General features: G+C 62.3%; 58 protein-coding genes, 1 tRNA gene and 1 pseudogene (2 of these 60 only partly in view). 36 read left to right on the top strand and 24 right to left on the bottom strand.

From position 1 onward, the window contains the following. The 10 genes and pseudogenes from EHF33_RS12750 to EHF33_RS12705 form a co-directional block, all read left to right on the top strand. A protein-coding gene (locus EHF33_RS12750; RefSeq protein ID WP_124872191.1) for a sensor histidine kinase crosses the window boundary here: on the top strand, positions 1-815 show its 3' portion. The gene continues 583 nt to the left of window position 1, outside the view; 815 of the gene's 1,398 nt are visible here — the last part of the coding sequence; its start codon lies off the left edge, out of view; the stop codon is at positions 813-815. Positions 816-868: 53 nt separating this feature from the next. Beyond that, positions 869-1,273: a glycosyltransferase family 2 protein gene (locus EHF33_RS12745; protein ID WP_124872188.1), complete on the top strand. Its 405-nt coding sequence runs from the start codon at positions 869-871 to the stop codon at positions 1,271-1,273. An 8-nt stretch (positions 1,274-1,281) separates the two neighbouring features. Next, positions 1,282-1,752 (top strand): helix-turn-helix domain-containing protein, encoded by a 471-nt coding sequence (locus tag EHF33_RS12740; protein ID WP_124872185.1) that lies wholly within the window; start codon positions 1,282-1,284, stop codon positions 1,750-1,752. A gap of 8 nt (positions 1,753-1,760) precedes the next feature. Then, positions 1,761-2,366, top strand: a pseudogene (locus tag EHF33_RS12735) (IS630 family transposase); the annotation flags it as partial. A 105-nt stretch (positions 2,367-2,471) separates the two neighbouring features. Further along, a complete protein-coding gene (locus tag EHF33_RS12730; RefSeq protein ID WP_124872179.1) occupies positions 2,472-2,846 on the top strand; it encodes a hypothetical protein in 375 nt (124 codons plus the stop codon). A 69-nt stretch (positions 2,847-2,915) separates the two neighbouring features. Then, entirely contained in the window at positions 2,916-3,254 is a 339-nt protein-coding gene (locus tag EHF33_RS12725) for a ComEA family DNA-binding protein (RefSeq protein ID WP_124872176.1), read from the top strand. A gap of 164 nt (positions 3,255-3,418) precedes the next feature. Beyond that, complete coding sequence (locus EHF33_RS12720) at positions 3,419-4,804, top strand: MDR family MFS transporter (RefSeq protein WP_124872173.1); 1,386 nt, start codon at positions 3,419-3,421, stop codon at positions 4,802-4,804. 74 nt (positions 4,805-4,878) lie between these two features. After that, positions 4,879-5,295 (top strand): CBS domain-containing protein, encoded by a 417-nt coding sequence (locus tag EHF33_RS12715; RefSeq protein WP_124872171.1) that lies wholly within the window; start codon positions 4,879-4,881, stop codon positions 5,293-5,295. A 159-nt stretch (positions 5,296-5,454) separates the two neighbouring features. Next, positions 5,455-6,372, top strand: coding sequence for an SPFH domain-containing protein (locus EHF33_RS12710; RefSeq protein WP_124872168.1), 918 nt, complete (start codon positions 5,455-5,457; stop codon positions 6,370-6,372). Between the two features lie 17 nt (positions 6,373-6,389). Next, positions 6,390-6,590 carry a type II toxin-antitoxin system antitoxin gene (locus tag EHF33_RS12705; RefSeq protein WP_124872165.1) on the top strand — a complete coding sequence of 67 codons (201 nt, stop codon included), beginning with the start codon at positions 6,390-6,392 and terminating at the stop codon, positions 6,588-6,590. Positions 6,591-6,720: 130 nt separating this feature from the next. On the opposite strand, the gene EHF33_RS12700 is transcribed toward EHF33_RS12705, so the two are convergent. Next, entirely contained in the window at positions 6,721-7,212 is a 492-nt protein-coding gene (locus tag EHF33_RS12700; protein WP_124872163.1) for a gamma-glutamylcyclotransferase family protein, read from the bottom strand. 128 nt (positions 7,213-7,340) lie between these two features. Between EHF33_RS12700 and EHF33_RS12695 the strand changes: the two genes are divergently transcribed. Next, the gene (locus EHF33_RS12695; RefSeq protein ID WP_124872161.1) at positions 7,341-8,546 is read left to right on the top strand and encodes a S1C family serine protease; all 1,206 of its coding nucleotides are present in this window, start codon (positions 7,341-7,343) and stop codon (positions 8,544-8,546) included. Positions 8,547-8,559: 13 nt separating this feature from the next. Here EHF33_RS12695 and EHF33_RS12690 read toward each other — a convergent pair whose 3' ends face one another. Both EHF33_RS12690 and EHF33_RS12685 read right to left on the bottom strand, forming a co-directional pair. Continuing rightward, on the bottom strand, positions 8,560-9,291 hold the full coding sequence (locus EHF33_RS12690) for a DUF421 domain-containing protein (RefSeq protein WP_124872158.1): 732 nt from the start codon (positions 9,289-9,291) through the stop codon (positions 8,560-8,562). After that, positions 9,288-9,527 (bottom strand): hypothetical protein, encoded by a 240-nt coding sequence (locus EHF33_RS12685; RefSeq protein ID WP_124872154.1) that lies wholly within the window; start codon positions 9,525-9,527, stop codon positions 9,288-9,290. The genes EHF33_RS12690 and EHF33_RS12685 overlap by 4 nt, the downstream gene beginning before the upstream one ends. A gap of 54 nt (positions 9,528-9,581) precedes the next feature. Between EHF33_RS12685 and EHF33_RS12680 the strand changes: the two genes are divergently transcribed. The 3 genes from EHF33_RS12680 (at position 9,582) to EHF33_RS12670 (ending at position 10,862) form a co-directional block, all read left to right on the top strand. Continuing rightward, positions 9,582-10,133 (top strand): 5-formyltetrahydrofolate cyclo-ligase, encoded by a 552-nt coding sequence (locus tag EHF33_RS12680; protein ID WP_124872152.1) that lies wholly within the window; start codon positions 9,582-9,584, stop codon positions 10,131-10,133. 53 nt (positions 10,134-10,186) lie between these two features. Beyond that, positions 10,187-10,262 (top strand) — tRNA-Lys (locus EHF33_RS12675). 219 nt (positions 10,263-10,481) lie between these two features. Beyond that, positions 10,482-10,862 (top strand): hypothetical protein, encoded by a 381-nt coding sequence (locus EHF33_RS12670; protein ID WP_124872149.1) that lies wholly within the window; start codon positions 10,482-10,484, stop codon positions 10,860-10,862. 171 nt (positions 10,863-11,033) lie between these two features. On the opposite strand, the gene EHF33_RS12665 is transcribed toward EHF33_RS12670, so the two are convergent. After that, positions 11,034-11,744 carry an MHYT domain-containing protein gene (locus EHF33_RS12665; protein WP_164473478.1) on the bottom strand — a complete coding sequence of 237 codons (711 nt, stop codon included), beginning with the start codon at positions 11,742-11,744 and terminating at the stop codon, positions 11,034-11,036. Between the two features lie 271 nt (positions 11,745-12,015). On the opposite strand from EHF33_RS12665, the gene EHF33_RS21885 reads away from it, so the two are divergent. After that, positions 12,016-12,240: a DUF7014 domain-containing protein gene (locus tag EHF33_RS21885; protein ID WP_420889946.1), complete on the top strand. Its 225-nt coding sequence runs from the start codon at positions 12,016-12,018 to the stop codon at positions 12,238-12,240. Between the two features lie 71 nt (positions 12,241-12,311). Here EHF33_RS21885 and ppgK read toward each other — a convergent pair whose 3' ends face one another. The 4 genes from ppgK to EHF33_RS12645 form a co-directional block, all read right to left on the bottom strand. Further along, on the bottom strand, positions 12,312-13,061 hold the full coding sequence (ppgK, locus tag EHF33_RS12660; RefSeq protein ID WP_124872144.1) for a polyphosphate--glucose phosphotransferase: 750 nt from the start codon (positions 13,059-13,061) through the stop codon (positions 12,312-12,314). A 113-nt stretch (positions 13,062-13,174) separates the two neighbouring features. After that, on the bottom strand, positions 13,175-15,412 hold the full coding sequence (locus EHF33_RS12655) for an ATP-dependent Clp protease ATP-binding subunit (RefSeq protein WP_124872142.1): 2,238 nt from the start codon (positions 15,410-15,412) through the stop codon (positions 13,175-13,177). Between the two features lie 282 nt (positions 15,413-15,694). Beyond that, positions 15,695-16,258, bottom strand: coding sequence for an NUDIX hydrolase (locus EHF33_RS12650; RefSeq protein WP_124872139.1), 564 nt, complete (start codon positions 16,256-16,258; stop codon positions 15,695-15,697). Continuing rightward, a complete protein-coding gene (locus EHF33_RS12645) occupies positions 16,255-16,878 on the bottom strand; it encodes a MazG family protein (protein WP_124872136.1) in 624 nt (207 codons plus the stop codon). The genes EHF33_RS12650 and EHF33_RS12645 overlap by 4 nt, the downstream gene beginning before the upstream one ends. Before the next feature lie 134 nt (positions 16,879-17,012). Between EHF33_RS12645 and EHF33_RS12635 the strand changes: the two genes are divergently transcribed. Continuing rightward, complete coding sequence (locus tag EHF33_RS12635) at positions 17,013-17,582, top strand: hypothetical protein (protein WP_164473360.1); 570 nt, start codon at positions 17,013-17,015, stop codon at positions 17,580-17,582. Between the two features lie 77 nt (positions 17,583-17,659). Here EHF33_RS12635 and treS read toward each other — a convergent pair whose 3' ends face one another. Together treS and EHF33_RS12625 are read right to left on the bottom strand one after the other, a co-directional pair. Continuing rightward, a complete protein-coding gene (gene treS / locus EHF33_RS12630) occupies positions 17,660-19,324 on the bottom strand; it encodes a maltose alpha-D-glucosyltransferase (protein ID WP_124873174.1) in 1,665 nt (554 codons plus the stop codon). A gap of 180 nt (positions 19,325-19,504) precedes the next feature. Continuing rightward, a complete protein-coding gene (locus EHF33_RS12625) occupies positions 19,505-19,945 on the bottom strand; it encodes an OsmC family protein (protein WP_124872128.1) in 441 nt (146 codons plus the stop codon). Positions 19,946-20,283: 338 nt separating this feature from the next. Between EHF33_RS12625 and EHF33_RS12620 the strand changes: the two genes are divergently transcribed. Both EHF33_RS12620 and EHF33_RS12615 read left to right on the top strand, forming a co-directional pair. After that, a complete protein-coding gene (locus EHF33_RS12620; RefSeq protein WP_124872125.1) occupies positions 20,284-21,504 on the top strand; it encodes a coiled-coil domain-containing protein in 1,221 nt (406 codons plus the stop codon). A gap of 153 nt (positions 21,505-21,657) precedes the next feature. Then, positions 21,658-22,527, top strand: a complete 870-nt coding sequence (locus tag EHF33_RS12615) for an alpha/beta hydrolase (protein WP_124872122.1) — start codon at positions 21,658-21,660, stop codon at positions 22,525-22,527. Here the strand turns inward: EHF33_RS12615 and EHF33_RS12610 are convergent. Then, positions 22,524-23,366 (bottom strand): PhzF family phenazine biosynthesis protein, encoded by an 843-nt coding sequence (locus tag EHF33_RS12610; protein WP_124872119.1) that lies wholly within the window; start codon positions 23,364-23,366, stop codon positions 22,524-22,526. The genes EHF33_RS12615 and EHF33_RS12610 overlap by 4 nt on opposite strands. Positions 23,367-23,577: 211 nt before the next feature. Between EHF33_RS12610 and murD the strand changes: the two genes are divergently transcribed. The 7 genes from murD to ftsA all read left to right on the top strand — a co-directional run bounded on the left by murD (position 23,578) and on the right by ftsA (position 31,793). Beyond that, positions 23,578-24,906, top strand: coding sequence for a UDP-N-acetylmuramoyl-L-alanine--D-glutamate ligase (gene murD, locus EHF33_RS12605; protein WP_241191326.1), 1,329 nt, complete (start codon positions 23,578-23,580; stop codon positions 24,904-24,906). A 2-nt stretch (positions 24,907-24,908) separates the two neighbouring features. Further along, a complete protein-coding gene (locus EHF33_RS12600; protein ID WP_124872113.1) occupies positions 24,909-26,027 on the top strand; it encodes an FtsW/RodA/SpoVE family cell cycle protein in 1,119 nt (372 codons plus the stop codon). A gap of 127 nt (positions 26,028-26,154) precedes the next feature. Continuing rightward, positions 26,155-27,249, top strand: a complete 1,095-nt coding sequence (gene murG / locus EHF33_RS12595) for an undecaprenyldiphospho-muramoylpentapeptide beta-N-acetylglucosaminyltransferase (protein WP_124872110.1) — start codon at positions 26,155-26,157, stop codon at positions 27,247-27,249. 110 nt (positions 27,250-27,359) lie between these two features. Further along, a complete protein-coding gene (murC, locus tag EHF33_RS12590; RefSeq protein WP_124873172.1) occupies positions 27,360-28,721 on the top strand; it encodes a UDP-N-acetylmuramate--L-alanine ligase in 1,362 nt (453 codons plus the stop codon). A gap of 14 nt (positions 28,722-28,735) precedes the next feature. Then, entirely contained in the window at positions 28,736-29,590 is an 855-nt protein-coding gene (locus tag EHF33_RS12585; protein WP_124873170.1) for a UDP-N-acetylmuramate dehydrogenase, read from the top strand. Then, a complete protein-coding gene (locus EHF33_RS12580; protein WP_241191171.1) occupies positions 29,581-30,420 on the top strand; it encodes a cell division protein FtsQ/DivIB in 840 nt (279 codons plus the stop codon). Before EHF33_RS12585 ends, EHF33_RS12580 begins: the two co-directional genes overlap by 10 nt. Next, entirely contained in the window at positions 30,417-31,793 is a 1,377-nt protein-coding gene (gene ftsA, locus EHF33_RS12575; RefSeq protein WP_124872101.1) for a cell division protein FtsA, read from the top strand. Before EHF33_RS12580 ends, ftsA begins: the two co-directional genes overlap by 4 nt. A gap of 91 nt (positions 31,794-31,884) precedes the next feature. On the opposite strand, the gene EHF33_RS12570 is transcribed toward ftsA, so the two are convergent. After that, positions 31,885-32,499: an HAD family hydrolase gene (locus tag EHF33_RS12570; protein WP_124872099.1), complete on the bottom strand. Its 615-nt coding sequence runs from the start codon at positions 32,497-32,499 to the stop codon at positions 31,885-31,887. Between the two features lie 401 nt (positions 32,500-32,900). Here EHF33_RS12570 and cysS point away from each other — a divergent pair, with 401 nt between their 5' ends. Further along, on the top strand, positions 32,901-34,394 hold the full coding sequence (cysS, locus tag EHF33_RS12565) for a cysteine--tRNA ligase (RefSeq protein ID WP_241191170.1): 1,494 nt from the start codon (positions 32,901-32,903) through the stop codon (positions 34,392-34,394). A gap of 199 nt (positions 34,395-34,593) precedes the next feature. Here the strand turns inward: cysS and cysK are convergent, their stop codons facing one another. Next, positions 34,594-35,556 carry a cysteine synthase A gene (gene cysK, locus EHF33_RS12560; protein ID WP_124872097.1) on the bottom strand — a complete coding sequence of 321 codons (963 nt, stop codon included), beginning with the start codon at positions 35,554-35,556 and terminating at the stop codon, positions 34,594-34,596. 80 nt (positions 35,557-35,636) lie between these two features. On the opposite strand from cysK, the gene EHF33_RS12555 reads away from it, so the two are divergent. Next, positions 35,637-36,113: an NUDIX hydrolase gene (locus EHF33_RS12555; protein ID WP_124872094.1), complete on the top strand. Its 477-nt coding sequence runs from the start codon at positions 35,637-35,639 to the stop codon at positions 36,111-36,113. 71 nt (positions 36,114-36,184) lie between these two features. On the opposite strand, the gene EHF33_RS12550 is transcribed toward EHF33_RS12555, so the two are convergent. The 3 genes from EHF33_RS12550 to xpt form a co-directional block, all read right to left on the bottom strand. Next, positions 36,185-37,744, bottom strand: a complete 1,560-nt coding sequence (locus EHF33_RS12550) for an acyl-CoA carboxylase subunit beta (RefSeq protein WP_124872092.1) — start codon at positions 37,742-37,744, stop codon at positions 36,185-36,187. Positions 37,745-37,878: 134 nt separating this feature from the next. Further along, the gene (locus EHF33_RS12545) at positions 37,879-38,379 is read right to left on the bottom strand and encodes a YflT domain-containing protein (protein WP_124872089.1); all 501 of its coding nucleotides are present in this window, start codon (positions 38,377-38,379) and stop codon (positions 37,879-37,881) included. 63 nt (positions 38,380-38,442) lie between these two features. After that, positions 38,443-39,024 (bottom strand): xanthine phosphoribosyltransferase, encoded by a 582-nt coding sequence (xpt, locus tag EHF33_RS12540; protein WP_124872087.1) that lies wholly within the window; start codon positions 39,022-39,024, stop codon positions 38,443-38,445. A 122-nt stretch (positions 39,025-39,146) separates the two neighbouring features. Between xpt and EHF33_RS12535 the strand changes: the two genes are divergently transcribed. Both EHF33_RS12535 and EHF33_RS12530 read left to right on the top strand, forming a co-directional pair. Beyond that, positions 39,147-40,379: a cytochrome P450 family protein gene (locus EHF33_RS12535; protein ID WP_124872084.1), complete on the top strand. Its 1,233-nt coding sequence runs from the start codon at positions 39,147-39,149 to the stop codon at positions 40,377-40,379. Between the two features lie 9 nt (positions 40,380-40,388). Next, on the top strand, positions 40,389-40,718 hold the full coding sequence (locus EHF33_RS12530; RefSeq protein WP_124872082.1) for an HNH endonuclease: 330 nt from the start codon (positions 40,389-40,391) through the stop codon (positions 40,716-40,718). Between the two features lies 1 nt (position 40,719). Here the strand turns inward: EHF33_RS12530 and EHF33_RS12525 are convergent, their stop codons facing one another. Continuing rightward, on the bottom strand, positions 40,720-42,030 hold the full coding sequence (locus tag EHF33_RS12525) for a methyltransferase domain-containing protein (RefSeq protein WP_241191169.1): 1,311 nt from the start codon (positions 42,028-42,030) through the stop codon (positions 40,720-40,722). A gap of 130 nt (positions 42,031-42,160) precedes the next feature. On the opposite strand from EHF33_RS12525, the gene EHF33_RS12520 reads away from it, so the two are divergent. From EHF33_RS12520 to EHF33_RS12510, 3 genes are all read left to right on the top strand, one after another. Beyond that, on the top strand, positions 42,161-43,552 hold the full coding sequence (locus EHF33_RS12520) for a TrkH family potassium uptake protein (RefSeq protein ID WP_124872079.1): 1,392 nt from the start codon (positions 42,161-42,163) through the stop codon (positions 43,550-43,552). A 46-nt stretch (positions 43,553-43,598) separates the two neighbouring features. Continuing rightward, positions 43,599-44,990 carry a TrkH family potassium uptake protein gene (locus tag EHF33_RS12515; protein ID WP_124872077.1) on the top strand — a complete coding sequence of 464 codons (1,392 nt, stop codon included), beginning with the start codon at positions 43,599-43,601 and terminating at the stop codon, positions 44,988-44,990. A 91-nt stretch (positions 44,991-45,081) separates the two neighbouring features. Then, positions 45,082-45,741, top strand: coding sequence for a potassium channel family protein (locus tag EHF33_RS12510; RefSeq protein WP_124872074.1), 660 nt, complete (start codon positions 45,082-45,084; stop codon positions 45,739-45,741). A gap of 24 nt (positions 45,742-45,765) precedes the next feature. On the opposite strand, the gene EHF33_RS12505 is transcribed toward EHF33_RS12510, so the two are convergent. The 3 genes from EHF33_RS12505 to proS form a co-directional block, all read right to left on the bottom strand. Next, positions 45,766-47,280: a 2-phosphoglycerate kinase gene (locus tag EHF33_RS12505; protein WP_124872071.1), complete on the bottom strand. Its 1,515-nt coding sequence runs from the start codon at positions 47,278-47,280 to the stop codon at positions 45,766-45,768. Positions 47,281-47,358: 78 nt separating this feature from the next. Further along, positions 47,359-48,042 carry a DUF1345 domain-containing protein gene (locus tag EHF33_RS12500; protein ID WP_124872069.1) on the bottom strand — a complete coding sequence of 228 codons (684 nt, stop codon included), beginning with the start codon at positions 48,040-48,042 and terminating at the stop codon, positions 47,359-47,361. A 179-nt stretch (positions 48,043-48,221) separates the two neighbouring features. Continuing rightward, complete coding sequence (gene proS, locus EHF33_RS12495) at positions 48,222-49,733, bottom strand: proline--tRNA ligase (RefSeq protein ID WP_124872067.1); 1,512 nt, start codon at positions 49,731-49,733, stop codon at positions 48,222-48,224. A 111-nt stretch (positions 49,734-49,844) separates the two neighbouring features. Between proS and EHF33_RS12490 the strand changes: the two genes are divergently transcribed. The 3 genes from EHF33_RS12490 to EHF33_RS12480 are packed head-to-tail and all read left to right on the top strand — an operon-like array spanning position 49,845 to position 51,430. Beyond that, positions 49,845-50,318 (top strand): NADAR family protein, encoded by a 474-nt coding sequence (locus EHF33_RS12490; protein WP_124872064.1) that lies wholly within the window; start codon positions 49,845-49,847, stop codon positions 50,316-50,318. Further along, positions 50,311-51,117, top strand: a complete 807-nt coding sequence (locus EHF33_RS12485) for a nucleotidyltransferase domain-containing protein (RefSeq protein WP_124872062.1) — start codon at positions 50,311-50,313, stop codon at positions 51,115-51,117. The genes EHF33_RS12490 and EHF33_RS12485 overlap by 8 nt, the downstream gene beginning before the upstream one ends. Positions 51,118-51,163: 46 nt before the next feature. Then, positions 51,164-51,430, top strand: coding sequence for a DUF2171 domain-containing protein (locus EHF33_RS12480; protein WP_124872059.1), 267 nt, complete (start codon positions 51,164-51,166; stop codon positions 51,428-51,430). 124 nt (positions 51,431-51,554) lie between these two features. Here the strand turns inward: EHF33_RS12480 and EHF33_RS12475 are convergent, their stop codons facing one another. From EHF33_RS12475 to EHF33_RS12465, 3 genes are all read right to left on the bottom strand, one after another. Beyond that, positions 51,555-52,187: a TetR/AcrR family transcriptional regulator gene (locus EHF33_RS12475; RefSeq protein ID WP_124872057.1), complete on the bottom strand. Its 633-nt coding sequence runs from the start codon at positions 52,185-52,187 to the stop codon at positions 51,555-51,557. 172 nt (positions 52,188-52,359) lie between these two features. Beyond that, positions 52,360-52,893 (bottom strand): hypothetical protein, encoded by a 534-nt coding sequence (locus tag EHF33_RS12470; RefSeq protein ID WP_124872054.1) that lies wholly within the window; start codon positions 52,891-52,893, stop codon positions 52,360-52,362. Positions 52,894-52,950: 57 nt separating this feature from the next. Then, on the bottom strand, positions 52,951-53,748 hold the full coding sequence (locus EHF33_RS12465) for a hypothetical protein (RefSeq protein ID WP_124872051.1): 798 nt from the start codon (positions 53,746-53,748) through the stop codon (positions 52,951-52,953). A 28-nt stretch (positions 53,749-53,776) separates the two neighbouring features. On the opposite strand from EHF33_RS12465, the gene EHF33_RS12460 reads away from it, so the two are divergent. Then, entirely contained in the window at positions 53,777-54,130 is a 354-nt protein-coding gene (locus EHF33_RS12460) for an MGMT family protein (protein WP_124872048.1), read from the top strand. On the opposite strand, the gene prmC is transcribed toward EHF33_RS12460, so the two are convergent. Further along, positions 54,127-54,792, bottom strand: partial view of a peptide chain release factor N(5)-glutamine methyltransferase gene (prmC, locus tag EHF33_RS12455; RefSeq protein WP_420889945.1) — the 3' portion only. The gene runs 216 nt beyond the window's last position; the window shows 666 of its 882 coding nt (coding positions 217-882); the start codon falls outside the window, past its right edge — the gene reads right to left on this strand; the stop codon is at positions 54,127-54,129. The genes EHF33_RS12460 and prmC overlap by 4 nt on opposite strands.

The following is a 54,792-nucleotide window of genomic DNA, read 5'->3' as shown; positions in this document are numbered from 1 at the left end:
ATCTGTCGACTTCCGAGCCGGTGCCGGGCACGCAGGAGCGCAGCGAGGTCGGAGCGCTCGCCCGCGCCCTCGACACCAGCTTGGCCGAACTGCGGGCCGAGCGGCAGCGCGAAACTTTATTTTTGGCCAGCGCTTCGCACGAACTCCGCACGCCCGTGACCGCCATGCTGGCCGACTTGCAGCACACCTTGGCGCGCGAGCGCTCGCCGGAAGAAGTCTTGGCCGCCCTGCACCGCACCGAGCGCACCGCTGGCCGGCTGCGCCAACTCACCGGCAACTTGATGAGCCTGACCAGAGCCCAGCACCTCGGTGAGCGCCAAACCGCCGACTTGCTCGACCTGGCCGGAGAAGCCATCGACTTGCTGCAACCGCTGGCCCTCAAACGCGAGATCGATTTGTGGCTCGAAGGCGCGGCGACCCCCGCGCAGGTGGACGTATCCCTGTTTTCAGGCGTGCTGGAAAATTTGATCGGCAACGCCCTCAAGTTTTCACCGGAAGGCGGACACGTCAGCGTGCGGGTTTTGCCGCTCAGGGGCGGCGCGGAGCTGGTCGTCGAGGACAGCGGCCCGGGCTTTCCGACTGGCCCGCTGACCGAGGCCTTTGTACGCGGCGTCTTTGCCCACAAAGCAGGCCAAGCGCCGGAAGGCTTTGGCCTCGGGCTGGCAGTGGTGCGCCAAGTGGTAGAAGCGCACGGCGGCAGTCTGGAACTCGGTGAACGGGCGGGCGGCGGGGCCAGCGTGCGGGTGGTCTTGCCCGCCGCTTCCGCACGGCCCAGCGCCGAAAAAGCGGAACCTGAACTTTCACTTGACCTTTAGTGCTCTTTCATAAATTCTGGGCATGACACCGCCGCCACAAAGGAGCCACCCAGTTGCTGACCCGCTGGCAAGCGCTGGAATACATAACCGCGCAAAATCTGGAGCGCCGCGCCCTGGCCCAACTCAACGCCATCAGCGTGGTGCCGGGGGCCATCGGGGCGTGGCGGCGAGAAGTGCTGCTCTCGCTGGGCAGCTTTGACCACGATACCCTCGCCGAGGACGCCGACCTGACCATGCGGGCGCTCAGGGCCGGTCACAAAGTCACTTACGAACTCGGCGCAGTGGCCCGCACCGAAGCTCCCGACACGCTGCAAGGCTTTCTGCGCCAACGCGACCGCTGGATGTTCGGCACCTTACAGGCCACCTGGAAGCAGCGCGGAGCCTGGAAAAGCGGCGCGGCGCACTCACGCAGCCGGTCACGCGGTCTAGTGCATGACCACAGGCATGCCTTCAGGTAAACTGAGGGATGGGACGACGGAAACGGTGGGTTGTGCAGCTGAGCGACGATGAGCGGCAGCAACTGACGGACATGACTCGGAAAGGCGTGCACAGTGCGCGGGTCGTGGCCCGCGCACGCCTCCTGCTCCTGAGCGACAGAGGCCTGCTGGATCGGGACGTGGCCGAGCGCCAAGGCGTGAGTTCTGCCACCGTCGCGTCGATCCGCAAGAAGTACACCGAGGGCGGCCTCCAGGCTGCCCTCCACGAGAAAGCACGGCCCAAACAGCCGCCCAAACTGAACGCGCAGCGGACGGCGATCTTGATCGCCGAAGTGTGCTCGAGTCCCGACGGCCGGGAGAAATGGACGATGCAACTGCTGGCCGATCGTCTGGTGACCCTGGGTGTGGTGGACAGCATCAGTGACGAGACCGTACGGAGAACACTGAAAAAAACGCACTCAAACCGTGGCAGGTTCAAAGTTGGTGTGTCGCCCAGGTAGGTGCGGACTTCGTGTGGCGCATGGAAACCGTGCTGGACACCTATGCCCAGCCCTACGATGCCTCACGGCCTGTCATCTGCTTCGATGAAAAGTCATATCAGCTGTTGGATCATGTCCGAGAGCCACTGCCACCCGTGCCGGGATCCCCAGCACGGGTGGATCATGAATACAAGCGGTATGGCACCGTCAATTTCTTTGTCGCTCTGGAACCACACACCGGTCAACGCACAGTCACGGTGACCGACCGACGGAGCAATGCGGACTTTGCTGAGCAGCTCCAGGCACTGGAGCTGCGCTATGCGGTTGCCGAGAAGATCGTTCTGGTGCTGGATCAGCTGTCCACGCACAGTCCAGCAGCGCTATATCAACATCTTCCGGCAGAGGAAGCTCGGCGGCTGAGCCGACGCTTCGAGTGGATCTACACACCAAAACATGCGTCCTGGCTCAACATGCGGGCAGGCCCCATATGGGTGCCGTTCTGCCCAAGACGGCGGAATTGGAGTGGTCAGCCTTGCAACGCCAGTGTCTGGGTCAGCGCTTGGCGAGTAAAGAGGCCGTCGAGCGTGAAATCCACGCCTGGGAAACAGACCGCAACGCGCGGTCTGTGCGCGTGAACTGGCAGTTCTCGACACCCACAGCTCGGGAGAAACTCAAGCGCCACTATCCGACTCGCAAATAACTATAGACATGCCTGTGGTCATACACTAGGGCTGTTCACCTTGCCCAATGTGATGCCGTTTCAGGTGTTCTTTCCGCTGGTGGGAGCGCTACTGGACGTGAGCTTCGCCGCCTCGCTGATCTGGGCGCTGCTGCAACTGCACTACCACCCCGATGGCGGCTTTTCGCTGACCGGCCCGGCGCTGGTCTTTTACCTGCTGTTCGTACTGATCGACGTGCTGGCCGCCGCGCTGGCCTTCGCACTGGAACCGGAAGAAAATTGGCGCTTGCTGCCGCTGCTGATTGCGCAGCGCATCATTTACCGTCAACTGATGTCGTATGTGGCCATCCGCGCCGTGCTGAGCGCCGCCACTGGACAGCAGCGCGGCTGGGGAAAGCTGGAGCGCAAAGCCAGCGTAGTCGCCGCAGGAGACTGAACTGACGCTCTATTCATTTCATCTGCCACTGAGCCGCCCGCTCCATGCTGCTTTTCGGAGGAACCACCCATGCGTAAACCTATTTTGACCGTGCTGGCCGCCGCTTTGCTGCTGGCCCCGGCATCTGCTTTTGCCAAAACCCATAAGCCTGCGGCAACCACTATGCCTGCCACCACCACCTCTACTGCTATGCCCTCTACCACCATGCCTGCCGCCACCAAGGGGATGATGGTCAACGTCAACACCGCCACCAGCGCCGACCTGGTAAAAATCCCCGGCGTGAGCGCCAAGATCGCCGCCGAGATCATCAAAAACCGGCCCTACAAGGACACCGCCGAATTGGTCAAAAAGGTCAAGGGCATCGGGCCAAAGAATGTCAAGAAAATGGAAGCGATGCTGAGCTTCTAACCCGTTTTACCCTCAGTTGAGCGCCGGCTTCCCACTCAAGGGGGCCAGCGCTTTTTTGGTGCCAGTTACCCGGTCAACGCTTAAGAGAAAGGCAAGCACCCGCAGCCGGCTTCCCCGCGCCAGCTTTCATTCTGGCTTCTCAGCGCAGCCTATGCTTTGCGCACATGACCGCTTCCGCCCCCGCACCAGACCGCGCCCGCACGCTCGCCGTTGCGGGCCTCCTCTTGGGTATCACTTTGGCCGCCCTGGAGAGCAGCGTAATCGCCACCGCTATGCCCACCGTGATCCGCGAACTCGGCGGCCAGCACCTCTACGCCCTGCCGTTTGCGGTATACCTGCTGACCAGCACCATCACCAGCCCACTGTGGGGCCGCGCCAGCGACCTGCTGGGACGCAAGCGGCTGTACCTGGCAGGCATCATCATTTTCCTGCTCGGCAGTATGCTCTGCGGCGTGGCCGGCAGCATGACCGCGCTCATCGCCGCCAGAGCGCTGCAAGGCATCGGCGCAGGATCGGTGCAAACCCTGACCTTTACTTTGGTGGGCGAGATGTTCACGCTTGAGCAGCGGGCCCGCGTGCAGGGCTTTTTCAGCGGGGTTTGGGGCATCGCCGGACTCGTCGGGCCGCTGGTCGGCGGGTTGATCGTGGATCACGCTTCCTGGCGCTGGGTGTTTTATCTCAATTTGCCGTTCGGCATTCCGGCGGTGCTGCTGGCGCTGCGCTACTTGCCCAGTACCCGCCCTCAGCGCGAGGGCCGCGCCCAGATCGACTGGCTGGGGGCGCTGCTGTTTACGCTCGGCAGTGGCCTGCTGATCTGGGGACTGGAATTTAAGCTGTGGTGGCTGGCGCTGCTGAGCGTGGGCGTGCTGGCCGGAGCGCTGTGGGTCGAGTCGCGCCACCCCTCTCCCCTGCTGCCGATGAAAAACCTGAGGGCCGTCTTGCCACGCGTTGGGGTACTGGGCAATTTGCTGGCGGGAGCGGCTTATTTCGGCACCATCGCTTATCTGCCGCTGTTCGCTCAGGGCGTCAGCGGGCAGGGAGCCACCGCCGCCGGAGTCATTTTGACGCCGATGCTGTTGGGCTGGACCGGCACCAGTATTCTGGCGGCCCGCCTCATCGGCCGGCTGGGCACCACCCGGCTGACCTTGTGGGGCTTTAACATTTTGGTGGTGGCCTTCGTGCTGTTCGCGGTGCTGGCCCACGCGCCGCTGTGGGTGATCAGCGCAGTCGGCTTTGTGGCGGGCAGCGGAATGGGCTTTTCCATGTTCACGTTGCTGCTTGCCGTGCAGCAGGCCACCGCCAAGGCCGATTTGGGCGCAGTGACCAGCGCCATTTTGTTTTCGCGGCAAATGGGCGGCGCGGTGGGCACGGCCCTGATGGGCACCCTGATCGGCGAAGCAGCCATCTCGTCGGGCGGCGGGGCGCTGGCCAGCGGGCTTCAGCGGGCCTTCGTGCTGGCGCTGGTGCTGGTCGTGGTGGCCTGGGTCTTGGCCCAAACACTGCGCAAGGTGCCTGCGTTGGGTGGAACAGGGGCGCAAAGCGCGGATTAAAGGTCGCGTCCTCTCCATACATTTCTTAATCTGTGTCCAACCTCACCCACCTGCCCTCCCCTTACATTAAAGGCATGACTCCTTTAAGAACCATCATGACCCGTGACCTCGTGACCGCCAGCAAAGACGCCAGCCTCAAAGAAGTTGCCGCGCTGATGGCCGACAACGACATCGGCAACGTGCTGTTTATGGACGGCGACAAGCTGGTCGGCATCTTGACCGACCGCGACATCGTGGTGCGGGCGGTGGCGTTTGGCCGCGACTCAGGCAGCCTAGCGGTTGACCACGCCACCGCTGATCCCTTTAGCCTCGACGTCGAGACCGACATCACCGCCGCCGCCGCGCAGATGGGCGAGCGCCAGATTCGCCGGTTGCCCGTCACTGAAAACGGCAAGGTGGTGGGCATCGTCAGCCTTGGCGATCTCAGCAACCGTGCCAACGGAGATGCCGATCAAACCGCGCTGGAAGGCATCAGCACGCCGACGTTGTAAGCGAATTCAGCTTGTGGGGAGGGAGCCGAGATGCTCTCTCCCCTTTTGCTGTCTCATGACTATCGCAACTCAGACACACATGATATCATTTCGATGTAGTTTTGATAGGCCGCTTGTGGATCAATCAACCAAAGTGGGCCTTCAAAAGGAGCTGATGCAATGAGCGAACTGGACAAAGTACCGCAGACTTCAGGCCGGGGCGTGTCGCCGGAAAGTGGCGTAGCCAGCGTGGAGCGCCGCGCCTTCGGTTTGCCGGGAGTGCCCGCCGTGCTGCTGTGGCTGGTGGTGGTCGCGGCAGCGCTGGGCACACTGCTGTTTGGCGGCGGGGCGCTTTCATTGCTGGGCTTCGTGCTGGCGGCGCTGGCCTTTTTCGGCTTGATCGGCTTTTTTATCGTGCAGCCCAATCAGGCCAGCGTGCTGACCTTATTCGGCCGCTACGTCGGCACCGAGCGGCGCAACGGCTTTTACTGGACCAATCCCTTCACGGTTCGCAAGCGGGTATCGCTGCGGATTCGCAATTTCAACTCCGAGCGCCTCAAGGTCAACGACCTGATGGGCAACCCCATCGAAATCGCCGCCGTGATCGTCTGGCGCGTGGTCGACACGGCGCGGGCGCTGTTTGATGTGGAAGATTACGTGGGCTTCGTGGAGATTCAGGCTGAAACCGCCCTGCGCCACCTCGCTTCGCAGTACCCCTACGACAACTACGAGGAAACTGGCATGAGCCTGCGCGGCAACGCCGACGAGGTGGCCGAGGCGCTGGGCCGCGAGCTGACCACCCGCCTGCGCCACGCCGGCGTAGAAGTTTTGGAGGCCCGCCTGTCGCACCTGGCTTACTCGCCGGAAATTGCCGGAGCGATGCTCCAGCGCCAGCAGGCCAGCGCCATCATCGCCGCCCGCTCTCAAATCGTGGCCGGCGCGGTGGGCATGGTCGAGATGGCCCTCAAGCAACTTTCCGAGCAAAACATCGTGCAGCTCGACGAGGAGCGCAAGGCCCAGATGGTCAGCAACTTACTGGTGGTGCTGACCAGTGAGCGCGGCACACAGCCGGTGGTCAACGCCGGAAGCCTCTACTAAGCAGTGGCCCGCCGAGCATGACCCGCAAGCATTTTGCCCTGAGAATCAGCCCCAATCTTTACGCCGCGCTGGAGCGCTGGGCCGCCGACGACCTGCGGAGTGTCAACGCCCAGATTGAATATCTGCTGGTACAGAGTGTCAAGAAAGCGGGCCGGAGCAAGGAAAAAGAGTCGCCCGAAGGTGAGGAAAGGCAAAGCGGAGCTGAGACAGAGAGCTGAGCGTCTCAGCAACCAAAAGGGGAAGAGCGCGGCCCGAACGCTCTTCCCCTTTTTTGATTCAACGCGCCAGCCAGACTCGGTTTTGTGAGCCGCTGGGCGCAGCTCTTCCTTTCAGCAGCCCACTTTCCCCTCACTCCTCCCAAGTCTGGCGCGGCCCTTCGGAGTGGCGCTCCGGTACATCTGCCCAGCGGCCCGAGGCGACAGGAAAAAAACCGGCGGCGTCCCTGCGGGCGGAGCGGGCATACAAATACACCCAAGTTTGGCGCGGCCCCTGCTCCGTCTGAGCGGTGACTTGGACGCGGTGATACAGCGGCGGCATGAGGTGAAGCCCTTCTAGATCATCCAGAAAGGGCAGGGCACTCACCCAGCTCTGGGCGTCGTAGGTATACAGCCAGCCCGATACTGGAACACTGGCTCCTTCATCCGCAAACAGCGCCGGATAACCTTCGGGCCGCAGATCAGCCAACACCACGCCGCTGAGCTGAGCGGGTTCGGCGTGGTAGTTACCGCCGCGCCGGGCCACTTCTTCCCAGCGCTCGCCGGGCATCAGGGTGCCATAGACAAATACGCTGGTCAGGTCGGTGTCGGTCTGAGACAAAGCGGGCGCAAAAGGTTCATTCATGGCTTTTAGAGTAGGTCAAAACAGCGCTGCGCCGGAAAGAGTCAGCCAGCACCCCAAGTTGAGAGGCGTCCCGGCCGCAATGTCAGACTTGCGCCGATTTCTCACCGCCAGACGGTGCAGAGTAGAGCATGTTGCCCTCAAAATCGCGCCCGCGCCCGGCTCGCCACCTCGCCGCCATACTCCTCGGCCTCAGTTTGGGCGCAGTCGGCATCTCCGCCGCCCAAAGCGCCATGCCCACTTTGCCTAATCCTCCGGCAGGCAGCGGCCTCTTGCAAAATTCACCGCTCGCGCCCAAACCGCTGAGTGCCAGCGAAGCCAAGAGCCTGAGGAGCATCTTCACCAAGTCGCGCCCCGGCAGCCTGCGCTTAGAGCAGTGCCCGGTCAAAGGCAGTTGTGTGGCCCCCGACGGCGAACCCGACGGGCTGGGCAGCGGCTTTGTGATCGAGTCGGGCAAAAACGGCACGCTGGCACTGACGGCTTACCACGTGGTGTTCGGAGCCAAGAATCTGGTGGCGGTGACCGCCGACAAAACCCGTTATCCAGCGACGGTGGTGGCTTACGACGACTCACACGACGTGGCCCTGCTCAAAATCAACGTTCCGGCGGGCCGCACTCTTGCCGTGTTGCCGATCGCCGCCGAGATGCCCAAAGTCGGTCAGAGTGCGCTGGCGATCGGCAACGGGGGCGGCGAATTTCTGGTGTCCAAAACGGGTCGGCTCACCGCGCTTGACGTGGCCGCCAGCCGCGCCAATTTTCCTTCCGGTACGCTTGAACTGACCGCGCCTTTGGTGCCGGGTGACAGCGGCGGGCCGATTTTGAACGCTCAGGGCGAAGTGATGGGCATCGTCAGTTACATCAGCGCCCGCGCCACGCCGTTCGGCATTGCTACCCAGTCGTCTTACGCGGTGCCGGTGACCAAAGCCAGCCCGCTGCTAAGCGAACTGCGCAGCGGCGTCAAGGTGGACGCCCCCGTCATTGGCCTGCTGTCATTTGGTGACATTGCCGACGAGTATTTTGAACCGCTGGGCTTGGGCAAATTGCCGGGGGCGGTGTTTACCTCGGTGACCAAAGGCAGCCCCGCCGATCAGGCCGGACTCAAACCTCTCAAGCCGCTGACCAGTGACGAGTACGGCACTCCGACCCGGCTTAGCGGCGACGTGATCACCGCCATCAACGGCGTGCGGATTCGCAACTTTGATGAGCTGCTCAGCGCCGTGCGGGCACGCAAAGTTGGCGACACCATCAAGCTCAGTGTGGTGCGCGACGGCAAAGCGATTCCTGACTTGAGTCTCAAGCTGGGGCCGCGCACCATCACGGCGGAAGAGCAGCGGTAAACAGAAGCGGGAGCTAAACCGCCCCTGTTTCCTCGGCGTCCAGCGGGTCAATCACCGCAGGTGTAAAGCCCTGCGCTTTGCCGCACACTGGGCAGTGGCCCGGCACCACACCGCCCCGGCTGACGCTCCCACAACTGAGGCAGGCCACCGGGCCAGCATGCGCTTCTCCGCCCACTACCTTTTCCGGCTTTTCCAAATCCCAGGGCGGCACAATCGGCAATCCCGGTGGCGCTTGGCCTGATGGATGGACGAACAAGCTGAGCTGGCCGTTTTGCTCGAAGTAGGCCCGCTGCACTTCGCCAAGTTGGCGCACGCTCTGGTTGCGCAGGGTTTCGCACACGTCTTCGCGGCTGAGTTTGGCGTGTTCGAGCTCAGCGAGTTGCAGCACCCCACCGCGCACCAATTCGCTGGGCCGACCTTCTATGAGCGTCTCGATGGTTTCGCGGCGGCGAATGAGCCACGCCAGGCCTTGCTGGAGTCCCACCACCAAGGCCATCACCAGCATGGCGTGCAGCAGCGGCACTTCGGGGTAAAACATCGGGTCGCCCACCGCCGAGCCAAGCGCAATGACGATGGCGAACTCGATGGCGCTGAGCTGCGCGAGGCTGCGCCGCCCGGAGGAGCGCAGCAGCACGATCAGCCAGATGAAAATAATCAGCGTACGGACGACAATTTCGACGTAAAACAGCGGCGGCGCGTCGCCCAAAAAGAGCCGCGCCCAATCGAACGGCTTGACGTCGCTCATGGCTGCTCAGCAGCGCTCTCGGCTGAACTTATTCCCAAACCCGCCAGAATGCGGGGGCGGTTCCAACCGATCAGCTTGGAGAGTTCGGTGAGGGCTTGCTCGAAGACTTGGGCATCGGCATTCAGCTCATCTGTGTTCACCTCGGCTGCATTCACATCATCTGGGCTGTGCTGACGCAGGATGAGCCACAGGGCGTTGCGGCGCTCCAAAAAGGCGCGGGTGTCGGTGAGCGGCATCTGCTGAGTGTAGCCAGAACCGGAGGCCCATAGCCAAGTGCTAAGCTCTGCCGAATGAACCTCAGTCCACCGCTCACCAGCGACTCCAAAGCCGAGTGGCGCAAGTGGGCGCGGGGGCGGCGAGCGACCCTGCCGGACGTGTCAGCACAAATCGTGGAGCAGTTGCGAACTTTCTTGGAAGCTGAGGGCGCGTCGGTGGTGCTGGCTTACCGGGCTTTGCCGGGCGAGGTGGACGTATCGGCGCTGAGCGGTCAGTTTACCTTGCTCGCGCCGCGTGCCCACTTCCGGCCCGCCGCGCACCTGACCTTGCACGCCTGGGAAAGCGCCACAGAGCTAAGCCGTTTCGGGGCGCTTGAGCCGCCGCTGGGCACGCCGGAAGTGAACCGGGCCAGGATCGATACCGTGCTGCTGCCGGGACTGGCCTTTGACAGATCCGGTGTGCGCCTCGGCTACGGCGGCGGCTTTTATGACCGGCTACTCTCCGGCTGGGCGGTGAGGACAGTGGGTGTGGTGCAGGAAGCCTTGCTGCTGCCCGCGCTGCCGCGTGAGGCCCACGACTTGCCCGCACAGTGGCTGGCGTGCGAATCGGGGGTGCGCCGCGCTTGACACCGCCCGCACGAGTGCCTATACTCCCCTTCGCTTGGCCTCCAGCCTTTAATGGATCGTTAGCTCAATTGGCAGAGCAGCTGACTCTTAATCAGCGGGTTGTAGGTTCGATTCCTACACGATCCACCACCTTGAACACCGTCTAGTGCGGTGTTTTTCCGTTTCTCTATTCTGCTGTCATGCTTCCCAACGCGGCGGTTGTCACTACCGTGTCACTGCCAGCTCAAAAAAGGCTTGGTTTGGCCCACCCACCGCCACTGGAAAGAGGTCACTCAGATCAAATGCGGCCTCTTCTCTTTGGTCATCATAAAGGTGGGCGTACACGCGCAAGGTGAAAGCCACGTCTGCATGGCTCAGCCGGTCACTGATGAGGGCCAGCGGCAAGCGGTGAACGTGCTGGCCTTTGCCGCTGCTGGGCTGAGCCACTTTCTAGCGCCGCAAAATGCTGAGCCGTGGGCCACCCTTCACTTACAGCTCGCGGCGGCTCCCTTTCATCTTTTGGACGTTCAGACGATGCGCCACGCCTTCCCGATCATTGGCGGGTCGGCATGGTACATAGCCGCTCTCGAAGCAGGGCCAGCACGCCGGGCCGCCCAGCTCGCGGCATGCTGGGCCGTGTCCTCACTGGTTGCCGGTGTCACCCAGCCGTATGAAGACGGCGAAGCGGAGGCCATGCTAGATACGCTGCTCACGTCCTACACTTCGCTTGTGCCGCTGAGACTGAATTGAGCAAAGCAGAGCGCCCCGCGTCACCCGGTAAGGGAATGAAGTGGGGCGCTCTCGTAGGGGGTGGGGGGTGAAAAAAAGTTTGGGGAGGGGGTGAGTATATTCTTCCAACCCCACTCCGAAACGGCGTCAACACTTACAGGACTTTTCTAACCCGGCACCCTACCCCCTTTCCTAGAGGGAGGTGGGGGTGGAAGTCTTGGTGGTGCCAGCTTCTACGAAGAGAAACGCCGCTATCGCCACGAACACCACCATGGTCAGGCTGAGCACCAAGTAGAACAGGGTCTCAAAGTCGACGCCGCTCACGGGCGTAGTGTTCAGCGGCTGCGGGAGGTATGAGATAGCGGCCATGCCGGTGTAGTGCATTCCGGCGATCGCAACGCCCATGACCAGAGACGCACCGAGCTGAACACTGATTCGGGCGGTACGGGTGAGGTCAGCGACGATCACGCGGGAGAACAGGTAGAACGCGACGATCGCCGCTCCCACGGCAATCAGTACGCTCAGGCCGACCAGAAGGGGGTTGTACTGTGGGGTGGCGTTGAGTTGCAGCGCAGCCATGCCGATGTAATGCATCAGGACGATGCCGCTTCCGGCGATGGCCCCGCTGGTAAGGATGCGCGGGATGGTCGGTGTTCCTTTGAACAGCAGGACGCTCGCGGCGACAAGGAAGCCGATGGCACTGACACCAGAGATGAGCGTGAGCGGCAGGCCGTACCCGACGTTGACAGGGAGTTGCATGGCGAGCATTCCCACGAAGTGCATGGCCCAGATGCCGTACCCGAGAACCGCGCCGAGGACGACCGGAGCGACAGTTCCACCGACGCGGGCGTAACGGCGAGCGAGTTCTAGAGCGAGGCCGGAGGTGATCACGGCGATGATCACGGAGAACAGGATATACGGGGTGTTCCAATAGGTGTGCAGCATGGTGTCGTGCATGTGTCAGGCTCCTCTGAGTTGATTGCCAACTCGGTTCATTCAAACCTAAGCACTGCGTTCTCACACGCTTCTTACTCCTGTAAGCGTGGATACCAAATACCCCCAGCGTTGATCGGAGCCTTCAGCTTCAGAGGTTATGTTGCCTTGACCGCATTGGGTTACTGTCTACTCTAAACGCGGCTGGCTCTACAATCCTAAAGATACGGCGAACAAACTCGTGGAAGTGGCATTGGATAACCACTTACTCCCCTCTTGGCAAACCGGAAGCTTGACCGGCGTTCGTTTAGCTCTAGAAACCGTCGGTACGCCGCGTAACAAAATGGGCGGGCATGGCCAAAGTCCATCAGTCGTTGAAGTGCCTGAGTATTATGTAAGAGATGCACTCAATACGATAGCCAGCGCCATTATTCTCCTCGCTGAGGCTGGTAAGACCTTACCTTAGATAAAAATTTGAAAAACAAGGTGCATTAACAGCTTCAATCCAGCCTCGTAAAAATGTTTGCCATCCAACCTCTACCGCTCCAAAGCGTACAGCGCCGCGCCCACAATGCCCGCGTCGTTTTGCAAGCTGGCCGTGACCACTTTGGTTTTGCACTCGATATTCGATTGCCATTTTTCGGCCTTTTTGCTGATACCGCCGCCGATAATAAACAGATCCGGCGAGAACAGCATCTCAACATGCTGCAAGTATTTGTTGGCCCGCTTCGACCAGCTTTTCCAGCCTAAATCTTCTTGTTCGCGGGCGCGGTCTGAGGCCCATGCTTCGGCTTCGGTGGCGGCCTTGTCGACGTTGAGCCACAAATGGCCGAGTTCGGTATTGGGCACCAGCACGCCGCCGTACATCAGTGCGCTGCCAATGCCGGTGCCGAAGGTCAACAAGATCACTGAGCCAACTTCACCTTTGCCCGCGCCGAAGCGGGTCTCAGCGAGTCCGGCGGCGTCGGCGTCGTTGAGGAGGGTGACTTGCTGGCCGGTGGCTTTGGTAAACAGATCGTCGGCATCGAGGCCAATCCAGCCTTTGTCCACGTTGGCCGCGCTCATGGTGTGGCCGTGCTGCACCACGCCGGGAAACGTCACCCCAACTGGCCCACTGTGATCGAAATGCTTGACCAATTCAGCCACCACCTCGGCGACGTCGTGCGCTTTGGCCCCAGCAGGTGTATCAATTCGCAGGCGCTCCGCCGTGAGCTTGCCAGTGTCCGTGTCTACAGGAGCGCCCTTGATCCCGCTGCCGCCGATGTCAATGCCGAGAATGAGGCTCATATCTTTTAGCGTATCAAGTTTGGGTGGGGGGATGCGTTTATTTCTAGACCCTCCCCCCCACCAAAAAAAGGGAGCAGACCCCTCAAGATCCGCTCCCCGCACTCTCAAAACACTCAGGCCAGAATCTGGGTTTGCTCCTGCTTGCCGCGCTCAAAGGTCAGGTGTTCGGTACCGATCTTGACCCGCACTTCCTCGTCGCCGTGCGAGAGCAGTTCCAGCGCCAGCGGGTCTTCGATCTCCTCGCGCACCAGCGTGCGGAGCTGCCGCGAGCTGCCCACCGCGTGCTTGGGACTGCGGGCCTTGAGTTTGCTGACCAGCCAAGCCGCCACACCCGCTTCAAATTCCACGCTGAGTTCGCGGCTGGCGAGTTCCTCGCGCATCTCGTCGAGCAGTTGCTGCGACACCCGCACCAGTTCGTCCTCACCCAGAGGCCGGAAGCGAATCACTTCGTCGAGGCGGTCTAGGAATTCTGGGGTGAACATGTGGCGCAGCGGGGTGTTGTTGTCTGGCGTCACCGGACTAAATCCGGTGGTGGGGCTGACGTTGAAGCCGGTGTTGCTGGTCATGATCAAGATGGTGCGCCGGAAATCCACCGTGCGGCCCAGTCCGTCAGTCAGGCGGCCATCGTCGAGAACCTGAAGGAAGGTGTTGTAGATGTCGGGGTGGGCCTTTTCGATCTCGTCGAGCAAGATCACGCTGAACGGCTGGCGGCGCACCGCTTCGGTCAGGCGTCCACCCTGCTCGTAGCCCACATAGCCGGGAGGCGAGCCGATTAGCTTGCTAACGCTGTGGGCTTCCTGAAACTCCGACATGTCCACCCGAATGAGCGAGCGCTCACTGCCAAAGAGGGTGCGGGCCAGCGCTTTGGCAAGGTGGGTTTTGCCCACGCCGCTCGGCCCCACGAACAGGAAGCTGGCCGCCACACGGGTTCGGCCCCCCAGCCCCACACGGGCGCGGCGCAGGGCATTGCTGAGCGCTTTGATGGCCTCGGGCTGGCCGTACACTTGCGAGTCGAGCTGATCGTCGAGGTCGGCGAGTTGGGCCGCCGTTTCCTCAGAGTAGATGCCGCCCATCGAGTTGATGACGCTCTCAATGTCCTCACGGGCCACCATCGGCTCGCCCATCTCGTTCTCGGCGACTTGAATGCCCAGACTCATGTTGAGGCGCACCCGGCTCGCGGCCTCGTCGATCAGGTCAATGGCCTTGTCGGGAAAGTTACGGCCCGGCAAGCTGCGTTCACCGATGCGCACGGCCAGATCAATGGCCGCGTCAGGAATCTGGACACCATGATGCTCCTCGTAGCGGGCACGCAGACCGCGCAAAATCTGAACCGTCTCAGCGGGGCTGGGTTCCAGCACGATGACGGGTTGGAAACGGCGCTCTAGGGCTGCGTCCTTTTCGATGTAACGGTGATACTCGCCGGTGGTGGTCGCGCCGATCACCTGAATCTCGCCGCGTGAGAGGGCAGGTTTGAGGATGTTGGCGGCGTCTAGCGTGCCTTCCGCGCCGCCCGCGCCGACCAGGGTGTGCAACTCGTCAATGAAAGCCATGACTTTGGCGTTGCGGAGCTCTTCGATAATCTGGCGCAGCCGCTCCTCGAATTCGCCCCGGTATTTGGTTCCGGCCACCACGCCCGACAGATCGAGGCTGACCAGCCGGACGCCGTGCAGGTTGGGCGGGGTGCGCTTCTCGTGAATGGCCAGCGCCAGCCCTTCGACGATGGCGGTTTTACCCACGCCGGGATCACCGATCAGCACTGGATTATTTTTGGTGCGGCGCGACAGGATTTGGGTCACGCGGCGAATTTCATCGGCGCGGCCAATCACCGGGTCGAGCTTGCCTTCACGCGCCTGCTTGGTGAGGTCGCGGCCATATTCGTCGAGGAAGGGCGTCGCCACCGGCTTGGCCGCCTTGCCGCCCGCCGCGTCGCCCTGCGCCAGAATGCGCCAGCGGATGGTGTCCACGTCTTTGGTGAGTTCCTGCAAAATGCGGAAGGCCACGCCGTCACCCTCACGGATGATGCCCAGCAAAATGTGCTCGGTGGAGGTGACCTGAGCGCCCAAGCTGCGGGCCTCGGCGCTGGCGAGCTCCATGACCCGGCGGGCACGCGGCGTGATGCTGGGGGCGTCGTTGAGGCGGTTGCCCTCGCCGCGCCCGATAATTTCTTCGACCCGGCGGCGCAGACCGTCTAAGGTGGCGTCAAATTCGCCGAGGATCAGCGCCGCCGTGCCGCCTTCGCGCATCAGGCCCAGCAGCAGATGTTCGGGGCCGACCATGGCGTGGCCGAGGCGGTTGCCTTCCTCGCGGGCGTAGTGAAAAACCAGTCTGGCTCGGTCATCGTATCGGTTCATGGCATCCCTCGAAAACTGGCCGTACAGACCAAAGAACGAACTTGAGTGAAGGGGGCGGCGGCGCGGCTTGGGGTGAAATGAACGCTCGGGAAGTATAGGGGAAGCGCTCTGAACGGCAGGTCACAACTGAAGCTGGCAACGCCGGTCAGGCGCGGCAGCGTGCAGGAAAAACGTTCGAGAAAGCTGGGCACTGCCGTTATTTTAGAGCGGCGCGGTGAGCAGCAGGCCGCCTAATCTCACCATCTCGCCCTGACGCCCCGCTGAACAGAGCGGCGCGGAGCCTTAGTGGACGCCGCTTTCCAGTAGTTCATGTACCACACGCGCCGTCATGCCCCAGATGTCGTGGCCCTGCCAGGGATAGCGGTACAGCAAAAACCGGCGACCGTCCGGCCCGGTTCGTTCTTCGGCGGGCTGCTCCAAAGCACGCAGCTCGCTGAGCGGCGGCAGCAAAATAGCCGCCACTTCGCTGCTCGGCGCGAGGCGAGGCTGGGCCTCCAAGCGGGCCAGCACCGGCGTGACGTGAAAACCCGCTGGCGTGAACACGTCGTCGAGTTCGCCCAGCACGCTCACCGTGCTTTCCTCCAGGCCGACTTCTTCCCAGGCTTCCCGCAAAGCTGCTTGCGTAGCCGTTTCGCCCGCTTCCAAGCTGCCACCGGGAAAACTGATCTGGCCTTGGTGGGTGGGAAGGTCGCTGCTGCGGACAGTGAGCAGCACCCTCGGATCGGCCTCGCGGGTCAGGCCCACCAGCACGGCGGCGGCGCGGTAGTGCGGCAAATGCAGAGCGCGGCGGGTGCGCCCACGCTGCCAATCGGCCCACGGGTCAAGCTCAGACCTCTCCCCTCTCACTCGGCGTCCAGTTGGCGCAGGGTAGCGTCGGTGTGGGCCCGCAGGGCGATTTCGGGGTTGATCCCGCCCGCCCGCGCCCACGCCACCACAGCGGCCAGCACTTGCCCGGCGCTTTGTTCGTCGCAGGCGACTTGTTGGAGCGCTTCGTCAATGGCAGAAGTTGAACTGGCGCTTGCCTGACTTAACTTCTGGGCCTGCGCTTCCCGCGCCAGTGCTCCCAGCGCACGCGGAATCTGGTCGGCAGCTTTTCGGGGTTTACCACCGCGCTCCTGAGCTTTGATGTTTTGCCAGTTGCGGATCACCTCGTCGCTACCCGCCACCTGAACCTCACCGAACACGTGCGGGTGCCGCCGAACCAGCTTGTCCACGATCCTCTGTTCCACGTCTCGGTAACTAAACGTGCCCGCTTCCTCAGCGATCACGCTGTGAAACGCCACTTGCAGCAGCACGTCGCCGAGTTCGGCCGGTAACTCGGTCATATCGCCCGCCGAGATCGCGTCGGCGGCCTCAGCAGCTTCTTCGAGCAGGTAGGGGCGCAGGGTCTGGTGGGTCTGTTCCTGATCCCAGGGGCAACCGCCGGGCCCACGTAGGCGGCGCATGGTGCTGAGCAGCTCATTCACTCCGCTATGCTACCCGCCCAGATGAGGGCCAACGGCGAACTTGCTTGCCAAACTGAAGGCGAGCTGACGCGCTGGGCCGCCTCAACTCACTGACAGGTCACCTTTCATCAGCTTGTTTGGCTCACAGTGAAGCCATGACTCGCCTCTCCCTGAACCCACTGCGTTTGACAAGTGCCGCCGCCCTGAGCTGTGCCTTACTGGGCGCGGCGCTCGCCCAAACCGCTCCCGACCCTGCTGCTCCACCCGCCCCCGCGGCTGCGACAGCTCCGGCACCGACGCCGCCCGCCCCTGCGGCCGCTCCAGTCATGGCGGCGGGGCCACTTAACCGCGAGAAACTTCAAAACGCCACCTACGTCATTTTGCCGCCCGTGATTCAGGGCAATGCTTCACTGATCGGCGGCAGCGACCTCAAAGAAGTTTTGGGAGCCATGTCACGCGACTCGCAGGGCGCTCTCAAGCGGCACTACCCCGGTGCCAGTTTCACCACCGATGTCAACGCCCCAAACGTGATCCGGGTCTCGCCGCAGATGCAGGCTCCCGGCGCTCTGGTGCCCTGGGCCAACATCGGTGCCCGCTGGGTGATTCAGGCACAGGGCGCACCGGACTTGGTGTTGCAGCAAGACTTCAGCTTGTGGTCGGTGTACACGCACCGCGCCGACGCCGCCAACTTCGTGTTCGACCAATTGGCCCAGCGGCTCCCGTAAACAGTTTTAGAGAATGAAGAAAGAGGGGTGAAGAGGAAAAGCCAATCCTTTTTCGCCCCTCTTACCACTTCCCAAACCTAATTCAGCCGCATCCAGTAGTAATCATATTTGCCCAGCGTCATCGGGTACGGCTCCTCGCCGATCATGGGAAAAGGGCTGGCTCCGGCCAACGTTACGGGCGTGCGGTTGCGGTAAGCGCTCAGGTCGAGCGTGACGGCCTGCGCGTTGGCCGCGAAGTTGCTGACGATCAGCAGGGTTTCTTCCTCGGTGCGGCGGATAAACGCCAAGATCGCCGGGTTGTTGGTGTCGACAAAGGTCAAGTCGCCGTGCGCGAACGTCGGGTGGCGGCGGCGCAGTTCGAGCTGGCGCGAGTGCCACTTCAGCAGGCTGCTGGGGTCTTGCTCCTGACTGGCGACGTTGACCCGCTGGAAGCCGTACACCGAATCCTGAATCGGCGGAAAAAAGCAGTCGGCGGGCGCAGCCGTAGAAAAGCCGCCGCTGGTTCCGGCATTCCACTGCATCGGAGTCCGTACGCCGTTGCGGTCGGCCTGCGACAGGTCGTCGCCCATGCCGATTTCGTCGCCGTAGTACAGAAAGGGGCTGCCCGGTAAGGCCAGCAGCACGGTGGTCAGCAGCTCGATTTTGCGCCGGTCATTGTCGAGCAGCGAGGACAGGCGGCGGCGAATGCCCACGTTGATCTTCATGCGGGTGTCGGGCGCGTAGGCAGCGTACATGAAGGCCCGCTCGTCGTCCGTGACCATCTCAAGGGTGAGTTCGTCGTGGTTTCTGAGGAAGGTGGCCCACTGCCCGAACGCCGGAATGGCCGGCAGGCGATCCATGATCTCGCGGATGCTGGAGGTGTCTTCGCGCTTGAGGCTCATATACAGCCTCGGCATCACCGGGAAGTTGAAGCACATGTGAAACTCGGGATCGGCGTCGGTGCCGAAATATTCCACCACGTCTTCGGGCCACTGGTTGGCCTCGGCCAGCAGCAATCTGCCGGGGTACTCGTTGTCCACCATCCGCCGCAGCCGCTTGAGAATCTCGTGGGTTTCGGGCAAGTTCTCGCAGTTGGTGCCTTCCCGCTCCACCAGATACGGCACAGCGTCCACCCGGAAGCCGTCCACGCCGAGTTCCAGCCAGAAGCGGGCGGCGGTCAGCAGTTCATTGGTGACTTCGGGGTTGTCGAAGTTGAGGTCAGGCTGGTGCGAGAAGAAGCGGTGCCAGAAAAACTTGCCGACCTGCTCGTCGTACGTCCAGTTGCTCGTTTCGGTGTCAGTGAAAATAATGCGGGCGTCGGCGTACTCGGTGCCGGTGTCGCTCCAGACGTAGTAAGAGTAATACGGGTTCTCCGAGCCGTCGGGCAGGGTCGGGCCTTTGCGGGCAGCCTGAAACCAAGCGTGCTGGTCGGAGGTGTGGTTGGTGACAAAGTCTGTGACGACTTTCAGGCCGCGTGCGTGGGCTTCGCGCAGAAACACCTTGAAGTCCTCTAAGGTGCCCAGATCCGGGTGAACGTCGGTGTAGTGGGCCACGTCGTAGCCGTCGTCGCGCAGCGGGCTGGGATAAAACGGCTGGAGCCACAAGCAGTCCACGCCCAACGTGCGCAGGTAGTCGAGCTTGCCGGTCAAACCCGGAAAGTCGCCTTTGCCGTTGCCATCGCCGTCGGCGTAGGTGCGAACCGAGAGCTCATAAAAGACGGCACTTTTGTACCACTCGCCGGGCTGCTGCACCGAGGCGGTCATGCTGGACAGGGAACTGGCAGAAGGGGACTGAGTCATGCGTCTTATTCTAGAGAACCTTAAGTTGGAAGCGTCCACTCTTTATTAAGACTCGGCGATGCCGAAACCCGTACCCAGCTCAGACACGGACGCAACAAAAAAGCCCCAGCACTCAGCCGGGGCAAATGTTCAGGCGGACGGGGCTTAGTTCTCCAGCACCGCTTCGTGCTCAATTTCCACGTTGCCTTTCATGATCTGGCTCAGCGGGCACATCTCGGCGGCTTTGGTGACCTGCGCTTCAAAACCGGCTGGGTCGAGGCCGTCCACCGAGCCGCGCACCATCAACTTCATTTTGGTGATCTTAAAGCCTGCGCCGTCGGGCTCCATCACGCAGGTGGCGTCGGTGGCCAGTAAGCGGGCGGGGTGGCCATCAGCCGCGAGCAGGGCCGAGAGCTGCATGGTAAAGCAGCCGCTGTGGGCCGCCGCCAAGAGTTCTTCGGGGTTGGTGCCGGGAGCGTCTTCAAAACGGGTGTGAAAGCTGTAGGGCGTTTCTTGAAGGACGCCGCTGCCGCTGCTGAGTGTACCTTTGCCGTTTCGGAGGTCGCCTGTCCAGCGGGCGTTTGCTTTGCGTTCGATAGTGGCCATAGTTTTTATGAGACACCTTAAAGAAGCTTGCAAGGTGAAAACACGCTCTGGAGACCTTCAGGAAGCGTGGTTGGCCAAATATGACAGAGTTGGCCTTCAGAGTACTTGAAGGCTGCTCCGAGCAGGAGCAAAATCCCGCCGGGAAGCCCAGCAGACCGCTGCCGCCCCCCCCAGCGGCAAACGCTCCGGAGTGCTATACATAAAGACTCAGTTAGGCAAGTGTCATGCCCAGCCGGGGTTATGTGACACAATTGACCCTAGATGTGAGTAAAGTGGCACCCTTAGCAGCGCAGCCGGTTTGTCTGGCTTGTCCGATCCACTCTCACCTTGGAGGAACTATGAAGCACAAATTGATGAGCACCACTCTCACCTTGATGATCGGCAGCTCGGCTTTGGCCGGTGGCGCTGGCCCCGCACCCATCGTCACTCCTGTTAAACCCGCCCCGGTCATGCCCGCTGTCAAGCCCGCGCCCCCCATGCCCAAACCGGCCATGACGATGCCCGCCTGCACCGAAGGCGGCTGGGCCAAGCAAGCCATCGATCTGGTCACGTCCAAGGGCCTGTTTATCGGCTATCCCGACGGCAGCTTTGATTGGTGTAATGCCATCACCCGCCAAGAAGTGGCGCAGGTGCTGGCCCGTTTGCTGGCTCAATTGCCCGCGAACCAAACCACCTTCGATCCTGCTGAGCTTGAAACCCTACGCCAGGGCGTGCAGCAAGCCCTCGACGGCCTCAAAGAACTGACCGCGCGGGTTGACGCCCAAGACCAGACCATCGCCGATTTGCAAAGCCAGATTGCGGCGCTGCAAGCGGCCATGGACAACATGCCCGCTGAAGGCGGCAGCGGCATGGCAGGTGCGGCTGGAATTCCCGGAGAAGCTGGCCCGGCAGGCGCTGACGGCGCAGATGGTGCTGACGGAGCCGACGGCGCACAAGGCCCGGCAGGCCCCGCAGGTGCAGCCGGCCCGGCAGGCGCTGACGGTGCTGATGGAGCCGACGGCGCAGATGGTGCTGACGGAGCCGACGGCGCACAAGGCCCGGCAGGCCCCACAGGCGCAGCCGGCCCACAAGGCATTCAGGGCGAAGTTGGCCCGCAGGGTGCTGCCGGCCGCGATTTCGTGCCGCCCGCCGCGCCGTTCCGCTACGGCAACTACATTGGCGCTTCGTACTACGGCGTGCTGCAAAACAGCGTCGGCACGATGGCCCGCGTGATGGTCGGCAACGACTCGCTGTTCGGCAACTTCGGCGTCCGCTTGACCGGCGACATCAAAGTCAGCGGCAGCACCCCCGGTAACAGCGCTTCGGGCTTGGTCACGTACCGGGGCACCACCGGACGCTTTGACGGCATCCTCGGCGTGGGCGGCGGCTACAACTTCGACCGTCCGGCAACCGCCAACAGCACCAACAAAGGCTCCACCTTCGGCGAATTGCTGGTGGGCGTCGACTACCGCATCATCGACCGTATCGCTCTGTTCGGCGAAGCCCGTCAGCACTACTACTTCGACGGCACCAACGACAACATCAGCTCGATTGCCGCTGGCCTGAAGTTCCGCTTCTAAACCATTTTTCACCCAAAAGTCCGGCCCGCTGTGGTCGGGCTTTTTTTGTGTACAAATTTGTGTGCAGGGCTGCGCGTCGATATGGTTTGGCGGCGGTGTAGTTTGTCTGCGGTGTGGTTTGGCTTTGGACTGCCGCCATGTCAGACTGCGGGCATGTCACAACCTGCGCTGCCCGCGTCTGCTCAGCCTTGGCCGTTTGCTTCGGGCGGCCCCTCTCTCCACGGTACGGTGTTCGCCGCGCCCAATGAGCGGGCCGCCGTGCTGCTCACCCACGGCTACGCCGAGCACCTTGGCCGCTACAGCCGCGTCATCGCCGCACTGAACCAAGTGGGCGTGAGCGTGTATACCTACGATCAGCGCGGACACGGCCAGTCGCCCGGCGCACGGGCAGTGGTGGATATGGACGTGTTGGTCAGCGACCATTTGCGGGCGCGGGAAGCGCTGCAAGAACTCCAGGTGCCGCTGATCGCCTTTGGTCACAGCATGGGCGGCCTCATCACGGCGGCTTCGGTGCTGCGCGACCCACGCGGCCTTGCGGGCGTGATTTTGTCCAGCCCGCTGCTGTTGGTTGGCGAAGACGAAAGCGCGGTTCTCAAAGCGCTCAGCGGCGTGCTGGGACGGTTCTTTCCCAGTTTGCCGGTTACCGTGTTGGAATCGGGCGGCTTGTCGCGCCTCCCCGAAGAAGTCAGCGCTTACGACAACGACCCGCAAGTCTACCGGGGCAAAGTTCCGGCCCTGACCGCCGCCAGCATGCTGCGCCTCAGCCGCCAACTCAGCGCCGAGTATCCGCAGTGGCGCTTGCCCACCTTGGTGCTGCACGGCACCGCCGACCGCCTCGCTGACGTGCGCGGCTCGCAGCGCTTTGCACAGACGGCGGGAACGGCCCGCACCCCTAGACCGGCCATCGATTACCTCGAAGTGGAGGGCGGTTACCACGAGCTGTTTAACGACACCGTGCAAGCAGAAGTGACGGCCAAAATGCTGGCGTGGGTGGAGCAGCTGTTGGCAAGCCAAGAAAGCTAGACCTTTGGCGGCCCCGCTATGCGGCCTTCCAAAGTAATCACAGCTTGGCCGAGTAACTTGACCCGCTCGCCTTCTAAACGCAGCCGCAACTCTCCACCACGCGCTGAGGCTTGATAAGCGCTGAGTTCGCTCTTTCCCAACTTGGCCGCCCAATACGGCGCGAGGGCGCAGTGGGCCGAGCCGGTCACGGGGTCTTCGGGGATGCCCAGATTTGGGAAAAAGCCGCGTGAAACGATATCGTAGCCCTCATCGCCCGCTGCTGTTACGATCACGCCGCGTTTACCCAGCGGCCCAAAGTGGGCCAGATCTGGTGTAAGGCTCCGCACCTGCTCCGCGCTGGGCAGCTCCACCAGATAGTCGAGGCGGTTGGCACCTATCCACAGCGGCTGCGCTCCCAACAGCGCGGCCATATCCACCGGCGGCTGAACTTCGGTGGCGAGTTCGGCGGGAAAGTCCAGCTCGATCCACTCGCCCCGTTTCACCGCGCTGAGCGGGCCGCTGAGGGTTTCAAAGTGCGCCGCCGCATCGCCCGCGAGCGCTCCGCTTTGCCACAGCCAATGGGCGGCCGCCAACGTCGCGTGCCCGCACAAGTCCACCTCGATAACCGGGGTGAACCAACGCAGGCTGTACTGATGTGAGGGCAGCGGCCAGACGAAAGCGGTTTCGGCGTGGTTGAGTTCGCACGCCACCCGCTGCATCCAGTCGGGCGGCGCAAGTTCGTCCAGCAAGCACACGCCCGCCGGGTTACCGCTGTAAGCGCGGGAGGTGAAGGCGTCCACCACGGCAAGCGGCTGGGTGAGTTGTGCTTGGGTCAAATTCGGTTGAAGAAGTGCACTCATAATTGAGGAGAATACCCCGCCGTTCAAGGAGACGCGGCCACTTTGGACTAACTTGGCGGCTTTCTCAACCGGCTTTGGCCTCTGGCCTTGCAGTTGCGGCGCACTTTATTGCCCACACTGCGCTAGGCTGAGTGGCGTGACACCTTCTCCTGACCCTGCTACTACTGAACCTGCTGCTCCGCATTTTTCGCCGCACGCACGGCCCCAGACCCTGGTGTATGGGTTGGGCCGCAGCGGACGCGGCGTGCTCAGATTTCTGGCCCGTACCCAACAAAGCGCCGATTGGTTCGATGCCCGTCCCAGCGCCGAAGACTTTGATCTGGCCGCGCAATTCGGCTTTGCCCGAGCCGACCTCACGCCAGCCGACCGCATTCACGCCGACCTCACCCACGCTTACACCACGGTGGTGGCCGCGCCGGGTGTGCCGATCGACCATCCCGATTTGGAGGCGCTCCGGCAGCGGGGCGCAGAAATTATCGGCGAAGCGGAACTGGCCGCCCGCGCTTATCCGCAGGTGCCGATGGTGGGCGTCACCGGCACGGCGGGCAAAGGCAGCACCACCGTTTTGATTGCCCAACTGCTGCGTGCCAGCGGCCTGAACGCCCGCGAAGGCGGCAACATCGACCCGCCGCTGCTCGACATCATGGACGGCGTGGACGCGGCGGTGGTGGAGCTGTCGAGTTTTCAGCTCGAACGGGTCAGCAGCTTTGCGCCGCGTGTGGCCGTCATCACCAATCTGGCCAGCGACCACCTCGACCGCCACAAAACCGTCGAGGCTTATCACGCCGCCAAACTCAACATCACCCGCGCCCAGCGCTCCGGCGACTGCTTGATCGTGCCGACTGGCTTAAGCGTCACAACGCAGGCCCAGATTCTGCATTTTGACGCCGCCCACTTGCACCTTGCAGACGGCTCGGCGGTGCTGGACGTCAGCGAACTGCCCGAAGGCGTGCATCCGGCCAACGCGGCGGCAGCAATTCTGGCGGCAGAGAGCTTGCTGAAGCAGTTGGGCCGTCCCGTCTTGCCCGAGGTATTCAAACAGGCTTTGAGAACGGCCCAGCCAGTCAAGGGCCGCTTTGAAACGGTGGCCCATTGGAATGATCTGCGCTTCGTCAACGACTCGATTGCCACCCGCACGGTGGCGGTGCAGTCGGCGCTGGAGCAAGCCAAGGCCCCGATTGCTTGGCTGGTCGGCGGGCGCGACAAAGGCGCAGACCTTGAGCCGCTGCGCCGAGCCGCTGCCGGTAAAGTCCGCCGCGTGATCGCTTTTGGTGAAGACGGCCCCAAATTGGCAGAGGCGTTGGGCTTGCCGTTCGTGGTGGTGCCCTTTACCGGACAAGGTGCGGAGGTGACCATGCAAGAAGCCGTGCGGTTGGCTGCCGAGACTTTGGACGGGAGCGGCACGGTGCTGCTGGCTCCCATCGGCACCAGTTTCGATCTCTACCGCGATTACGCCGAGCGCGGCGCATCCTTTACCAAAGCGGCGCAGACTTGGATCGAGTCACGGGACGCACGCCAAACAAGCGAGGTCAACACGTGAATATGAGTGCCAATTTGCTGCTGGCTCAGGTGCTGCTGCTGGTGCTGGGTACGCTGGCCGTCGGCACCGCCGATCCGGAAAACTTGCCGGATCAAGCTTTCAAAGCGGTGCTGGCCATCCTGATCACGGTCGGCCTCTCTCAACTGCGGCCCAAAGTGTTTCTCAAGTTGGCCACACCCGCTTGGTTGGTGAGTTTGGTGCTGCTGGTTTTGGTGTTCTTTATCGGTCACGGCACCGCCACTTCATCCGGCACCAAGCGGTGGTTGTTCAGCGGCATTTTTCAATTTCAACCGTCTGAATTTGCCAAACTCAGCCTCATTTTGATGCTGGCCAGCTTTTTTGCTCGGCGGGGGGTTTACCGCAAGCTGATTTCGGCCACCGGTATGATCGCCCTGACCACGTTATTGGTGCTGATCGAACCGGACTTGGGCACCACTGTACTGATGTTCTCTCTGGGCATCGTGCTGATGTACGCCGCCGGAGTGCGCTTTACCAACATCACGGCGCTGCTGTTTGCGTTGGCGCTGCTGGCCTTACCTATTTTGAGTATTTATTTAGAACGCAATCCTTATATTTTGGAACGCTTTTTAACATTCATTTCGCGGGACAAAGTCAGCGAAAGCGTGGCGGTCAAAGGACTTGACCAGATCGGGATGGCCCACCGTGATTTGAGTTTCGGCGGCATTTGGGGCCAAGGGCCGGAAGCGCCGCGCTATCCGTATTTCGCCGATCACACCGACCTCGCAATTGCTTCGGTGGGCTTTTCCACCGGCCTGCTGGGCGTCACGATGGTGCTGTTTGCGTACTGGCTGGTGGTCTCCACCGCTCTGCAAGTCGCCCAACTCGCCGCCCGCGTGCGCCCGATGACGCCCAATTTGCACGGAGCCAGCATCATGGCCACCGGCGCGATGTACATGATCGTGGGGCAGGCGTTTGTCAATCTGGCGGTGGCGGCGGGCATTTTCCCGGTGACCGGCGTGCCGCTGCCGCTGGTGAGTTACGGCTTTTCCAGCATGCTCAGCATGTCCATTGCGCTGGCCATCATCCACTCGGCTCTGCGGGAAGTCAAGAGCGCCCTGCCGCAAGAAGAGCGGACACCGGAGCTGATCGCCGCCGACTGAGAAGAAGAGGAGCAAGCAGGGCCGCTGAATCAGGCGGCCTTTTTGCTTTGATTGGTTTACTTTGACCGATTTGCTTCGAGATTGGTCATTTAACAAAGCAGCTTTTGCGCTTGCTAAACTTCCCTCAATGAGTGAAGTCGTTTTGTCCACAGGCGGGACGGGTGGGCACATCTATCCAGCGGTGGCCACTGCCCGCGAACTGCTCTTACGCGGCCACCACGTGACCTTGCTGGGCCAGCGCGGCGGCATGGAAGAAAGAATCGCCGCCGAACAAGGTTTGCCCTTTTTCGGGGTGCAGGCTGGCAAACTCGCCCGCAGCGGGCAGGGCAAGGCCGACCCCCGTGAGTTGCTGCGGGCCAGCAGCGGCCTTTTGGAAGCGCGGCGCTTTCTGAGCCGGACTCGCCCCGCCGTGGTGGTGGGTTACGGCGGCTTTGCCAGCTTGCCGGGAGTGCTGGCCGCCCAGACGCTGGGCATTCCCACCGTGCTGCACGAGCAAAACGCCCGTCTGGGCCTGACCCAGCGCTTGGCGGTGCGCCGCGCCAAAGCAGTCGGCACCGCTTATCCGGTGGTCGCCGGACTCAGCGGGAGCAAGGCGACGCTGGTGGGCATGCCGGTGCGCGAGGAGCGTCTCAGCCGCGCAGAAGCGCTGGCGGCGCTGGGCCTCGATCCGGGCCGCCTGACCATCTTCATTATGGGCGGCTCGCAGGGGAGTCTCGCGCTCAACAATGTCTTGCCGGAAGTGCTGCGCTCCACCTTCCCGGATGGACAGTCCGAGTTTGGCCCCGTTCAGGTGCTGCACGCCACCGGCCCGCGCTGGGTCACGAGTGTCGCGCCCCGTGTGGCCGATTTGGAATGGTACAGGGTCGAAGGCTACGTGGACGCGGTGGCGGCGTGGTCGGCGGCGGACTTGGCGATTACCCGGGCAGGCACCGGCACGCTGGCCGAAGCGGCCTTTCACGGGGTTCCAACTTTGATGGTGCCATTGCCGGAGTCCTCGGAAAATCACCAGCTCTTCAATGCCCGCGCCGTCGAGGAAGCGGGCGCGGGGCAAGTCGTCGAGCAGCCCAGCGTCTCGGCGCAGATGGGGGGAGCGGTGTTAGAGTGTTTAGTGCCGCAGCGCCGCCGCGCCATGCAGAGCGCCGCCCTCTCCCGCAGTCCTGCTGGAGCCAGTCAGCGGCTGACTGACCTGGTGCTGGCCCACGCCCGGCCAGAGGCCACATGACCAACAGCGATACCCTAGATCAGACTTCCACGTCCTCCGCTTCATCCACACCAGAAGCAGACGTTATCAACCGTCCTGGCCACACTCCAACTCCGCCTCACTTTCATTTGATGGGCATTGGCGGCATCGGCGTCTCGGCCTTTGCCCGCTTGCTCAAAGCACGCGGCTATATCGTCAGCGGCTGCGATGAACACCCTTCCGAACTCACCGCCCAGCTTGAGCGCGAGGGCATCACGGTGGCGCACGGCCATGACCCCGCTCACGTTCACGGCGTAGATGTGCTGATTGCCTCCGAAGCGGTGAGCAAAAACCACCCCGAACTGAGCGCCGCACGGCAAGCCCACATCGAAGTCCGCCCGCGTATGGCGCTGCTGGCAGAACTGCTGTCGGCTTCGCCTTCGGTTGGAGTGGTCGGTACCCACGGCAAAACCACCACCACCTCCATGATCGCGGTGGCCCTCCTCGGCGCGGGCCTTGATCCAGCAGCGCTGGTGGGCGGCATCGTGCCGGAATTCGATTTGCAGCACGGCGGCAGCAACGCCCGCATCGGGCAGGGGCCGTTCGTGGCCGAAGTGGACGAATCCGACCGCAATTTCCAGTACGCCGTGTGTCAGACCGCCGTGTTCACCAACGCCGAGGACGACCACGTGGGCGGAGCCGAGGGCAGCGAACTGGCGACGTATTGGAGCAGCGTGGAAGAGCAGCACGCGGCATTTACCCGCTTCGTCTCGCAGGCCGAGCGGGTGCTGTACTGCGCCGATTGGCCGGGCCTGGACGCCTTCGTCACCCAGCACCAAAGCGCTATGAGTTACGGAACGTTGGAGGGCAGCACTTACCGGGCCACTCAGTTGCAACCCGACGAAACTGGCACTTCGTTTCAGGTCAGTAAGCGCGGTGAGCTACTCGGCCAAGCACGGATCAATTTGCCCGGCACCCACAACGTCCTCAACGCACTAGCAGCGCTGGCCGTCACGGATCTCTACGGCGGCGAGTTTGAGTCGGCGGCTGCCGCGCTGGCCGCTTTCAGGGGGCCGGGCCGCCGCTGGCAGCACATCGGCAGCCTCAACGGAGCGTTGATCGTCGACGACTACGCCCACAACGCCACCAAAGTCGCCGCCGCCGTGCAAGCTGCCCAGCAAACTGGCAGGCGGGTGCGGGTGGTGTTTCAGCCGCACCGTTACCTGCGAACCCAGCAGAGTTGGCCGCGCCTCGCCGACGCGCTGATGAAAGCAGACGAAGTGCTGATCTTGGACATCGCCGCCGCTTCCGAGCCGCCGATTGAAGGCATTCACGCCACCCTGATCAGCGAGCGAATGAAGCAGGGCGGCCACCCCGCTGCCGAGTATTACCCCCAGCGCGAAGACGCCGTGGAGTATTTACGCGCCTCGGCCCAGCCGCGCGACATCATCGTGACGATGGGCGCGGGCGACGTTTGGAAAATGGCCCGCCAGCTCGCCGGGGTGCCGCTGTGAGCGCCGCCGTGTCCCTGAGCGCCAGCGGCGCGAAGGTGGAGCGCTTGGCCCTCTCGCGGTTCACCACGCTGGGCGTCGGTGGCCAGGCCGAGGTCTGGACGGTGGAGAGCCACGCCCAACTGAGCGAGGCGATGAGCGCTCCCTACCGGATTTTGGGTGGCGGCAGCAACCTGGTGATTGCCGACGAGGGCCTCAAGGAACGGGTCATTCGGCTGGGCGGCGAGTTTGCTGCCACCGATCTGCAAGCCGCGCCGGAGAGTACCCCTGAGCACTTCATCAGCGGTTGGGTGGGCGGCGGGGTGCCCTTACCGGGCCTGCTCCGCAAATTGCGGACGCTGGGCTTGTCGGGCTTGGAGGGCACGGTAGGCGTGCCCGCTCAAGTCGGTGGCGCGGTCTGGATGAACGCCGGAACCCGCTTCGGCGAGATGTTCGACGGCTTATTCGCCTTAGAAATCGCCACCCCGGAAGGGGTCAGCCAACTCTCGCCGGATGAACTGCCTTGGGGCTACCGCGACAGCGCCATTCCCCGCAACCACATCGTGACGCGGGTGCGCCTGCAACTCACGCGCAGCACCCCCGAAGCGGTGGGCGCGAAAATGCAGAATGCCGACACCTCCCGCAAAGGTCAGCCCAAAATGAAAACCCCCGGCTGCGCCTTCAAAAACCCCGGCGGCGTGGGCGCGGGCAAACTGATCGACGACGCCGGACTCAAAGGCACCCAGATCGGCGGGGCCATGATCTCACCCGACCACGCCAACTTCATCGTCAATCTGGGCGGCGCGGCGGCGGCAGATGTCCACGCCCTGCTCGAGCTCATTCGCCAGCGGGTCGGCGTGCCGCTTGAACTGGAGTACGAGTTGTGGCCCTAAAAACGGTGACGATCCGGGTCGGGGCCAGCGAGCGCAGTGGCAACTCCTCAGCGGCGCGGCCTGCTCTGCGCAGCAGCGCCATTGATATCCCGCCGTTCGACGCCGCCCGAAAGATATCTGCCCCGCTCGCCGCTGCTGAACCGCTGCCCTCCGGGGCCGTCACCTCCGAGGAGCAAAGCCCCACGCCACTGCCCCGGCGCAGCTTCTGGCAGCGCTTTGGACGGCTGATCAGCGCTGTGCTGGCCGCTGTGCTGATCGGCGGGGCGGCGGTGGGCTTGTGGTACGGGCTACCGATCAAAGCGGTGCAGATTACCGGCAACAGTCATTTGTCAGCTGGGCAGGTCAAGCAGCTCGCCGGACTCAGCGGCGAGAAGCCGTTCGGCTGGCTGTACTACGGCTTGTGGCGGGCCACTGGCCTGAGAGACGAGCCCTGGGTGGCTTCGGCGCAGCTCACCCGCATCTTTCCAGACCGGGTCGAAATCAGTGTTGCCGAGCGCACGCCCGTGGCGCAAGTCCGTGACCGCGGCGGGCAGGTCAGCGTGATCGCCGCCGACGGTACGCCTTTGCCGGGAGCTGTGGCCACTGGCCCGGTCATCTCGGGGTGGGGGCCAGACCGCACCCAAGACGCCCTGTTCGCAGTGCGGGCATTCTCGCGTTACAATGTTGAGTCAGTGACGTATACACCTACTGGCATCACGGTGCAAACCGGCAAAGGCACCATCTGGAGCGGCGACATCAAGCTGCTGCTCAAGTATGGTCAGGCCATCGAAACGCAGGCCCCTGTGGGCCGCATCAATCTTTATCCGTGGGGAGTGAGCGTCCAGAGATGAAAAATAACCCGTTTATCGTGGGGCTGGACATCGGCACCACCAAAATCACAACAGTCATCGGCGAGCTCGGCCCGCACGGCACCGTCGACATTATCGGCGAGGGCACCGTGCCCAGCGAGGGCATCAAGCGCGGCGCAGTCGTGAATTTGGAGCGCACCACCCACGCCATCAAGCAGTCCATCGCCGCCGCCGAGCGGGTCAGCGGTGTGCGGGTCAGCCACGCGTATGTCAGCGTGTCGGGCCACCACATCAAGGCCACCACCAGTCACGGTCTGGCCGCCATTCGCCGCAACCAAGAAATCACCGCCGCCGACGTGGAACGCGCCATCGAAAACGCCCGCGCCGTGCCGCTCGATCCCAATTTGGAAGTCATCCACGCCATTCCACAGGAATACGTCGTGGACGGTCAAGAAGGCATCAAGAGCGCGGTGGGGATGCACGGCGTGCGCCTGGAAGTCGATGTGCATCTGGTCTCGGGTTCGGCGGGGCCGCTGGCCAACGTTCGCCGCTGCGTGCAGGAAGCGGGCCTGATCACCGAAGGCTTCGTCTTGCAGTCGCTGGCCTCCGGGCTGGCGGTTCTCGACTCGGGCGAGCGCGACCAGACCGTGCTGGTCATCGACATGGGCGGCGGCACCACCGACGTGGGGGTCTTTCGGCGCGGCAACCTCGCCCACAGCGCCAGCATCCCGATCGGGGGCGATCACGTCACCGCCGATTTGATGCAAATTCTCAAAATTCCGGTGGAAGAAGCCGAGAATGTCAAGCGCAAGTACGGCGCGGCCCTTCCCGAACTGGCCGACCAAGAGCTGACGCTGGAAATCACCACAGCGGCGGGCGTGACCCACGCCATCAGCGCTTTTGATCTGGCCCGCATCATCAAGCCGCGTGTCAGTGAAATTTATGACCTCATCCGCGACGAAATCGACAAGGGCATGGGGCCGGTTGAGCTGGTGGCGGGCAGTGTGGTGCTGACCGGCGGCGGCGCTTTGATGCGCGGCGTCTCCGAGTTGGCCCGCGAACGCTTCCGCCTGCCGGTGCGCATCGGCAAGCCCCGCGGCGTCAGCGGCCTGACCGATATCGTCAGCGGGCCGCTGCACGCCACCGCTGTGGGCTTGGTGCTGTATGGCGTGACCCACGAGCACGCCGAACTCTCGCTCGACCAGCTTGAAAAGACCGAAGCCAAGCCCGCGCCGAGCGCCAAGCCGCCGACCATCACCGGGCCTGAGCCGAGCGTGATCGTCACCAAGCCGGAACCCAAAACCGACGCCAAGGCCGAAAAGGCTGAAGTCAAAAAAGAACCCAAAGAGCCGAAGGTCAAAACCGGCCCGAGCATTGGCGACCGCATGAAGAATTTCTTCAAAGACTGGATGTAAGAGCTGAGCATTAAAGCAGGAGCTGGAGAACCGGCTTAAGAATTAAGAACGAGCGTTAGACCGCTATAAAGCATGTCTAACGCTCGTTTTTTTAGCTTTCTATCCCCATTGCCGCCAACTCTTCTTCAAGCTGGGCCGCCGAAACGTATTGAATGGCCCGCATTCCGGTGCGGCGGGCGGCTTCCACATTCTGAATGCGGTCGTCGATCATGACGGCCTGATCAGCGGAAATATGGGCGAGCTGCATGCCGAGGCGGTAAATGGCGGGGTTGGGTTTCATCACGCCGAGGTAACAGGAAGTAAAAAAACCCAATAAAAATTCGCGCAGCCCGAACGTGTCAATCCGGTGGGCGTTGAGGTCATCTCCTTCGTTGTTGAGCGAGTACATCCGCCGCCCCTGACCCAAGCGGCGGGCCAGCGCCAGTGTAGGCAAATTGGGCTGACTTTGCCCGTACATGGCGGCGCGGAAACTTTCTTTGCTAAAATCACGCGGCTGATAAAACACCGTTTGGTCGAGGTATTCGTCGAGGCTCACCCTTCCGAGTTCGAGTTCGGAAACCACCAACTTGTGGCGCTCGCCAAACTCGGCCGCGTCCAAGCCGAAACGGGCCACCACGCCCGCCCGCTGGTCTCTATCCCAGCCGTTGGTCAGCAGCACGCCGCCGATATCCCAAAACAAAACTTGAGGTTGCTGCACTTTGTCCATTCTTCCTCCAGCGTGCTTGCTTACCCTCAGCGCTTCTGCAAATCAGTGGCGTCAGCCCCACAGCCAAACCACTGTACAGCCGGACACCAACTTTATCAGCGTTACCTCGGCCCAGCTCTATCACCGCCAGCGGCAAAAACAGCAGCAAAGCAGAGCGGGCCACAACAGAATTTGAGCAGAGAACTCCGGCCCGCCACTTCTAAGCCCCGTGACCCGTGCTCCATGGGGTGAACTGGAGAGGTGCTATAGTTTTTTTATGCTCAGCGCCGCTTTTCTACTCAACTTGTGTTGTGGGTGTCCACGGTAGCCGCCGATTACGCCGCGCTGCCGCCGATCCTTGCTTTGGAACGCGGCTTTTTTTGTGCCTTGACTTCTTCTCACCCGTTTGTCTTGGAGACTGTATGACCGACTCCGCTCCCAATTTTGGTTCCCTCTTCCCGGATCTCCACTGGCCCGATATCGTGCTGCACGACTCGATGCAGCGCCAGAAAGTCAAGTTCGTTGCGGGCACGCCCGGCAAAATCGGGATGTATCTGTGCGGCCCGACCGTCTACAGCGACGCCCACCTCGGCCACGCCAAAAAAGAAGTGGCCTTTGACGTGATCCGGCGCTACCTGACGCACCGGGGCAACGCCGTGCGCTATGTCAGCAACATCACCGACGTGGGGCACCTGCTGAATGACGCCGACGAAGGCGAAGACAAAATTGCCCGCCGCGCCGCGCTGGAAAAACTTGAGCCGATGGAAGTGGCCGAGAAGTATTACTGGAGCTTCATGGACGATATGGCCCGCCTCAGCGTGCAGCGGCCCAGCATTCAGCCCCGCGCCACCGGCCACATCACCGAGCAGATCGAGCTGATTCAGGAACTGATCGCCAGAGGCCACGCTTACGAAGCGGGCGGCAGTGTTTACTTTGACGTTCGCAGTTGGCCGAGCTACGGCAAGCTGTCCGGCCGCAAACTTGACGACCAGGAAGAAGGAACCCGCGAAACGGTGCGCGGCGAGAAGCGCGACGCCCGCGACTTTGCCCTCTGGAAAAAAGCCGAGCATGGCCACATCATGCGCTGGAATTCGCCGTGGGGCTCAGGCTTTCCCGGCTGGCACATCGAATGCTCGGCCATGAGCCTCAAGTATCTGGGCGAGAATTTCGATATTCACGGCGGCGGCCTCGATCTGGAGTTTCCGCACCACGAAGCCGAAATTGCCCAAGCTGAGGCGGCGGGCCACGGCTTTGCCCGCTACTGGATGCACAACAACATGCTGACCATCGGCGGCGAGAAGATGAGCAAGAGCAAAGGCAACTTCACCACCCTCAAAGAGCTGTTTGAGCGGATTGACCCACAGGTGGTGCGCTTTTTGTTGGTGGGCAGCCACTACCGCAGCGTCACGGAGATGAGCGAGGACGCCTTTGTCAGCGCCCAGAACGGCTACCGCCGACTCCACGACGCCCGCGCTGAAGTCGAGCGCCGCCTGGTGAGTGCGCCGAAGCGCTCCGACGCCCTCTCTGCCAAAGTGACCCAGCACGTTCAGGCTTTTGAAGAAGCCATGAGCGACGATTTCAACACGCCCAGAGCGGTGGCGGCCCTGTTTAACCTGACCAGCGACGTGAATGCGGCGCTGGCGGGCGAGGTGGGCCGGGAAGCCTTGGAGCAGGCCAAGGCCGCTTACGACGAACTCGGCGGGCAGGTGCTGGGATTGTTCGACTCGGGCGTAGCCAACTCGGCAAGCCAAGACGACACGGCGCTGGTCAGCACGCTGATGGACGTGGTGCTCGACGCCCGCCAGCATTACCGCCTCAGCAAGCAGTATGAGCAAAGCGACGCGCTGCGCGGCAAGCTGGCCGACGTCGGCGTGACGGTGGAAGACACCAAGGACGGCCAGCGCTGGAAACGCTAAACGCCGTCTGCACCGAACCCCAATAAAACCGAGGGCTTTCTCAGGCGCTTGTCAGAAGTCGGACAGATCAGCCGAGTAGCATAACCCTTGAGCGTTGTCCCCCCCGACAGCTTAAGCGCTCATCTTCCCTCCGAAGAAGCCAGACACGCTACCCCCCTAGTGTGTCTGGCTCATTTTTGGATGGGGTTTTATCCTCTGGCTAAGCGGGCTTTTCCATCCTTTCCCTCGAGTACGGCAAATAATTGCTCGGCGTGTCGCGCTCACCGTCAAACAGGGGGGTGGTGAGGTAACGCGCCCCCGAGTCGCAGGCGATGGTGCCGATGCGCTTGCCAGCCCCCAAGCGGCGGGCCAACTCCAGCGCCGCCCAGACGATGCCGCCGCTGGACATCCCCACGAACAAGCCCTCCTCACGGGCCAAGCGGCGGGCCAGCGGGTAGGCGTCTTCTTCCCAAACCTGAATCACTTCGTCGATCAGCGTTCGGTCTAGGTTTTCAGGAATAAAGCCCGGCCCCATACCCTGAAAACCGTGATCGCCGCGCTCGCCGCCCGACAAGACATTGCTGCGGGCCGGTTCTACGGCGTAAATTTTGACATCGGGGTTCATCTTCTTGAGGTAGCGCCCCACTCCGGTAATGGTACCGCCGGTGCCGGAGCCGTAAATAAAAGCGTCGATGCGGCCATCCATCTGCTGCCACAGTTCGGGGCCAGTGGTGGCTTCGTGGGTAGCCGGATTGGCGGGGTTGGCAAACTGATTGGGCATCCAGCCGCCCCGCTCGGCCACGATCTTCTCGGCTTCCTCGATGGCGGCCAGCATTCGCCGCTTCGGATCAGTCAGCACCAACTCGGCTCCGTAGGCGGCCAGCGTGCGCTTGCGCTCCTCGCTCATGGAGGCGGGCATACACAGCAGCAGTTTGTAGCCCCGCGCCGCCGCCACCTGTGCCAGCCCAATGCCGGTGTTGCCGCTGGTCGGCTCCACGATCAGCCCGCCGGGTTTGAGCAGGCCGCGTCGCTCGGCGTCTTCCACCATGCCCAGCGCGGTGCGGTCTTTGATGCTGCCGCCGGGATTCTGGCCTTCGAGCTTGACAAAAATCTCGGCCATTCCACTTTCGGTTACGCTTTGCAGCTTGACGAGGGGCGTGTTTCCAATCAGTGCGTCCACCATGCTGCCAGTTTACTCGGCGCGGGGCAAGCAGACAGGGTCACACGGCCCTCTCGCCTCCTCAAGCCGCTAAACTAAGCGCTATGAGTCATCTGTCACGCACGCTGCCGATCAAGCGTGCGGCCCACGTTTATCTGGTCAACGACCACCACCTGCTCTTGGTCGCCGAGCGCATGGACGACGGCAGCATCTTTTACGGCTTGCCGGGCGGCAAAGCCCACCTCGGCGAAAGTCTGGCCGCCGCCGCCGTGCGCCAAGTCCGCTTTGAAACCGGCCTGAGCGTCACCGATTTGCAGTTTGTCAGCTTGCTGGAAGGCGAGATGCTGAACGGCACCCGCAACGAGTGTTACGCCACCTTTGGCCGCTTCACGGCGAACTTTACCGGCGAACTCGCTCCGACTGACCCCGAAGTGGTCGGCACGCAGTGGGTTCCGTTCGATCAGGTGCTGAGCTTGGTCAAGTTTGGCCCGCCGCCGGAAGTCGAGGAGCGCAACCCGCTGATCTGGATTCCCACCCGCGACTTCCTCAGGGGCGAGTCGCGGACGTATTACCCGATTTAGAGCAGGGGCTTAGGCTGTCTCAGCAAGTGGCCGCGTAAGTCGAACGCGCTGGCCGTTACGGTCTAAGCGGCTTACAAAGGCTCGTTCCCATGCTTCCGGTAAGGCCGCTGCTCTTCCTTGCCTTCCAGCATCTTGAAGGTGGCGATCAGGCGGCGGCGGGTGTCTTCCATCGGAATGATCTCGTCGATGTAGCCTTTGGCGGCGGCCACATAAGGGTTGTCGAAGGCTTCTTTGTATTCAGCGATTTTCTCGGCCCGCACCGCTTCGGGGTTCTCAGCCGCCTGAATTTCGCGGCGGTAGACGATATTGGCCGCGCCCTCCGCGCCCATCACGGCGACGGCGGCGGTGGGCCAAGCGTAGACCACGTCCGCACCCATGTCGCGGCTGTTCATGGCCAAGTACGCTCCGCCGTAGCTCTTGCGGGTAATCAGGGTGATTTTGGGCACGCTGGCTTCGGCGTAGGCGTACAGCATCTTCGCGCCGTGCCGGATGATTCCGGCGTGCTCCTGCGCCACGCCAGGGAGGAAGCCTGTCACGTCCACCAAAGTCAGAATCGGAATGTTGTAGCAGTCGCAGGTGCGAATAAAGCGGGCAGCCTTATCGGAAGCGTCGATATTGAGCGTTCCGGCCATCACCTTGGGATTGTTGGCGACAATGCCCACCACCTCGCCGCCGAGGTGCGCGAAGCCGCAAAGAATATTCTTGGCCCACAGCGGCTGAATTTCAAAGAACTCACCCCCGTCCACCAGGCTGTGAATCACTTCATGCATGGCGTAGGGGCGGCGCTGGTCGGGCGTTACGATGTCGAGCAGCTCGGTGGTCTGGCGGGCAGAAGAGTCGCTGGTGGGGCGGCTCGGCGGCTTCTGGCGGGCATTTTGCGGCAAGTATTGAAGCAAGTGGCGAATGCCGTCCAGCACCGCTTCGTCGCCGTCGAATTCGAGGTGGGCCACGCCGGATTTGCGGTTGTGAACGTCCGCGCCGCCCAGCTGATCGAAGGTGACTTCCTCACGGGTCACACTTTTGATGACTTCGGGGCCGGTGATGAACATAAAGCTGCTGCCCCGGCTCATCAAAATAAAGTCGGTGAGGGCAGGCGAGTAGACGGCCCCGCCCGCACACGGCCCCAAGATGGCGCTGATCTGCGGCACCACGCCGGAGTAGGTGGCGTTGCGGTAAAAGATTTCGCCGTAGCCGCTGAGGCTGTCCACCCCTTCCTGAATCCGCGCACCTGCCGAGTCGTTGAGGCCGATGATGGGGCAACCTGTTTTGGCGGCCAAGTCCATGATCTTGGCGACTTTTTGGGCATTGCGCTTGCCCAGAGAGCCGCCCAGCACCGTGAAGTCCTGCGAAAACACAAAGACCTGCCGCCCACCAATGCTGCCGCTGCCGGTAATCACGCCTTCACCGGGGGCTTCCACACCGCGCATCAAAGCGCCGCCGCCGTGTTCGGTAAAGGTGGACAGCTCCAAAAAACTCCCCTCGTCTAGGAGGGTGTCTATGCGCTCACGGGCCGTCAGCTTCCCGGCGTCGCGCTGTTTTTGCTGCTTGGCTGCGCCGCCGCCTGCTTCTACCACGGCGCGGCGCTGCTCCATTTCGGCAATCAGTTCTTGAAGTTCTAGGCTGTGGGACATGCAGCTAGTTTAGAGGGCCACTCGCGGTTTGTGGAGCGCGGGCGACCTATCTTTCGCTTAAGCTGAGCGCTTAAGCCGGGTCAACCACAAGGCTGCTCTGCTCATCCACTCTTTTTATCCGGGCCAGACGCTCTTTAAGACCCACGCGATTCGTGCGGCATCCCCGAGAGCAGGTCACGCGCCTGCTCGGCCACTTCGCCGTCGGCCATGACGCTGTAGTGATCGGCCCGCATTCCGCCGACGCTGGTAAAGTCGCGCCGCCCGCCGCTGAGGGCGTAGCTGAGCAGCCCCCACACCGCGCCGATCATCACGCCGATGAGCAGGCCGTCAATCAGCAGCGTCAGGAAACTGCGCTCGCCGCCGAAGCCCAAAAAGGCAAACACCAAACCAATGAAAATGCCCGTCGTCGCGCCCTGACCCATCCCGAGGCTCAGCGCCCGCGTCCAGTCGAGGCGGCCCGTGACCTGCTCCACGAGCTTGAGCCCTTCACCCACGATGGCGGTGCGCTCGACGGCAAACTTTTGATCTGACAAGTAATCCACCGCCCGCTGCGCCTGCAAGTAATCGGGATAGGTGGCAATCACGACTCGGCTCTTGGTGGGATCGCCGAGCAGCGGATTTGGGCGCATGGTCATAAGTTGAGCTTACCGCAGCCGGCCAGCGCGGCGCGGCCCTCTTAAGAAAAGGCAAATCAAAAGTCAGCGGCCTTCGACGACCACCACGCCGCCCGCCTCGCTGAGTTCCAAGATATTGGCCAGCGTGTGAATCGGCACGCCCAAATCCGCCAAGTTTTCGCGGCCATGCTCGAAGTTCTTTTCGATGACGCAGCCGAGGCCGAGGAGCTCCGCGCCGCTAGAGCCAATCATGCTGGCCAGCGCCCGTAGCGTCCCGCCCGAGGCCAAAAAGTCGTCGATCACGATCACGCGGTCATCTGGCCCCAAAAACTCGCTGGATACGAATAAATTCACTACCCCGCCTTTGGTGCGGCTGACCGACTGCGCGGTAAACGACGGCTCTTTCATGGTGATCGGCTTTTTCTTGCGGGCGTAGACCATCGGCACGCCGAGTTCAATGGCCGTGATCAGCGCCGGAGCGATGCCGCTGACTTCGATGGTCAGCACTTTATTGGGCTTGAGCTCGCGGAAATACTCGGCAAAGCGCACACCCATTTCGCGGGTGAGTTCCGGCAAGAGCTGGTGGTTGACCAAGCTGTCTACTTTGAGAATGCCGCCGGGAAGGATGACGCCGTGCTGCTGAATGGCCGAGACGAGGGTTTTCATCGAGCAGAGTGTAGCAAGCATAGAGGAGCGCCGAAACGTTGGGAACTTCAGCGGGCGGCGGCGCGTAATTGAGCGTGTAGTCAGTGGTACGCTGCTCAATTCCACTGGGAGGCTACTCCACCATGACCATTTCAGCACATCCCAATCTCAGCAGGCCGCTGAACGTCTTCAGCCGTGAATTCGCCCGCAACAAGTATGAGTATTACCGATTGCTGCGCGAACATTCTCCCGTACACAAAGGCAAATTGGCCGTGCTGGACGTGTATCTGCTCTCACGCTACGACGACTGCGCGGCGCTTCTCAAAGACCCGCGCCTGGTGCGTGACCGCAGCAGACTGAGTGGTAAGACAGGTGGCAGTAAGTTTCCGTTGCCGCTGCCCCGCACCGTGCAACTGATGGGCGACAACATGCTGCTCTCCGACGGAGCCGAACACCGCCGCCTGCGCGGGCTGGTGCATCAGGCTTTCACGCCCCGCGCTCTTGCCAAGTTGGAAAGCCGCCTGGAAGCGCTGACGCACGAGCTTCTGGATGCGTTGGTCGGAAAAAGCCAAGTGGATTTGATTCCGGCGTATGCCCTGCCGATTCCGGTCGCCATTATCGGGGAGATGCTGGGCGTGTCGGCTTCCGAGATGGGCCAATTCAAAAATGGGCTGACGGTGATGAGCAGCGGTCTGAGCGGTGCAGGACTCATCAAAACGTTGTTGTGGGATATGCCGGAGCTGCTGCGGCTGATTCGTGGCCTGATCGCTCGTAAGCGGGCCGCGTCAGACGATGACATTCTGACTGGCCTGATTCACGCCGAGGAAGACGGGCAGCGCCTCAGTGAAGATGAACTGCTCAGCATGGTGTTGCTGCTGATTACCGCCGGATATGAGACGACGTACAACCTGATCGCCAACAGCGTGGTCGCTTTGCTGACCCACCCCGCACAACTGGCCTGGCTACAAGTGGAGCCGGAGCGTCTCAGCACTGCCATTGAAGAAGTCCTGCGTTTTTCCAGTCCCATTCAGGGAACCAAACCTGCTTACGCCACTGAAACCATCATGATTCGGGGCATCGCCATTCCTAAAGGTGCGATGGTCGCGCCGCTCCTGGGAGCCGCCAACCGTGATCCGGCGGTGTTCGAGCAGCCCGACGACTTTAGAATTGACCGCACCCCCAACAAGCATCTCGGTTTTGGGCAAGGCATTCATTACTGTCTGGGTGCGCCGTTGGCAAGGCTAGAAACCCGCGTGGCCCTGAGAAACCTGCTGGAGCGCTTTCCAGAACTGCGACTGGCGGTCAGTCCGTCAGACCTCAAGCGCCAGCACATGCCACTTTGGGAGCGCTACGAAAGCCTACCAGTGTTGCTGTAGGCTACAGCTATGGCTCGCCGCACTCCTTCCACCTGGCCCGAAGAACAAGCCCCCGCCGAGGCGCTGACCTGCGCTCTGTGCGGGCGCGAAACGCCCGTGCTGACCCAGCACCACCTGATGCCCATCTCGCAGGGACGGCGCAAAGGCATCAAGATTCAGGATTTGCCCAGCGTCGGCTTTTGCGCCGCCTGCCACAACTATGTCCACACCACCTTCTCCAACTCAGAATTGGCCGGATTTTACGGCACACTGGAGGCCTTGCAGGAGCATGAAGGCGTGCAAAAGTTCGTGGCCTGGGTCAAGAAGCAGCCGATGAGCAAGTCGGTGAAGGTGAAGTAGGTTACTTCCGGCTCAGCAAATAGGCCTTGGGATGATGCCCGCCGCTGTAAACCTGAAACAGCTCGTGGACGTGCCAGCGGTCTTGCTCGGCCATGAGGCGCTCGAACAGCTTGAGTTCATGGGTCAGCACCACCATCCGGCCCTGGCGCGAGCAGAGGCGGTGCATCTCCTTGAGGAAGGCCAGATACAGCGCTTCATTGCCGCCCCGCACGGTGATAGCGTCGCCCCACGGCAGATCGGCCACGATCAGATCGAAACTACGGGGCGGCAGGCCCGTCTCAAGCGCGTCCACCCGCGCGACCTCAATGGTTCGGCCTGCCGCCTCAATGTTCTGCTGGGCACAGCGCACGGCATCCGCGTTGATGTCCACGCCGACCAGCGCCGTACTCGGTCCCATCAAATCGCGCTCGATCAGCAGAGTGCCGCTGCCGCTCATCGGGTTAAACACCCGGTCTTGTTCGCGTACGCCCGCCAGCTTGAACACGGCGTAGGCGATGGTGGCGTTCAGCCCGCCGGCCATGTTGCACACCCGCCAAGCGCGGGCCGACAGCGGACGCGGGGTCAGGCGGGCCAGCACGTCCCAACCTTCTTCAAAACGGGGTTCAGGCGGGGCTTCTGGCTCCATGCCCTCGTCACCCTCATCAAATGTCTCGTTCTTTTCTTCGCGCCAAGTCTCAGCCCGCTGGAAGCGGTGAGGAGGCCGGCTATCGCGTCCCCGACCACCCCTCCCCCGCCCGTCTTGCTGAGGTTCAGGCTCGGCAAAGCGGGGTTCCGGCGGCTTTTCTTCGGGGATTTTGTTGGGATTCTCAGTGGGACGCAGGCGAATCAGCAGCTCACCCTCTTCAGGGTGGTGCGGAATGCCCAGCGAAATCTCGAGTTCCTCGGCCAAGCGGCGCATGGTGCTCGACTCGCGGCCCGCCGCGCTGAGCCGGAAGCTCTGGTGCTTCCCGTACTCGATCACCGGGCGCAAAAACGCCGCCAGATCACCGAGTTGCTGGTGGCCGAGGAGCGCTTTGGGGCGCGGCACATCAAAAGTTTTGACGCGGTAGACCGCCACGCTGGCCTTGAGGCGGGTCAGGCGGGTCGGATCGCCGGGAAACCAAAAGCGGCCTTCTCTGATATCCCGCGCTCCCGGCACCGCGCCCAGTTCTTCACGCGCCACTGCCTCCAAGCCGTCCAGCGCCTCAATTTCGTACTCGGCGGCGGGGCCGGTGGGGCCAGTTGGGCGGCGGGTCTTTTTCCTCGGCGGGCGGGCGTCTCTCGAACGGGAATCAGAGCGGGTTTTGGAGTGGCTGGAAGCTGGGCGCGGCATGACTCAGCAGTATAGCGGCTTGGGAGAGCCGTGCGGGCGTCAGGTGGGTGCCCCTTACCCCGGTACCCTCAGAAACGGTCAGGAGCGTCCGGAGAGCTTTTGAGCCGGGCCCGTATTAGACTCCCCATTAATGTCTTGGAAGATCACATTGACGCGGCCCAACTGGCTGCGTGCCCGCTCTCAGCAGCCCAAACGGCGGCGTGGTCAGTTGAGCCCGGCGCAGTTGATCGCCCTGACCTATGCGGGCGGCATTGTGCTGGGCACCTTGCTGCTGAGCTTGCCGGGGGTTTATCAAGCCGGTGAGCACCTCAGCCTCGTTCAGCGGCTGTTTACCGCCACCAGCGCCATCTGCGTCACCGGCTTGGTGGTGGCCGACACCGCCGGCACCTTCAGCATCTTCGGGCAAGTTATTTTGCTGCTGCTGATTCAGGTGGGCGGCGTGGGCATCATCACTTTCGGCACCCTGTTCGCTTTTCTGCGCGGGCGGCGCATCAATTTCTCCGAACGAATGCAGCTGGCTCAGCAGGTGCAGGCGCTGGACGTCGGCGGGGTGCTGACACTCATCCGGGCAATCTTTACCTACACCCTGGTGGCCGAGCTGATCGGTACGCTGCTGCTGTGGACCCGTTTCGGGCCGGAGCAGGGCACCTGGCCGGGGCTGTATTCGGCTTTCTTTCACTCGGTCAGCGCTTACAACAGCGCCGGATTCGTGCTGGGCGATTTCAGCCGCTACGCCGCCGATCCGCTCATCAGCCTGACCGTCACGGCGCTGATCGTGCTGGGCGGGCTGGGCTTTTTGGTACAGCTCAACGTGTTGTCGAACATACACCGGCCCCGCCAGAACCGCCTGCTGACCTACACCAAGCTGACCCTGACCGTCACCGGCCTGCTGCTGGTGCTGGGCACGCTGCTGATCGCGCTGACCGAGTGGCACAATCCCAAAACCCTGGAGCCGCTGCCACTAAGCGGCAAACTGCTGGCCAGCTTATTTCAGAGCGCCACCCCGCGCTCCGCCGGTTTTTCGACGCTGCACATCGCCTCGATGCAGCCGGCCAGCATTCTGGTCATCATGATCTTGATGCTGATCGGGGCGAGTCCCGGCTCGACTGGCGGCGGCATCAAAACCACCACGCTGGCGGTGCTGGTCGGCTCGGCCTGGAACATGGTGCGCGGGCGCGGTGAGCTGGTGGTCTTCGGGCGGCGCATCGAACCCGACATCGTGGTGCGGGCCGGAACTGTCACCACCCTCTATGCCGGCTTGCTGCTCAGCGCCCTGTTCGTGCTGATGGCCACCAACGGGCACATCAGCTTTGAACTGCTGCTGTTCGAGGCGATCTCAGCGGCGGCCACCGTCGGCCTGAGCCTCGACGTGACCCACCAGATCAACACCGCCGGGCTGCTGCTGCTCACGGCGCTGATGTACCTGGGCCGCATCGGGCCGCTGACCTTTGCGGTGGCCTTCAATCTGCGCGGCAACACCGCCATCAAGTACCCCGCCGAGCGCGATATTCCAATCGGCTGACCCGGCCAACCGGGGTGGCCCGGGGTGTAGAATCGCTCTCCTAGCCATGCGACGCTCACCGTTTAGCCCATCCAGCCGACTGCGCCTCAACTTCTTCAGCTTCAGCAAATTCACCCCGCCGCAACTGATCGCGCTCACCTTTGCCGTGACCATCGTGGTGGGAGCGCTGCTGCTGTATTCGCCGCTGGCCCACCAGAGCGGCCACAGCCTGAGCTTGGTGCAGTCGTTTTTTATGGCCACCAGTGCGCTGTGCGTCACCGGACTGGCGGTGGTCGATGTGGGCAGCACCTTCAACTTGTTTGGCCAGTTGGTGATGCTGACGCTGATCCAAATCGGCGGACTGGGCATCATCACCTTCGGCACCCTGTTCGCTTTTTTGCTGGGGCGGCGCATCAATTTCTCCGAGCGTGTCCGGCTGGCCCAGCAGGTTTCGGCCTTCGACACAGGTGGGGTGGTGCGCCTGATTCGCCAGATTTTTATCTTTACCCTCAGCGCCGAAGCGCTCGGCACGCTGCTGCTGGCTCTGCGCTTCGTGCCCAAAGAAGGCTGGGGCAAGGGGCTGTACTTCTCGCTGTTTCACGCGGTCAGCGCGTACAACAACGCCGGATTCAGCCTTTATCCCGATAACCTGATGGGCTTTGCCGGCGATCCGCTCATCAATTTGGTGATCGGCGGGCTGATTATTCTGGGCGGGATGGGCTTTATCGTGCAGATCAATATTCTCGGCCACTGGCGTAGTCCCCGCCGCGAGCGCATTTTGGTTCACAGCAAAATCGTGCTGAGCGTGATGGCGGCGCTGCTGGCCGTCGGGATGCTGAGCTTTTTGTTGTTCGACTGGAACAATCCGCGCACGCTGGGGCCGCTGCCCTTTGGCGAGAAACTGCTGGTCAGCTTTTTTCAGGGCGTCACGCCGCGCACCGCCGGTTTCAACACGGTGGATTACAGCTTGATCAGCCAGCCGAGTTTATTTATCACCATCATCTTGATGTTTATTGGAGCCAATCCGGGATCGACGGGCGGCGGTATCAAGACCAGCACCTTTTTCGTGATGATGATGGCCGCCATCAGTTTGGTGCGCGGGCGCAGCGATCTGGCGGTGTTTGGGCGGCGGGTCGACCGCGCCACCATCGTGCGGGCCATGACGGTGGGGCTGCTGAGCATGGGCCTGGTAAATACCGGGTTTTTGCTGCTGCTGATTGCCAACAAAGACAACAACTTGTCGTTTGAACGCCTGTTTTTTGAAACTGTCAGCGCGTTCGGCACGGCGGGCCTGAGCATGAACGCCACCACCCTGCTCAACGCCAATCAGGAAATAATCGTGTCGGTGCTGATGTATTTGGGCCGCATCGGGCCGCTGACCTTTGCCGTGGCGTTCGGCAACCGCGTCAAAAGCGAGCCGGTCAAGTACCCGCCGGAGCGCGACATTCTGATCGGCTGAGCTTTGTTCACGCCGGGTGGCTTAAACTGAGCACAATGTTCAAGCCTTCCACGTTCCGCCACTCACCCCTTCCCGCCCACCCCGCCGCGCTATGAAAGCCAAACAATGCCTCGTCATCGGTCTGGGCCGCTTCGGCACGGCGGTGGCCACCACGCTCTACGAGATGGGCCACGAGGTCGTCGCGGTAGACCAGAAGGAAGAAAACGTCGAGCGGGTGCTGAATTTGGTGACGCACGCCGCCATTTTGGACGCCACCGAAGAGCGGGCGCTGCGCTCGATTGGCGTGGCGGACTTCGACGTGGTGATCGTGGGCATCGGCACCGACGTGCAGGCCAACATCTTGGCCACCATGAACGCCAAGAGCCTCGGGGCCAAGTACGTGGTCTGCAAAGCCATCGACGAAATGGCGCGGCGGGTGCTGGAGCGGGTCGGCGCGGACCTCGTGATTCGGCCCGAGCACGACATGGGCGTGCGGCTGGCCCGCCAGATCGCCACGCCCAACATTGTGGACACCCTCGATCTGGGCGGCGACTACGCCATCGTGGACATTGAGGCTAATGAGCGGCTGCGCGGCACCCTCAAAGACCTCAATCTCAGCAACAGGTTCGGCGTGCAGGTGATTGCCATCAACCGAAGCGGGCGCATCGAAATCACCCCCCGCGCCGAGGAGGAGCTGCGCCCCCACGACAAACTCGTACTGATCGGCACCAGCCACTCGATCGACGAGCTGCGGCGGTTTTTGGGAAGCTGAGATTGAGAAGTGAGGAAAAGCCCTCTACCGCTGCATTTCCTCGCCCACTTTGGTCAAGTCGGTTTGCTCCAAGCTCAGTTCCTCGTTGCCCAAGAGCCTGACCCGCTCTTCGGGCGTCAGCTCGGTCAGGATCCGGCGCATCACCACGTCCACAGCTTGATCGGCAGATTCGTCGAGCGACAAGCTGTCCAGAATCGGCACGTCCAGCCGCCGCGCCAACTGCTCAAGGTCGTCCTGCATGGCCCGGATTTCTTCAAAGTAACGCATGTAGCGGTGCAGCGGGCGGCTCTGGGTGGTCTGCTTGTCCCGCGACTCGAAGTGGCGGCGGTGTTCGCTTTGGTCGGGCAGGGTGATCAGCATCGGAATGACGATGGCTCCGTGACGCGCACTCAAGTACCCCGGCACCAGATGTACCCCTTCCATCACCACGCTCATGCCTTCCTCGATGCTGCGGCGCACCACCGCGTCGAGCCCCACGCTGACCTGCTGAACTTGCTCGCGGAAGCCCAGCAGCAGCACTTCGGTGCTGGGATGCTCCGGCGTGACCTCGTTGGGATCGCTCAGCGCTTGCCAAGCCGTGAAGGTGGACGCGTGCAGGGTGGGCAACAGCGCGGGCGAAACCATCGAGCGCATCACCTCGCGGATGCTGTCGGTGCTGATGACGCGGGCAATGCCCAGCCGGTAAGCGATTTCGGCGGCCAGATAACTCTTGCCGGTGCCGCTGACGCCGCCGAGCAAAATCACCAGCGGGCGCGGCGGGTGGCGAATAACTTGCAGCAGGCGGTAACGGGCCGCCACATCCGGCCCCACCTCAGCTTCCAGAAGTTGCTCGACCCGCTCCCGAATGATCCGCCGCTCGACCAAGCGGTCTTCCGCGCCGCGCAGTTGGCGCTGGGTAACGCGGGCGACCTTGCGGGCCGAGTCGGGCGGCACACCAGCGGCCAGCAGTGACTGACTGAGAATCCCTTTTGAAAACGGCTCGGGTGCGTCGCCGCTGCTGCCCATCACGCCCAACTTGCCCCGGTTTTGGCGCAGGAAACGGTAGGTCAGCTTGAGCTGCTCGCCGTACATTTCTTGCAAAGTGCGCTCGGTCAGGTCATCGATCTCGGCCACGCTCAGCGCTTTGACGCCCTGCTGGCGCAACTGGATGTCGATGCGGCTGGCCACCGCGTAGGCTTCTCTGCCCAGCAGGCCGGTGTCTTCCAAGCTGCGGGCCAGCACCCCACGCGAAAAAGGCAATTCACCTTTTTTGGCAATGACCATCAGGTCTTCGTAAGCGGCGGTCTGCTGCTCAACCGCCGCCGCCATCGCTCTGCCGCCCACGTCGCGGGTCACCTCCACCGTTAAGGCTTTGAGCTGAACCGCCGAAACAGCGCCGCGCCGACTGGCCCGCAGCTCGGCTTCGACCCGCCGCGCCACCGCTGCGGCTTCGTCCGGCGTCGCGCCCGCGTTCAGCAGCGATTCGGCCACCAAACCGCGACTAAACGGCCACTGCCGCCCCGGGCTGCCAATCTGAAGTTCCCTTGTCACTGAAGGCATTCTAGCGGCTTATGAACGCGAAGACTTGAAAAAGCTGGCCCGGAGCTGACATTCCCCTGACAATCGAGGAGCAAGGCATTAAGACAGCACGCTGCTGACCGCGCTGATGGCCAGAGCGATAATCACCACGCCGTAGACGTAAGAAATCAGCGAGTGGCCGGTCAGCAGCCGCCGCATCGGGCGCTGATCGAGGTCAGTGTCGGACACCTGATACGTCATGCCGATGGTAAACGACAGGTAAGCAAAGTCGAGATAATCGGGCTCGGGGGTGCCGGGAAACTGCACGCCGCCTTCGGGCGTTTCGTAATAGAGGTGGGCGTAGCGGAACAGATACACCGTTTGAATGACCAGCCACGACAGCGCCACGCTCAGCAGCCCCGCGCCGATCAGCAGCTCGGCTTGCAGCGGCTGGTTTTTGAGGCTGCCCGCTTTGGACAGCGCGAACATCACGCCCGCCAAACTGATGATGGAAGTGGCCACCGCGATGAGTCCGGAGGCCCGCTTGCCGTTGTCTTCTTGCTGGGCGACCTGCCGAATCCAGTCGCCGTTGACCGAGTAGATCAGCCGCCAAGAGGAGATCAGGTAAGTGCCAGCAGACACCAGCCAGCCCACCAAGGCCCGCAGCTCCCAGGGAAGAGTTTGCCAGGTGGCCGGATACGGCACAAAAGCGCACAGCGCCCAAGCCGCCGCCCCGAGGCCGAACGAAAAGAAAAGCCGCATAGGGGCATTGACGCGCACTGGAGGCATAGAGGCGGCAGACATTCTCCCAGCTTAGGGGCTCAGGTAGAAGGGAAGTGAAGGCTTCGTTTTCAAAACCTTGAGCGGGGTTCTCCAAAGTGAGGCTAAAGAATCACGGATGATGACCGTTTGAATTTCAAAAAAAGGAGCTGGACGCCAGTGACGCCGCCCGCTCCCTTCTTCTCAGTCTTGTCTCCTCGCGTCTAATACTGCCGCCCGAAGATCACCCGCTTGCCGTAAGCGGCGGGCTTGCCGGTATGCACGCAGACGCCCTCTTCCCTTTCCGCAAAAAATTCGGCGTCGTCTAAAGGGATGTTGCGGGCGGTCGCTTTGGTGTCTTCCTTGATCTGACGCTCGCTCTCAGGGTCGCCAGAGTGGAAGGCCCGCACCCACTTTCCGGCTTCGATGGCGGCTTTGAACTCGTCGTAACTGTCCACCGTCACGGTGTTGTCGAGCATGAAATCGGTGGCCCGCTTGAGCAAGAAAGCTTGGATAGCATCTAAGCGGGCGGTAATGCCGCTGACTGCCTCCTCACGGCTCAGTGTCTCTTTGTCGTCGCTGGTGCGGTCTTTGACGACCACCACGCCCTGCTCAAGGTCGCGGGGGCCGAGTTCGATGCGTACTGGAATGCCCTTGAGTTCCCATTCGTTGTACTTAAAGCCGTTGGTCACGCCGTCGCGCTTGTCCACCTTGACGCGCACGCCCTGAGAGCGCAGCTCGGCAGCCAGTTTCTCGCCCTCGGCCACCATTTCATCAAAGTTGTCTTTGCGGCCCACCGGAATAATGATCACCTGGGTCGGCGCGATATTGGGCGGCATCATCAGCCCTTTGTCGTCGCCGTGGGTCATGATCAGCGCTCCAATAATCCGGCTGGAAATCGCCCACGAGGTCGTGTAGGCAAATTCTTCTTTTTGGTCGCGGGTCTGGAATTTGACGCCGAACGCCTTGCTGAACTTCTGGCCGAGGTAGTGGCTGGTTCCGGCTTGCAGGGCTTTGCCGTCGCGCATCATGCCCTCGATGCTGTAGGTGGAGGTGGCTCCCGCGAAGCGCTCGGAAGCGGTCTTCTCGCCGCGCACCACCGGCAAGGCCAGAATGTCGCGGCAAAATTGGTGGTACAAGTCCAGAATCATCCGCACTTCACCTTGGGCTTCCTCGGCGCTGGCGTGGGCGGTGTGGCCTTCGTGCCAGTAAAACTCGCTGGTTCGCAGGAAAGCTTTGGTGCGCAGTTCGGCGCGGAAGACGCTGCCCCACTGGTAATGGAGAAACGGCAAATCTCGGTACGAGTTGAGCCAGCCGCTCCACATGTGCCCGATGATGGTTTCGGACGTGGGACGCAGCACATAAGGCTCGGCCAGCACTTCGGTGCCGATTTTGTTGACGGTGAACAGCTCTGGCGCAAATCCCTCCACGTGATCGGCTTCCTTCATGATGAAGCTCATCGGAATCAACGTGGGGAACACCAACGACTCGTGGTCGCGGGCTTTGAATTCGTCGTCCAGCCACCTGACGATCCGCTCCCACAGGGCGCTGCCATACGGTTTCATCACCATCGCGCCCGCCACCGGGCTGTTGTCGGCAAGGTCCGCTTTTTTGACGACTTCATTGTACCAATCGTTGAAATCCACGCTCTGGGGCGTCACGCCGTATTGCTGGGCTTTTTTGTCTGCGCTCTGCTGAGCTTGTTTGGGCTGGGTTTGGGTCTTCTCCTGCGTCATAAGCTGCATGGTAGCAAGCTCGGGCCGCCAGCGAACGCGCCAAAGCACTCAGGGAGCGCTCTAAGCCAAGTGGCAGACGTACTTCAGCCGTCCAAACACCAAACTGAGCGGATGCCGCCGACTGTTTATTTTTATAAAACCGCCCACGCCTTTTCCAACTTCCATCCGAGTAGGTTTGAGAGTGGCGGCATGGTGTACCGCTGGGCCGAGCAATACCTGATGGCCCGCAAAGCGGCTCTGTTTGGCGACCAAGTACGCCCCGCGCTCATTCTGGCCGCCCACACACCCGCCGAATGCAAAGCGCTGGGCAGGCAGGTCACGCCTTACGACAACGCCGTTTGGGAGAGGGAACGCTCTGCGATTGCCGTGGAGATGCTGCAGCTCAAGTTTGGACAGAATCAAAAACTTTTGGCCGAACTGGCGGCAACAGGTGACGCCGAGCTGGTAGAGGCCTCGCCCACTGACCGGATTTGGGGTATCGGTTTTGCCGAAGCCGAGGCTGAATTTCACCGCGCCGAGTGGGGCCAGAATCTGCTCGGCAAGGCTTTGATGGCCGTGCGAAAGGAATTTCAAACCAATGCTTGACCTGGCCCACACCCTCGCTGCCCGCCTCGGTCAGCTTTCCGGCGTGGAGGCCGTGACGCTCGGCGGCTCACGGGCACGCGGCAACACTCCACCGGATTCGGACTGGGATCTGGGGCTGTATTACCGCAAAGAACAGCCCTTTGACTTGGCCGCACTCAATGCCCTGTGTCGCGAACTCGACGACGCTGGAACCGCCGAGGCCACTCCGATTGGCGGCTGGGGGCCGTGGGTAGACGGCGGCGCGTGGCTGACGGTGGGCGGGCAACGGGTAGATTTCATCTACCGCGAACTGGGCCGACTTGAGCGAAGTGTGCAAGACGCGCTGGCAGGCCACATCAAGCTGCACGCCCAGCCCGGCCACCCGCACGGCATCCACAGCCACCATTACGCGGCGGAATTGGCGGCGGGCCAGCTTCTGTTTGATTCGGCCAGCCGCCTTGCGGCCCTCAAAGACGAGCTGGACGGTTATCCTCCGGCGCTCAAAGCCACGCTGATTGCCCACTACGACTGGCAACCGGATTTCTGGCTTTACGGTGCGGCCAAAGGACTGAAGCGCGGCGACACCCACTACGCTCAGGGCTGCGCCTATCAGGCGGTGATGGCGCTGGCCCAAACGCTTTGTGCGCGGAGCGAGACGTGGATCACCAACGAGAAGGGCGCGGTGGCTTTGGCAGCGGGCGTAGCAGGTGCGCCGCTCCACTTTGCCGAGCGAATCGGCGCGGCCCTCTCACCGCTCGACCCGAGCGCCCTCCAGCAGCTCATCCAAGAAACGAATTGCCCTGTCTCAAGGTGGCCTTGACATTGCCCACATGAAAAAGCGGGGGCTGTGGGCGTAGCCTGCTGCTATGACCAACAACGACATGAGCCAAGTGGACAACGCCCTAGACCAAGAACTGCGCGACTCCATCACCGAGCACTTGCAAGTCAAGGACGCCAACGGCGAGCACGTCGGCACGGTGGATCACCTCGACGGCGACCGCATCAAGTTGACCCGCACCGATAGCAGTGACGGCCAGCACCACTACATCAACCTCAGCGACGTCAAGAGCGCCGATCAAGTGGCCGTGTACTTGGAAAAAGCCAAAGCCGACTTGAAAATGCAGACTGAGTAAAACAAAAGCTAGACAACACGAAAGGGGCCGCTGAACTTAATCAGCAGCCCCTTTCGTGTTGTAAAACCAATCCGCCGTTAAGATCACTTGCTGAAACTATTTTCATGCCTGACGCGGCCAGCGGCTAAGGTTGCAAATAGTTCAGCAGCGCCCTGAGCGACACTTTCAGTTCCTCTTCAAAATTGACCATTAAGGGCTTGAGATCGGGGTTGAGCATCAAGTTGCGCCGCGCCGGAATTTCTTCGACCAGGTGTTGCCAGCCGACCGACAGCGCTTCGGTGTGAACCAAAACGCGCATCGCCAGGTCGTGGGGGTAAGGCAGCCTCGGAGCAGTCTCCTGCATCAGGGCCACCACTTTTTGGTGAAAGACAATCGCCTGTTCGCTGCGCTCAAGCACGCTGCCGAGCAGAAGCTGAAGGCGGCGCAGCGCTTCGTGACTGCTTAAACTCTGGGCGATCACGTCGGCGACTTCGTCGGGCTGCTTGGGCTGGCGCTCGTCGAGCAGGGCATTGAGGTCGCTAAACCAGGCTTGGTAATGCTGGGCGAGCAGCGCCAAGAACAAATCTTCTTTGGTGGAAAAATAAAGGTAGAGCGTTCCTTTGGCGAGCTGCACTTCGCGGGCCACTTCGTTCATGCTCAGATCGGCGTAGGGCGTCGTGGTCCAGAGTCGTTCGGCGGCGCGAAGAATGTCGCCTCTGCGAACGAGTTTTTCTTCGGGGCTGCGGGCGCGGGCTGGGCGGGAAGATTGACTGAACATCAAACTGACCTTATGTCAAGTCGTAGAGCAGTTCTGTGAAAGGTTTCACGCCGAGTGGGAGAGCGCCGCAGCGGTAAATCTATTGATTAAAACCTGCTTCATCCAAAAGTGATCCGGCGCTCCAGAGCGGTGAGCGTTCCTTTATCCGGCACCCACTTGAGGCTCCAACCCACTACCTCAAGTTGCTCTCGCCAGTGGGCTGCCCGTCGCTGGTCTCGGAGTCACCATCACTGAAAAACTCGCTGCGGGCCTCGCGCAGCTCGCGCCGGGCCGTTTGCAGATGAACGAGCAGTGCCGGCACGTCGGCGGCTTCCAGCGCGAAGGCGTCGTCAGCGGCGATCCGGCTGCTGGGATCGAGGCGGCGCAGCAGCACGGCTCCGTCCGCTCCTTCAATCCGGATGCCCCAGTTGGGCGCTTCCTCTGGATAAAAAAAGTCGTGAACCTGACCGCTTTGCGCCCCGGTCACGGCTTGCCGTAGGGCAGAAGCGTTGGGCACGAAACTCTTCATCACTTCGCGTTCGCGCTCGGGGTCTTCGGGCCACTGCACCACCCGCAGCTGCATGACCGGCCCGAGTTCGGGCGTGCTGATGTCGGGATTGGGCGCGGCAGCCACGTCCACGCTGTAAGGCACCGGCTGGGCTTCGGTGCGCTCGATGCTGCCGGAAACGAGGTGGGCGCGGAGGCGGTGCTGGGCAGTGGTATCCATTTTCTTACCCTACTTGGCTCGGTGCGCCGCCGGATAAGCCGGAGCTTGAGGGGAAATTCAGACGTGGGTCTGCTTTACGGCGGACATGCGCCGCACCAAAGCGTCCAGCAGCGGTTCGCGGGCCTCCAGAACGAGTTGGGCAGCCAGTCGGCGGCACAGTGTTGCGGCCCAGCTCAGCGCTTGACCTCCTTCACCTTGCACCTTCCAGATGTGCGGCGACCACTCGCCCAATGTTTTTTCGGCAAGGCGGGTAGCGGCGGGAAAGTGGGGCGCTTCCTCCACGAACCGCGCCAAGCGCAGCAGCCCAGCGCGTACCCACGTCAGCAACTCGGCAGCCCGCAGTGCCTCGCCCCTAATCCACACCGCCGAGGCGAACACCAGCCAGTTGAGCGTCTGGTCATAGACCTGCTGCGGCGCGTCGGGCGTCCACGCCGGGCCGGATGCCCACTCGCGCAGAATTTGAGTGAGCTGGCCATCCGAGTCTTTCACCGACATGGCTTCAAGATCCGGCCCAAGGCGGGGCCAGTCCTGGATGTCGCTGAGCTGGGACGCCTGCGCCACATGCAGCTCAATTCGGTGCAGTTCGGGCGTCACGGCATTGGGCGTATCAAAGTCGTTGACCACGTAGAGGAGCAGCGGCGTGACCTGTTCTAGAAAAGCTCGGGCGTCAAACAACTCACCCTTGGGCACGTAAGCGTAATACTCAAGGTCGCTGAAGCCGTCGTCCAGCCGCGCTCCACTTGCCCGCTGAGTCCGGCTGCCGTACGCCAGCGCGTGCGAGATTCGGGAATCGGCCCGTAGCGCCGCCCTGATTTTTGTGTCTAACTGGTCAAGCGTTTGGGAGCCGCAGGTCATACGCCAGCTTACCCGCTAGACTGGGCTGATGACCGCGCCTGCTTCCGCTGCCTTCAAAACCCGCGTGCTGGCTCTGGTGGCGCAGATTCCAGCGGGCCGAGTGATGACCTACGGCCAACTCGCCCTGCTGGCGGGGCAGGTGGGCGCGGCGCGGCAAGTCGGCTACCTGATGAACGGGCTGCTCGAAAACCACGATTTGCCTTGGCAACGCGTCATCAACGCGCAGGGCGCAGTCAGCACCGACAAACTAGGCTTCGGCGACATTCAGCGCGGCTTGCTGAAAGCTGAAGGAATCGAGTTTGATGCGGCGGGCAAATGCGATCTGGGCAAGTACCAATGGTGGCCCGAAAGCGACGCGCCGCCGCAAGAGCGGCTGTTCTAGCGCGGCAGCAGCCGGGCCAGCAAAAAGCGCTGCCGCCCCACCCAATCGGGGTGAACTTGCGCAGACCAGCCCGCAGCACTCAGCTCTGCGGCCAACACTTCCACATTGCGCGGATCGAGTTCCAGCAGCATCACCCCGCCGGAAGCCAGGACACGCGGCGCAGCGGAAACCAATCGCCGGGCCAAAGTTAGGCCGTCGGGGCCGCTGTAGAGCGCCAAAGCGGGGTCGTGCTGGACTTCGGGCTGGGCGAGCGCTTGGTCGGCGTCGGGCAGATACGGCGGGTTGCTGAGCAGCAAGTCATACGGCCCGCTGAGGCCAGAGAGCAAGTCGGCCTGCACAAATGTCACGGTCAGGCCGTTGAGATCGGCGTTCTGGCGGGCCAGCTCCAGCGCCTCGCCACTGATATCGCTGGCCGTCACCTCGGCGTCGGCCCGCGCCCGCTTGATGCCGAGGGCCAGCGCTCCGGTGCCGGTGCCCACGTCCAGCACGCGCGGCGAAGGCTGTGCGCTGATTTGCGCCAGGGCCAACACCAGCAGCACTTCGGTTTCGGGACGGGGAATCAGGGCGGCGGTTGAGATGCGCAGCCGCAAGTCGCCCCACTCCACTTCACCGAGCAGGTGTTGCAGCGGCTCACGGGCCTCGCGGCGCTGGGTCAGTTGTTC

The organism is Deinococcus psychrotolerans, from assembly GCF_003860465.1.
GTDB classification, from domain to species: Bacteria; Deinococcota; Deinococci; order Deinococcales; family Deinococcaceae; genus Deinococcus; species Deinococcus psychrotolerans.
The sequence above is the reverse complement of the archived record's forward strand: the minus strand, read 5'-3'. Positions and strand labels throughout refer to the sequence as shown.

Bases quoted from the DNA above. Each gene is read 5' to 3' on its own strand.
- EHF33_RS12690 (WP_124872158.1), bottom strand. From the start codon at position 9,291: ATGAGCGACGTCAAGCCGTTCGATTGGGCGCGGCTCTTTTTGGGCGAC.
- xpt (WP_124872087.1), bottom strand. From the start codon at position 39,024: ATGAAAACCCTCGTCTCGGCCATTCAGCAGCACGGCGTCATCCTTCCC.
- EHF33_RS12535 (WP_124872084.1), top strand. From the start codon at position 39,147: ATGACCATTTCAGCACATCCCAATCTCAGCAGGCCGCTGAACGTCTTC.
- cysS (WP_241191170.1), top strand. From the start codon at position 32,901: ATGACCGACTCCGCTCCCAATTTTGGTTCCCTCTTCCCGGATCTCCAC.
- EHF33_RS12515 (WP_124872077.1), top strand. From the start codon at position 43,599: ATGCGACGCTCACCGTTTAGCCCATCCAGCCGACTGCGCCTCAACTTC.
- EHF33_RS12505 (WP_124872071.1), bottom strand. From the start codon at position 47,280: ATGCCTTCAGTGACAAGGGAACTTCAGATTGGCAGCCCGGGGCGGCAG.
- EHF33_RS12530 (WP_124872082.1), top strand. From the start codon at position 40,389: ATGGCTCGCCGCACTCCTTCCACCTGGCCCGAAGAACAAGCCCCCGCC.
- EHF33_RS12510 (WP_124872074.1), top strand. From the start codon at position 45,082: ATGAAAGCCAAACAATGCCTCGTCATCGGTCTGGGCCGCTTCGGCACG.
- EHF33_RS12465 (WP_124872051.1), bottom strand. From the start codon at position 53,748: ATGACCTGCGGCTCCCAAACGCTTGACCAGTTAGACACAAAAATCAGG.
- EHF33_RS12635 (WP_164473360.1), top strand. From the start codon at position 17,013: ATGACTCGCCTCTCCCTGAACCCACTGCGTTTGACAAGTGCCGCCGCC.
- EHF33_RS12710 (WP_124872168.1), top strand. From the start codon at position 5,455: ATGAGCGAACTGGACAAAGTACCGCAGACTTCAGGCCGGGGCGTGTCG.
- EHF33_RS12470 (WP_124872054.1), bottom strand. From the start codon at position 52,893: ATGGATACCACTGCCCAGCACCGCCTCCGCGCCCACCTCGTTTCCGGC.
- EHF33_RS12545 (WP_124872089.1), bottom strand. From the start codon at position 38,379: ATGACCATGCGCCCAAATCCGCTGCTCGGCGATCCCACCAAGAGCCGA.
- EHF33_RS12485 (WP_124872062.1), top strand. From the start codon at position 50,311: ATGCTTGACCTGGCCCACACCCTCGCTGCCCGCCTCGGTCAGCTTTCC.
- EHF33_RS12550 (WP_124872092.1), bottom strand. From the start codon at position 37,744: ATGTCCCACAGCCTAGAACTTCAAGAACTGATTGCCGAAATGGAGCAG.
- EHF33_RS12570 (WP_124872099.1), bottom strand. From the start codon at position 32,499: ATGGACAAAGTGCAGCAACCTCAAGTTTTGTTTTGGGATATCGGCGGC.
- ppgK (WP_124872144.1), bottom strand. From the start codon at position 13,061: ATGAGCCTCATTCTCGGCATTGACATCGGCGGCAGCGGGATCAAGGGC.
- EHF33_RS12725 (WP_124872176.1), top strand. From the start codon at position 2,916: ATGCGTAAACCTATTTTGACCGTGCTGGCCGCCGCTTTGCTGCTGGCC.
- EHF33_RS12480 (WP_124872059.1), top strand. From the start codon at position 51,164: ATGACCAACAACGACATGAGCCAAGTGGACAACGCCCTAGACCAAGAA.
- EHF33_RS12460 (WP_124872048.1), top strand. From the start codon at position 53,777: ATGACCGCGCCTGCTTCCGCTGCCTTCAAAACCCGCGTGCTGGCTCTG.
- EHF33_RS12705 (WP_124872165.1), top strand. From the start codon at position 6,390: ATGACCCGCAAGCATTTTGCCCTGAGAATCAGCCCCAATCTTTACGCC.
- EHF33_RS12680 (WP_124872152.1), top strand. From the start codon at position 9,582: ATGAACCTCAGTCCACCGCTCACCAGCGACTCCAAAGCCGAGTGGCGC.
- EHF33_RS12740 (WP_124872185.1), top strand. From the start codon at position 1,282: ATGGGACGACGGAAACGGTGGGTTGTGCAGCTGAGCGACGATGAGCGG.
- EHF33_RS12490 (WP_124872064.1), top strand. From the start codon at position 49,845: ATGCCGCCGACTGTTTATTTTTATAAAACCGCCCACGCCTTTTCCAAC.
- EHF33_RS12625 (WP_124872128.1), bottom strand. From the start codon at position 19,945: ATGGCCACTATCGAACGCAAAGCAAACGCCCGCTGGACAGGCGACCTC.
- EHF33_RS12615 (WP_124872122.1), top strand. From the start codon at position 21,658: ATGTCACAACCTGCGCTGCCCGCGTCTGCTCAGCCTTGGCCGTTTGCT.
- treS (WP_124873174.1), bottom strand. From the start codon at position 19,324: ATGACCGCCTCGGTGCAGCAGCCCGGCGAGTGGTACAAAAGTGCCGTC.
- EHF33_RS12475 (WP_124872057.1), bottom strand. From the start codon at position 52,187: ATGTTCAGTCAATCTTCCCGCCCAGCCCGCGCCCGCAGCCCCGAAGAA.
- cysK (WP_124872097.1), bottom strand. From the start codon at position 35,556: ATGGTGGACGCACTGATTGGAAACACGCCCCTCGTCAAGCTGCAAAGC.
- EHF33_RS12720 (WP_124872173.1), top strand. From the start codon at position 3,419: ATGACCGCTTCCGCCCCCGCACCAGACCGCGCCCGCACGCTCGCCGTT.
- EHF33_RS12715 (WP_124872171.1), top strand. From the start codon at position 4,879: ATGACTCCTTTAAGAACCATCATGACCCGTGACCTCGTGACCGCCAGC.
- EHF33_RS12500 (WP_124872069.1), bottom strand. From the start codon at position 48,042: ATGTCTGCCGCCTCTATGCCTCCAGTGCGCGTCAATGCCCCTATGCGG.
- EHF33_RS12670 (WP_124872149.1), top strand. From the start codon at position 10,482: ATGGCTCAGCCGGTCACTGATGAGGGCCAGCGGCAAGCGGTGAACGTG.
- EHF33_RS12655 (WP_124872142.1), bottom strand. From the start codon at position 15,412: ATGAACCGATACGATGACCGAGCCAGACTGGTTTTTCACTACGCCCGC.
- proS (WP_124872067.1), bottom strand. From the start codon at position 49,733: ATGACGCAGGAGAAGACCCAAACCCAGCCCAAACAAGCTCAGCAGAGC.
- EHF33_RS12600 (WP_124872113.1), top strand. From the start codon at position 24,909: ATGAGTGCCAATTTGCTGCTGGCTCAGGTGCTGCTGCTGGTGCTGGGT.
- EHF33_RS12610 (WP_124872119.1), bottom strand. From the start codon at position 23,366: ATGAGTGCACTTCTTCAACCGAATTTGACCCAAGCACAACTCACCCAG.
- EHF33_RS12620 (WP_124872125.1), top strand. From the start codon at position 20,284: ATGAAGCACAAATTGATGAGCACCACTCTCACCTTGATGATCGGCAGC.
- EHF33_RS12525 (WP_241191169.1), bottom strand. From the start codon at position 42,030: ATGCCGCGCCCAGCTTCCAGCCACTCCAAAACCCGCTCTGATTCCCGT.
- EHF33_RS12555 (WP_124872094.1), top strand. From the start codon at position 35,637: ATGAGTCATCTGTCACGCACGCTGCCGATCAAGCGTGCGGCCCACGTT.
- EHF33_RS12685 (WP_124872154.1), bottom strand. From the start codon at position 9,527: ATGCCGCTCACCGACACCCGCGCCTTTTTGGAGCGCCGCAACGCCCTG.
- murC (WP_124873172.1), top strand. From the start codon at position 27,360: ATGGGCATTGGCGGCATCGGCGTCTCGGCCTTTGCCCGCTTGCTCAAA.
- EHF33_RS12695 (WP_124872161.1), top strand. From the start codon at position 7,341: ATGTTGCCCTCAAAATCGCGCCCGCGCCCGGCTCGCCACCTCGCCGCC.
- EHF33_RS12700 (WP_124872163.1), bottom strand. From the start codon at position 7,212: ATGAATGAACCTTTTGCGCCCGCTTTGTCTCAGACCGACACCGACCTG.
- ftsA (WP_124872101.1), top strand. From the start codon at position 30,417: ATGAAAAATAACCCGTTTATCGTGGGGCTGGACATCGGCACCACCAAA.
- murG (WP_124872110.1), top strand. From the start codon at position 26,155: ATGAGTGAAGTCGTTTTGTCCACAGGCGGGACGGGTGGGCACATCTAT.
- EHF33_RS12520 (WP_124872079.1), top strand. From the start codon at position 42,161: ATGTCTTGGAAGATCACATTGACGCGGCCCAACTGGCTGCGTGCCCGC.